Raw genomic sequence first — 49893 nt, forward strand, 5'->3', positions numbered from 1 at the left:
TACATCTTAACATCTACGATGCGAACACTGTTCGTAGCCATCATTGCTAAATAAACTATCCAGCTGAGCTACGCGTCCTTAATTACAAGAAACCATTTAAAAATGGCGGAGAAGGAGGGATTCGAACCCTCGATAGGGCTACAAACCCTATACTCCCTTAGCAGGGGAGCGCCTTCAGCCACTCGGCCACCTCTCCGTCTTGTGGATGCGTATAATAAAGGCTTACGAAAATAAGTCAAACACTTTTATAGCAAATTATTGTCAAATGCTCATAGAATATGCAGCTTTGCTCAATCTTTTTAACTTGTGTATATGTTTTAAACTAACTGGTTGAAAAGCGCACTGAAATTAAAGCTAAATGAGCTTTAATTTCAGTAAAAAAACAAAAAAGCCAGAAGAAATATCTTCTGGCTTTTAGAATTATATTGATTCTTTGTGCTTATAAGCCTGCACGCGCTTTAATTGTACCGATTAAAGCTGACCCACCGTGACCGTTGCTCTCTGCCCAAGCAATATCAGCACCATCTGCTAATTTGCTTTTAGGTAAATTTTTTACAATATACTCGCCGGCACCTACCGCATTACTAGCAATCGCATGACGTAACAGATTATTACCATTACATAACACGCCATCGAAAATGTTCCTTATTTTTAGACGAGAGCTCTTCAGCTTTTTACGCAAACCACCTTTATCGTCTGCAGCAACATATTCACACAGTGATACAGCCAATTGCTCATTGGCTTGTGCTGAAAAGCTAAAAGAAAAAGACGCAACAACCAGCGAAGCTGATACAAGTGCGGTAGATAATTTCATTTCGTCGACCCTTTAATACTTTGTTCGTAACAGAATACGTATATAATTGTAGCAATCAATATAATCTACCGCAACAAACTCATAACTTTTTATGTAAAGTTACAAAGGTATAGCCATACTTATTTCTTTCATCTGGCTGGTTAGCATCAGACTCTACTGCTACCCATTGATAGTCTTTTTCATAATCAGGGAATTGCGTATCACCAGTAACGGTTAGATCAATAAAGGTCAAATATAAGCGCTCTGCTAATGGTAAGAATTGACTATAGATATTACCACCACCAATAACCATCACTTCTTCCGTGCCTTCAAGCAAGGTCAAAGCTTCTTCTGGGCTTGAAACAACCTCTATTCCTTCAGCTTTATAGGTTGTATTTCTGGTTATCACAATATTACGACGCCCTGGTAGTGGTCGCCCAATTGATTCGAATGTTTTACGCCCCATGACTACTGGTTTAGCCATGGTAACACGCTTAAAGTGTTGCAGATCAGCAGGTAGATGCCATGGCATCTGATTATCATCGCCAATAATACGATCATTCGCCATTGCTGCAATCATAGAAATAATCATTGTTACTCCCTAAGTATTTAGTATTAAAAAAGGGCTTTAAAAGCCCTTTTTTTAAAAGCTATCTCTCGTAGATAACTTCCACATCATAATCATCTTCATCCCAGTCGTCATCCCAGTCATCGTCCTGCGCATTTTTCTTCGCTTCGCGATGATAAGTATCCCACTTGAACTCAACTTCTTCTTCCGTTTGCTCTTCTTCAAACTTATCTTTAGGCATACTCTCAAGTAACGCCATAATGTCATAGCACAAGGGTTGAGTATTCTTTTTGTTTGCAGCTGAGATACGATATACAACTTCGGCACCAAGCTCTTCAGCGATACGCTCACAAGTTTCTTCTACTTCGTCTTCTGGAAGTAGGTCAATCTTATTAAGCACTAACCAACGAGGCTTATCAGCCAATTTAGGACTGTACTGATGTAGTTCGTTAATGATAGAAAAAGCATTATCAACAGGATCTGTACCATCAATTGGCATCACATCAACAATGTGTAATAACACTCGACAACGCTCTAGGTGCTTTAAGAAACGAATGCCGAGTCCAGCACCATCTGAAGCACCTTCAATCAGACCTGGAATATCCGCAATAACAAATGATTTACTCGCTTCTGGACGAACTACACCAAGGTTTGGTACAAGAGTTGTAAATGGGTAATCAGCGACTTTAGGTTTAGCTGCTGAAACACTTCTGATAAACGTAGACTTACCGGCATTTGGCAGACCTAGCAGTCCAACATCAGCAAGTAACATAAGTTCTAGCTTAAGGTTACGAACCTCACCAGGTGTACCCAATGTTTTTTGTCTTGGCGCTCGGTTTACACTCGACTTAAAGCGCGTGTTACCCAAACCATGGAAGCCGCCTTTAGCAACAAGCAACTTTTGACCATGTTGTGTTAAATCGCCTAAACACTCTTCAGTGTCTTCGTCAGTGACACGTGTACCAACAGGTACCTTTAGGAACAGGTCTGCACCTTTTTTACCTGTACAGTTACGCGATTGGCCATTAGTGCCTCGCTCAGCACGATGGAATCGCTCAAACTGATAATCAATTAATGTATTCCAGTTTTCATCTGCAACGAGATAAACACTACCACCATCACCACCATCACCGCCATCAGGGCCACCATCAGGAACATATTTTTCACGGCGAAATGACACTATGCCACTGCCGCCGTCGCCAGCTTCAGCTCTAATTACAACTTCATCGACAAACTTCATGGTTTCTCTCTGTTTTGGGAGGTCTGATAGCAAATTATAACTCAAGCAGTTGCTTCCTGCTCATTAGAGTTGCGTTGCTAGATAAAGACCTAAAATAATTTACATACAAAAAAAAACCCCGCCGTAGCGGGGTTTTTCTGAATCTTTACCGATTACTCAGCAACGATGCTAACGTATTTACGGTTTAAAGGACCTTTAGTTTCGAAAACTACTTTACCATCTGCTTTTGCAAAGATAGTGTGGTCTTTACCGATACCTGCGTTAGAACCAGCGTGGAATCTTGTACCACGTTGACGAACAATGATGCTACCCGCTAAAACTGATTCGCCGCCAAAACGTTTAACACCTAGGCGTTTACTTTCTGAATCGCGACCGTTACGAGTACTACCAGCTGCCTTCTTATGTGCCATCTTTCTGTACCTCTAAAAATTAAGCGCTAATGCCAGTGATTTTAACTTCAGTGAACCACTGACGGTGGCCCATCTGCTTACGAGAATGCTTACGACGTCTAAATTTAACGATCTTAACCTTCTCACCGCGACCGTGTGAAACAACTTCAGCTGTCACTTTACCACCGTTTACGAACGGTGCACCGATCTCGATTTTCTCACCATCAGCAACTAAAAGCACTGAATCGAACTCAACTGCTGCACCAGTCTCAACGTCTAATTTTTCTAGACGAATTGTTTGACCTTCAGTCACACGGTGCTGTTTACCACCACTTTGGAAAACCGCGTACATATTTAACTCCGTTGTGCGCCCTCAAATCGACGCAACTTAATATTCTTCAATAGGGCGCGAAGTTTACGCTAATGTTAAACTTCACGCAACCCTATTTTTATAGATTTTGCATAAAAATTAGCTACGACGAGGGCAAATTACTATTTTGTGACAGTCTATCTAAAAATCCCGATAAACCAAAGTTATTTTTCGTTGATTTATCGGCTTTTAAATAACCTAAATCGCGCTCCCTAAAACAGTAACAAAACTCCTTTATTTCAGCTCAATAAATAGACAAACCATTAATTTAATAGTTTTTTTGATCTCATTCACGACTAATTATCGAGCTTACGTAATTTTTGTAGTACAATTCGCGCGTTTTATCATTACCAAACTTGGCTCGGAGCAAGATGGATATCAAAGCTATCCAGACGTTAATTGCAGATGACATGCAAGACGTCAATCAACTTATTCATGCACAAATGCAATCTGATGTAGCATTAGTAAATCAGCTAGGCTTATACATCGTGAATAGTGGCGGAAAGCGCATTAGACCAATGCTCACCCTACTTGCATCCCGTGCGCTTGGTTGTAATGACAACAAGCATATAACTCTCTCAACAATCGTCGAGTTTATTCATACCGCAACCTTACTTCATGATGATGTAGTAGATGAGTCGGCTCTAAGAAGAGGCGAACCTACAGCAAATGCCGAGTTTGGAAATGCAGCAAGTGTTTTGGTTGGTGATTTTATTTACACTCGTTCATTCCAGTTAATGGTCGGCTTACAGAACATGCAGGTAATGCAAATCTTAGCTGATGCAACCAATGTCATCGCAGAAGGTGAAGTACTGCAGTTAATGAATTGTAATGACCCAGATACCACTGAGCAGAGTTATATGCAGGTTATTTACAGTAAGACTGCAAAACTGTTTGAAGCAGCCACTCAGTTGCCAGCTGTTGTACTTGAGCAAAGTATTGAAGTTCAGGACGCCTTAAAGTTATATGGTATGCATTTAGGCACAGCCTTCCAACTTGTAGATGATGTTTTAGATTACAGCGCAAATGCTACCCAAATGGGTAAAAATTTAGGGGATGACTTAGCCGAAGGCAAGCCTACATTACCGCTTATTTATGCGATGCAAAAAGGCTCTGAGCAACAGGTAGCACAAATTAGAGAAGCCATTGAAACAGGTAATGGCATGCAATTTTTAGATGACATTTTAGCAACCTTAGCTGACACCAAAGCGCTTGATTTTGCGATGGAGAAAGCGCGTGATGAAGCACAAAAAGCAATCAACTATTTAAGTATTTTACCTGAGTCTGATTACAAACAAGCGCTCATAGCTTTAGCTAACTTATCAGTTTCTAGAGACCACTAATTAAAAGTCTCTTAAATGAAAAAAGCCAGCAGATGCTGGCTTTTTTCATTTAAATTCAGCGCCCTACTGCTGGCGTTTCAATAAAACAGTTGCCACCAATACAAACAGTACGGCCGGCATTGCAGCGCCTATAAATGCCGGGACGTTATAAACCATAACGATAGGCCCAAAAATCTCATTACTTAAATGAAATGCTAAACCAGTTACAACTCCCATAATAATGCGCGCGCCCATACTAACAGAACGCAGAGGGCCAAAAATAAATGACAGTGCAACCAGCAACATCACTGCGATTGTTAGAGGCTGCATCACCTTTCGCCAAAGCGCTAAATCATAGGTGCTGGTATCTTGATCATTCTGCGCTAAGTAAGCTAAGTACGACATCAAACCTTTAAAAGACAATGATTCAGGATCTACAGAAACCACATCTAACTTCTCGGCAGTGAGCTGAGACGCATAGAGTATTGATTCACTATATTGAGTAGTAATTTGCTCATCCGTTACCATCATTTCTTCGACACCTTGAAACTGCCACCCTTGAGGAACACTTTTTGCAGCCTCCACACGCGTGACTTTTGTTAATGCCAATGAGTCGTCAAAATGATAAATACTGACATCTTTCAGGTCGCCTGTTTGCTCAACATTGCCGATATTTATAAAGTTATTACCATCTTTAGCCCATACGCCTTGTTGTGCATTAAAGACTTCTCCACCGTATATGGCATGATTTCGAATTTGCTTTGCCATTTTTTCTGACTGCGGCACCCCCCATTCGCCTAATGCCATCATACAGAGCGCCAGAATGATCGCCGTTTTCATGACCGAACCAATAATTTGTAGCCTTGACCAGCCTGCAGCTTGCATAACAACCAACTCACTGCTCGATGCCAGCGCACCTAACCCCATTAAACCACCTATTAGCGCGGCCATAGGGAAAAACACAACAATGTCTGAAGGCATGCTATATAAGGTGTAAAGTAACGCAGCAGCTATATCATAAGAGCCTCGGCCTACAGACTTTAACTGCTCTATAAATTTAATCAGCGTATTAATACCAACAAAGACCAGTAATGCAAAACTGGTTGTTTGTAAGATACTACGGCCCAAATACCAATCTAACGTTTTCATCATGCTGTTTGTGCTCGCTTAGCAAATAATGAACGCAACCAGACGCCAAATGGACGACCTTTCGCTATTAAATAAGCACCGATAAACAGTGCACTAATATGTATCCACCACAGTCCTATCGCAGTAGGTACTTTTCCTTCTGCAACTAGAAACTTGCCCGCATTGAGAAGAATAAAATAACCTAGATATAAACCAATCGCAGGTACCAACTTGGCAAACTTACCTTGCCTTGGGTTTACGACACTCAAAGGAACAGCCATAAGCGTGAGTAAAATAATAGAGATTGGTGTCGAAAGACGAAGTTGAAATTGTGCAATAGCTTCAGGTGTGCCCAATTCAAGTAACTGCATTGACGGGATTGCTTCTAGCTTGCGACGCTGATGTTCAATTTCTTGCTCTTGGATCTGTACTTGATAAGTCCCAAACTCTGTTTTGCTCAAAGCTTGGCTTTGACCGTCTGTTTCAAAACGAAAGCCATTATCAAGTTGTAATTGCTGCTCGCCAGTTTCTTGTTCAATAACACGCCCTGTTTGTGCATATACTAAGCGTGCGGCTTGAGAAGATTCTTTATCAGGTAACTGAGCAACAAATACTTTGTTTAATTCTCTACCTTGCTGGTTAATATCATGGATAAACACCACGGCTTTTTCGTTGCCAGTTTGTTGAAAGCGCCCGGCCCTTAAGCTCGACAATCCCGCATCTGCTTCAGCTTGTTCTTTTAATTGATATTCTTTTTCATTAGCCCAAGGTGCCACATACATACTTAGCGCCCCCGCTAATAAAGCAAAAACCACACTTGATACCAAGGTTACTCGCACCACATACCATTCACTCACACCACACGCTTTAAGCACGGTCATCTCGCTGTCGGCATAAATACGGCTGTAAGCCAAAATAATCCCCAAAAATAAACTTAAAGGGAGTATATAAACCGCCAATTGAGGGAGTTTAAGCGCCAAATAAGAAAGAATTAAATTGCTTGGTGTGCCACCATCACTTGCATCACTTAATATTCTGACAAACTTTTGTGAGACAAAAATAGTCATTAAAGTGAGAAAGACAGCAATTTGCGACTTCAAGACTTCAGCTGTTAGGTAGCGAAAAATTAGCAAAATATGCCCCTATAAAACATCGTGTTTCACTGGAATAGTAGGAAAAATTGAGTAAACTGATTATTTTAGTCAGTTTATTATATGTCATCAAAACCAAATATCATACTAAGCATATTAGATAATCATGCATTTATGATATGGATAAGCGAAGACAGATAAAGTTCAAAAAGACATAATTTAGACTCAGGAGTCACAATGGAATTCAGCGTAAAAAGTGGTAGTCCCGAAAAACAACGCAGTGCCTGTATTGTAGTTGGCGTATATGAGCCGCGTCGTTTATCTCCAATCGGTGAACAGCTGGATAAGATCAGTGAAGGTTACATTTCAAATTTACTACGTCGTGGTGATTTAGAAGGCAAACCTGGTCAAGTATTACTACTTCATCACGTTCCAAATATCTTAAGTGAGCGCGTACTACTTGTTGGTTGCGGTAAAGAACGTGAACTAGATGACAAACAATATAAACAAATCATCTCTAAAACGATCAACACATTAAATGAAACAGGCTCAATGGAAGCGGTGTGCTTCTTAACTGAGCAACATGTTAAAGGTCGTGATACTTACTGGAAAGTTCGTCAAGCAGTAGAAACAACACAAGACTGCCTGTATACATTTAATCAGTTAAAAAGCAAAAAAACAGATCCACGCCGCCCACTACGTAAAATCGTATTCAACGTACCAACGCGTCGCGAGTTAACCATTGGCGAAAACGCCATTGAGCATGGCCTTGCCGTTGCTGCAGGTGCAAAACTGTGTAAAGACGTAGCCAATATGCCACCAAACATCTGTAACCCTCGTTACTTAGGTGAGCAAGCTCAAGAATTAGAATCTTTTGACAACATTTCTGTAAACCTAGTAGGTGAAAAAGAAATGGAAGAATTAGGTATGCACTCATACCTAGCAGTTGGTCGCGGCAGTGATAACGAATCAGTTATGTCAGTAATTCACTACAATGGTGCGGCTGAAGAGCAAGCGCCAGTAGTTTTTGTCGGTAAAGGTCTGACGTTCGATTCAGGTGGTATTTCAATCAAACCAGGCGAAGCCATGGATGAAATGAAATACGACATGGGTGGCGCCGCAGGCGTACTAGGTTTAATGCGTACAGTTGCAGAGCTTCAGTTGCCAATTAACGTCATAGGTGTACTAGCTGGCTGTGAAAATATGCCAAGCTCAAACGCCTACCGTCCGGGTGACATCCTGACTACTATGTCAGGCCAAACAGTTGAAGTATTAAACACAGATGCGGAAGGTCGCCTAGTATTGTGTGACGCACTTACTTATGTTGAAGCATTCGAGCCTGAAATCGTGGTGGATGTAGCAACTCTGACAGGTGCCTGTATTGTAGCTCTGGGTGCACACGCAACGGGTTTACTGTCAAATCACAACCCACTTGCGCATGACTTATTAAAAGCATCTGAGCAAAGTGGCGACCGTGCGTGGCAACTACCACTGTGGGATGACTATCACGAGCAACTAGATAGCCCATTCGCTGACTTCACAAATCTAGGCGGTCGTGCAGCAGGAACTATCACTGCAGCATGCTTCTTATCTAAGTTCACCAAAAAGTACAATTGGGCACACTTAGACATCGCAGGTACAGCTTGGAAGAGTGGTAAAAACAAAGGTGCGACAGGTCGACCTGTACCTATGTTGACACAATACCTATTAAATCGTGTTGGACCAACTGAAACCCAAGCAGATTAACCGCTGTGAGTGATTGATGGTCAGTTCGTTCTGTGTCAAAATGCGGGTTTATTTTGAACGCTTATTTTAACCCTGTAAAACCGTTAAAATATGTAATTTGAAGCGAATTTATGACCATCAACGCACGATTTTATGTGTTAAAACAAAATAATGAGCCGGAAGTATCTATCCCGGCTCATTTTGATCTTGCCGCTCACGCAGCTGCTAAGCAGTTTAGAGCAGGCCATCGTGTGTTTATCTACGTCGATTCGATTGATGACGCCCATCTGATTGATGAGCAATTATGGTGTTTCGAACCCGATAGTTTTGTGCCCCACAACCTGCAAGGCGAAGGCCCCAAAGGCGGTGCTCCTGTCGAGATTGGCCAAACACCCCCCGTTGGTAGACGCAATGTGCTAATTAATTTAGCCACCACCCTACCCGACTTTATAAGACGCTTCAGTCAGGTATATGATTTTGTACCGACGGAGCAAAACGCCAAGCAAGCCGCGCGTCAGCGCTTTGTGCACTTACGTCAGCTCGGCGCCAATATTTCAACTCAAGAAATTGAAAATTAAGCACTAGTTAAGGTTCTGTGAAATGGATAAAACCTATAATCCACAAGATATAGAACAGTCTTTATATAAAGACTGGGAAGACAATGGTTACTTTAAGCCATCAGGTAAAGGCGAAGCATACTCAATTATGATCCCGCCACCAAATGTCACAGGTAGCCTACATATGGGCCACGCTTTCCAAGACACCATCATGGACACGCTGACTCGTTATAAGCGCATGCTAGGTAACAACACGCTTTGGCAAGTAGGTACTGACCATGCAGGTATCGCAACACAAATGCTTGTTGAGCGTAAGTTAGCTGCTGAAGAAGGTAAAACTCGTCACGACCTAGGCCGCGATGCATTTATTGATAAAATTTGGGAGTGGAAAAACCACTCTGGCGGCACTATCACTAAACAATTACGCCGTTTAGGCGCTTCTGTAGATTGGGACCGTGAGCGTTTCACTATGGACGAAGGCCTTTCTGAAGCCGTTAAAGAAGTATTCGTACGCCTTCACAAAGAAGACTTAATATATCGTGGTAAGCGCCTAGTTAACTGGGATCCTAAGCTACACACTGCGATTTCTGATCTTGAAGTTGAAAACAAAGACAAACAAGGTCACATGTGGAACTTACGTTACCCACTTGCTGACGGCGTAAAAACTAAAGACGGTAAAGACTACATCATTGTTGCGACAACACGCCCTGAAACAATGCTAGGTGATACAGGTGTGGCAGTAAACCCAGATGATGAGCGCTACCAAGACTTAATCGGTAAAGAAATTTTACTGCCTATCGTAAACCGTCGTATTCCAATTGTTGCCGATGAACATGCAGACATGGAAAAAGGCACTGGTTGTGTGAAAATCACACCTGCCCACGACTTTAACGATAACGAAGTAGGTAAACGTCACCAACTACCAATGATCAACATCTTCAACAAAGATGCTGCGGTATTAAGCGAAGGCGAAAGCTACACATTCGACGGTAAAAAGCTTGAATTAGACGCGCCAATTCCTGAGCGCCTACATGGCCTTGACCGCTTTGATGCACGTAAAGCAATTGTTGCTGAGTTTGAAGAACTTGGCCTATTAGAAAAAATTGAAGATCACAGCTTAACAGTACCTTACGGTGACCGTTCTGGCGTAGTGATTGAGCCGCTTCTTACTGATCAGTGGTACGTGCGCGTAGCACCTCTAGCAGAGCCTGCAAAAGAAGCAGTTAAAAATGGCGACATTAAGTTCGTACCTCAGCAATACGAGAACATGTACTTCTCGTGGATGAATGACGTTCAAGACTGGTGTATTTCACGTCAGCTTTGGTGGGGTCACCGCATCCCAGCTTGGTACGACAACGAAGGCAACGTATATGTTGGTCGTGACGAAGCTGAAGTACGCCGCGATAACAACCTTGCTGATGATGTTGCACTTAAGCAAGACGAAGACGTGTTAGATACCTGGTTCTCGTCTGCGCTTTGGACTTTCTCAACGCAAGGCTGGCCGGCAAACACAGACGATTTAAAAACCTTCCACCCGTCTGACGTATTGGTAACAGGTTTCGACATCATCTTCTTCTGGGTTGCTCGTATGATCATGATGACCATGCACTTCATCAAAGATGAAGACGGCAAACCACAAGTACCATTTAAAACCGTTTACGTAACTGGCCTTATCCGCGATGAAAACGGCGATAAGATGTCTAAATCGAAAGGTAACGTACTTGATCCTATCGACATGATTGACGGTATTGACCTTGAAAGCCTAGTTGAAAAGCGCACTGGTAACATGATGCAGCCACAACTAGCGAAGAAGATTGAGAAGAACACGCGTAAAACATTCGAAAACGGTATTGAAGCACACGGTACAGACGCACTGCGTTTCACCCTTGCAGCAATGGCTTCAACGGGTCGTGATATCAACTGGGATATGAACCGCCTTGAAGGTTACCGTAACTTCTGTAACAAACTATGGAACGCAAGCCGTTACGTATTGATGAATACAGAAGATCAAGACTGTGGTTTCGCTACAGATGCTGAAAAACAGTATTCACTCGCTGATCGTTGGATTTTAGGCCAGTTTGAAGCAACTGTTAAAACCTATACTGAGCATCTAGAAAACTACCGTTTTGACCTAGCTGCAAACACCATTTATGAGTTCACTTGGAACCAATTCTGTGACTGGTACCTAGAACTTACTAAACCAGTATTGTTTAAAGGTAACGAAGCACAGCAACGTGGTACTCGTCATACCCTAATCACGGTGTTAGAAAGCCTACTTCGCTTAATGCACCCGTTAATGCCATACATCACAGAAACGATTTGGCAACGTGTTGCACCACTTGCAGGTATCGAAACTACGGGCACTAGCATCATGGTTCAAGGTTTCCCTGTATACAATGAAGCAAATGTTGATAGCCAAGCAATGGACGACCTAGAATGGGTTAAACAATTCATTCTTGCTATTCGTAACATCCGTGGTGAAATGGATATTAGCCCAAGCAAACCATTATCGGTATTACTTGCTAATGCCTCTGACGAAGACAAGCGCCGCTTAACGGAAAATGAAGCTTTCTTAGCATCTCTTGCTAAACTTGAAGCGTTCACGCTACTTGATAACAAAGACGAAGCACCTGCGTGTGCAACATCGTATGTTGGTAACCTTGAGATCATGATCCCAATGGCTGGCCTAATCGATGTTGAAGCTGAATTAGCTCGTATCGCGAAGCAGCTTGAAAAAGCAGAAAAAGGCTTAGCTCAAGTTAATAACAAATTAGCTAACGAGAAGTTCGTAAATAACGCGCCAGAAGCTGTGCTTGCTAAAGAGCATGCTAAGCTGGCTGAGTTTACAGATGCGAAAGACAAACTATTAGCGCAAAAAGCGAAAATCGAAAGCTTGTAATCACTTACTCGTCACGATTTAAGCAATAAAAAAACGCGAGCTTTAGCTCGCGTTTTTGTTTCTAAAAACAGGACACACTGATACATTCATCGGCAATAAAAATAAAAACGGATTTATCATGCTTAGACCTATATTTTTGGCTTCGACTCTTTTAATTAGCAGTATTTCATCTTTTTCAATTTCAGCTTCAGAGAATAGTAATTGGGCCATCGGCGGTCTATATTACGAATTTGGTGGACTCATCGGTGCCAAATACACACATCAATTTGATGAAAAGCAAGCCGCAACCGCAGCACTCGGCTTATTTGGTTATTCACTAGGTTATGAATATACACTCGACGATCACGTCAAAATAGGTGGTATGTTTGGCCAAGATTTATTCTATGCAGACGGTGGCTACTTAGTAGGTAAAGCCAGCTATTATTTTTCTGGTGTAAATTCGAGTGGCTTTTACTGGGGAGCCAGTGCGGGTTTTAAAGAAGATGTGTGCGTTTGGTGCGGACAAGACAATAGCGATACAAAAGAAATACAATTTACCGGAGGTATTCACTTCGGGTATCAATTTTAAATCACAAAAAACAATTGATATTAATTCTCATTTAGATTGACAATCTTTCGGCTCCTTTTTAAACTAAGCTTTATCTTTTAAAGGAACATAAAATGGAGCCTTCATCATGTTCGTCATGCTTATTCTAGTCTCTTTGATGTTTGCAGGCTTAAGTGTTTATTGCTTTTGTAAAGCCAATTACTGCGCCTGTAATAAAGCAGGACAATGTGATAATCCTATCAACCTTTTCTGGTTAGGCACAATTTTAGCTGCGCTCGTTTCATTGGCTTTCAGTTGCTTTGCACTTCACACTGAACAAGGTACTATTCTATGGCTTATTATGATGACAAGTTGTCAACTCGGTGCGGTATTATCTGCAAAATGGCAATCTTTAACACGTTCCGAAACACCTAAACTAAAAGATGAGACCTTAACAGGCGGGATAAATTGAGCTCGTAATCACTCGGTCTAACACTGGCAACGACTTTAATTTCATCTTCTACTGCATGTAAATCAAGATCTTTTCCTGTGATGTGATGTTTGTGCTTAGTGTTATAAAATACTTTCACCTTAGGCTTCATAGGCGATTGTTTGTTCCCTTCAAGCACAAGTGCCAACCTATCATTCGTTAATCGCACAATGGTGCCGACAGGATGAACCCCTAAGCACTTTATAAACTTTTGCACTAACTGTGCATCGAATTGATGCTTATTCGCAAGTAGATAACGTAATGCATGAATCGGCTCTTCACCGTTTTGATGAGGCCGCTCTGATGTCATTGCATCATAAACATCGACAATGGCCATCATTCTTGCTGGTTTACTGATTTTTGAGCCAGATAGGCCTCTTGGGTAGCCTGAGCCGTCTACTCTTTCATGATGGTTTAAAATCATATCCATCACCAACGGGCTGATCCCTGACTCACCTTTTACCAGCCCCAAAGATTGCACTACATGCTTCTTAAGCGCTTTAAACTCTAACTCGTTGAGGTTTTCGGTTTTATTAATGATCCCTTGAGGTAATTTTGTATGGCCAACATCATGTAACATCGCGCCGAGAGCTAACTGCTGAATTTGCTCATTTTTAATACCTAAGTATTTAGCAAACACACTCATTAAAATGGTGCAGTTGATCATGTGACGCCAGTTGTAACCATCTTTGTCTTTTAAACGGCTCAAAATAGCCATTGCATTACTGTTGCGTAAAACTGAGTCTACGATTTCATTGCTAACCTGGTTAAGCAGGGAAACATCGAGCTTTGCGCCTATGGTTAGATCATTGTATAAGTTTTTTAATTGCTGAGAATGTTGATCAAATTGCTGACTTGCCTTGGCAAATTCCTGATCTAAAGATTTTTCTGTGACCGAAGATTTGACCGGTGTTTTTATTGCTGAACTAGAGACTTTTTCAGATGTTTTGCTTTCTTCTTGTTTTGGTGCTGGTCGATACTTTTCCGGAACTTCAATGTCACTTTGAGCAAAATCTATTTTTAATTCCGTCACGCCTTTAGAAAGCAACTGGGCAATAATCGCCTGATCTCGCACCATACCACGGGATTTTATTTTTATTTTGGCATCGCTGCGCTGTTTGCATACACTATCTACAAACATCCCAGGTTGTAATTCAGAGATTGGCAAAGAAACCAGCATAAGCACATAAATTTAACAAGTTAGATACAAGAATGGTTTGTATCATTTTTCAACGTAACCCGTCTATCTTTTAAACGAAATTTAATACATTCGCCCTAGGAAAATCTTATAAAAAGTGCATTAAAAAAGGAGCTTTCGCTCCTTTTAGTAATTTCTGCTGATTTCAACCTACTCTTGGAAGTAAGTGCCCCAACCGTCATATTCAACTCTGCACTCAATAGCAAGCGCAGCTAACTTATCAACGTCTTCCATAATCACATCAACATCTAACTCTGCTTCAACAACAACATCAAAGCCCCAGATCTTACTGCCATCTTCAAGTTCAAGTTCTGCAGGGTCTTCTACGTCATAGCCAAGTTTAAATGCAGCTAAAGCCGCTTCTTCTAGCTGCTTAAAGTCTTCACTTACAAAGTGATGTTCAACTTCGTATAGTTTTTCAGTTGAAGAGCCGTCTTCAATTAAAGATTCAACGATCTCTTCACTAATTTCGCGCCAGTTTTCCATTATCTTCTTTTACCTTGTCATCAAGTTGTGCAATACGTTCAGCCATCAGGGTATGTGTTGCACTAGCATGGTCTCTGGCACTGATTTCTTTATCAAGGGTGATCGGTGCCAATACATCAATATAGATTGTACCATTGTCCCAACGATTTAGCTTAATACAATCATGGGTTGAATTCATACAGACCGGTACCACTGGTACATCTGCATTCATCGCGGTATGAAATGCACCGGTTTTAAACGGTAATAAGCCTCTACCATAGCTTCGGGTGCCCTCTGGGAACATCCAAACAGATAAACCATTATCTTTTATCTTTGCCACTGACTTGCCCAAAGTACCCATTGCTTTAGAGCGGTTACCTCGGTTAATTAGAATGTTGCCTGATAGCCAATAAAGCTGGCCAAAAAATGGGACCCATTTTAAGCTGTGTTTACCCATACTCACGGTATTTTCAGGTACTGCTGCTGGTAGGGTGAATAGATCATAGTTGTTCTGGTGGTTTGCGACATAAATGGCCGGCCCAACTTCTTGGGCGCTGGGATCGACATTAATTTCTAACTTAACACCTACCACTGTCGACATTTTGCCAAACCAGCTAGCAATAATATGCACATTATTTCTATGAAATGGCCTAATGATTGAGAGCAATAAACCAAAAACACAACTCAACACAATAAATAGCGCCATAGCTATTACACGTAAAACAGCTAACAAAACCCATACTCCTATTTAAATCAGCACGGCATTATAATCAATTAGCGAACACTTGTAAGCTCAAATGTACTTTTCTAGCATTTCAAAGTTCACTGACTAACTCTGTGCTTTATTACAGGTATAAAAAATGCCGCTAGAAGATAGCGGCATTTTATGAAATTTATTCTATTTTAGTGCATTGCTGATTGCAGCTTCTTCATCGCTGACTTTTCAAGCTGCCTGACTCGCTCTGCTGACACATCATATTTAGCAGCTAAGTCTTGTAAGGTAGCCTTTTCATCAGCTAACCAACGAGAGCTAATAATATCTTGAGAGCGCTCATCTAAAGTTTTTAATGCTGCAAATAAGCGATTTTGTGACTGCTCTTGCCATTGCTCTTCTTCAACAACATCAGCCAAATCACCACTGTTATCTGTTAAGTACTGTACTGGAGAGAAGCTACTTGCTGGTGCATCATCATTATCATCAGATGTTAAGTCGAAGCCCATATCTTGGCCACTCATACGAGACTCCATCTCTCGTACTTCTTTTTCACTTACACCTAACTCATTAGCAACAGTCGCCACTTCGTCTTGGTTAAACCAACCTAGGCGTTTTTTATTCTTACGTAGATTGAAGAATAATTTACGTTGCGCTTTAGTTGTCGCAACTTTTACGATACGCCAGTTTTTCAATACATATTCATGGATCTCAGCTTTAATCCAGTGAACAGCAAATGAAACTAAGCGAACACCCACTTCAGGGTTAAAGCGTTTTACCGCTTTCATTAAACCAATGTTTCCTTCTTGGATTAAATCTGCTTGCGGCAGACCATAACCCGCATAGCTTTTAGCGATATGCGCTACAAAGCGAAGGTGAGAAACAATAAGTTGCTTAGCAGCTTCTAAATCACCATCTTGATGTAAGCGAGTCGCTAGTGCTTTCTCTTGCTCAGCATCAAGCATAGGAATTTGGCCTACAGTTTGTAAGTAGCCATCTAAACTTGCGCTTTGTTGTCCTGTTGTCAGGGCCATTGCGTAAATATCGTTACTCATTTTTCACCTCAGTGATAAACATTTTAGCTGATTTTAGCACTCTCACCTCAAGAGTGCTAACACCTATATAATACTTTTCTGTTCTTAATTGCAAGAAGTTTTATTCAATTTTAAAATTAAAAAAGCAAACCAATGATAAATATAGAAAAAGTGATTATTGAAATTAATTTAAAAGTGTTTCAAGTTGTGAATTTAACGAAATGATATGACAGGTAAATGACAGTTAAGTTTGTAAAAGCTGCTGAGAGTGCTAATTTTAGCACTCTCTATTTATCTTCAATTAAACTTTGTCTGGTTCTATGTCTTTAATATATTTTCTAACCGAAATATAAGAACCACTAAAGCCAAGTCCAATTGCCAATGAAAGCAAAATTAACAGCTCGTTGCCATTTAAGCCGGTTAATACAAAATTACTTTGATACACACCTGCAACCATAGCCACTGCTGACTCTAGCCACCATAACATCATGACCACACTCATGAATGCGACAAATCCACCTATTACGCCATACCATATACCAGTCCAGATAAATGGCGTATGAATAAAAGCATTTGTTGCACCAACTAGCTTTAAAACTTGGATCTCTTCTTTTTTATCCATAATAGATAAACGAATGGTATTACCTATGATGAGTATCACTGCACTGAGTAATAATAGTCCCACTGTAAATACACTTTCTTTTAATAGGCTTAAAAGTGCGTTTAAACGTTCTAACCAGGCAATATCTAACTTACCGAATTCGACCTCTCTTTCAGCTTCAAGTTTAGTCAGGAGTTGCTGGGCTGCTTGAGGTTTTCTATAGCGCACGGTCGGCGTCACTAGCACCACATTCGGCAATGGGTTTTCATCTAGGTAATCTAACGCCTGTCCAAAGCCTGAAACCTGTTTAAATTCTTTTAGAGCTTGAGACTTCGAAATATAGCTGACGCTTTCAATCTCTGGGTAAAGTGCTAAACGTTTTACCAATGTCTGCGTTTGTGCATCATTGAGCTCTTCTTTTACAAATAAAGATATCTCAGCAGCATCACTAAACCCACTGCTCACCTGTTGTACGTTTTTCACGACCACATATAAAGTCGCTGGTAAGGTTAAGCTCAGGCCTAATACCAAAATAGTCATTAAAGAGGCGATTGGCGTTCGCCACATTTCGCCTAAACTATTTATGCCTTGGCGAATAAAGTTCAGAAGAGAAAAATACAGTGCGCTAATGCCGTTTCGGTTATTGCTACCACCTTGAGAGTTACGGCTTTTAAAAAGTAAACTCATAGCACCTCCTGCGCCAGTAGATCTGTGATTAAGCGACCATGATCCAATGTGAGGCTCTTATACTTCATTCTAGCGATTAACCCCAAGTCATGAGTGGCGATTAACACAGCAGTGCCATGCCGATTGAAATCTTCGAACAGCTTGAGAATTTCCATTGATAATTCTGGGTCTAAGTTACCCGTTGGTTCATCTGCAAGTAATAAGGGCGGAGAATTTACAATAGCACGCGCAATCCCTACACGTTGTTGTTCACCGCCAGATAAAGTACTGGGCTGACATTTTACTTTATTTAAAAGTCCCACTTTATCTAACGCAGCATGAACACGTTTGGTGATATTTTTGTGGTGCATCCCTTCAATCACTAATGGTAGCGCCACGTTATCAAACACGTTATACCTATCTAACAGTCGATGGTTTTGGAAAATAATCCCAATATCACGGCGTACGTAGGGGATTTGTCGATTCTTCACAACGTTTAAGTTAACGCCATTAATATATACATGACCCGCTGAAGGCCTTTCCATGACGCTAATAAGCTTTAATAGCGTACTTTTACCTGCTCCACTGTGGCCAGTTAAAAACGCTAACTCACCATCAGCTAATTCAAAACTGACTTTTTCTAACGCTCTATGGCCACCTGGATAAGTTTTACTTACATTTTCAAATCGGATCATGTCAGGCCTTCACTATCTTTTATTATTTTAAGACCAAAAAGGGAGTAAACACTCCCTTTTATTACTATTGCTAATCGTCTTGGCTAAATAGTGCCTCGATAAAATCATCACTCTTGAAAGTTCTCAAGTCATCAATGCCTTCACCAACACCAATATAACGAATAGGGATCTGGAACTTATCGGCAACAGCAAAGATAACACCACCTTTCGCGGTGCCATCTAGTTTCGTTAAAGTAATACCTGTTAAGCCGACCGCTTTATTAAATAGATTAACTTGGCTGATGGCATTTTGACCAGTACCAGCATCTATGGTTAGCATGACTTCATGCGGCGCATCAGGGTCCAGTTTCTTCATAACGCGCGCAATTTTTTCAAGCTCTTGCATTAAATTGTCTTTATTCTGAAGACGACCCGCAGTATCGGCAATTAACACATCAACATTACGTGCTTTTGCAGCTTGGAAAGCATCAAACACCACAGATGCACTATCAGCGCCTGTATGCTGAGCAACGACTGAAATATCGTTACGCTCACCCCAAACTTGTAGCTGTTCAACAGCTGCTGCGCGGAAAGTGTCACCTGCGGCCAACATCACTGACTTGCCTTCTTGCTGGAACTGCTTGGCAAGCTTACCTATTGTCGTTGTTTTACCTACACCGTTTACGCCCACCATTAAAATCACAAATGGTTTTTTATCAGCATTAATTTCTAATGGCTTCTCTGCAACTTTTAGCATTTCTGCCATTTCTTGCTTCATTAAGTCGTAAAGTGCTTCACCATCTTTGAGTTGCTTCCTGTCAGCGGCATCTGTTAGGTTGTCGATCAGCTTCATGGTGGTATCGACGCCTAAATCCGCGGTAAGCAGTTGCGTTTCTAGATCCTCAAAAAGCTCATCATCAATTTTCTTACCTTTAAAGATCGCTGCAAAACCAGAACCAATATTTGCTTTTGTCTTTAAAAGACCTTTTTTAAGGCGAGAGAAGAAACCCTCTTTTTTAGGCTTTTCAGCTTTGGCTTTTTCTTCAGCTAGTTTTTCTGCTTCTAAACGTGCTTGTTCAGCCTCTTCTGCTTCACACGCTAAGCGCTCTGCTTCTTCACGTTCAGCTTGTTCTCTAGCAATACGTTCTTGTTCTAGTCTTTCAGCTTCTAAACGTGCTTGCTCAGCCGCTTCAGCTTCACGCGCTAAGCGTTCAGCTTCTTCACGGTCGGCTTGCTCTTTAGCAATGCGTTCTTGCTCTAATCTTTCAGCTTCTAAACGTGCTTGTTCTTTAGCAAGGCGTTCTTGCTCGGCTTTTTCTTGTGCTAACTTCTCAGCTTCTAATCGAGCCTGCTCAGCTACTTCTGCTTCACGTGCTAAACGCCCTGCTTGTTCTTTAGCAATACGTTCTTGCTCTAGCTTTTCAGCTTCTAAACGTGCTTGCTCAGCTGCTTCTGCTTCACGTGCTAAGCGTTCTACTTCTTCACGTTCGGCTTGTTCTTTAGCAATGCGTTCTTGCTCTAGTCTTTCAGCTTCTAAACGTGCTTGCTCGGCCGCTTCTGCTTCTGCTTCACGCGCTAAGCGTTCTGCTTCCTCACGTTCTTTAGCAATGCGTTCTTGCTCAGCTTTTTCTTGTGCTAATTTCTCAGCTTCTAATCGCGCCTGCTCAGCCACTGCGGCCTCACGAGCTAAACGTTCCGCCTCTTCGCGCTCGGCTTGCTCTTTTGCATTGCGTTCTTGTTCAGCTTTTTCTTGCTCTAGCTTTTCAGCCTCTAAACGTGATTGCTCAGCCGCTTCGGCTTCACGAACTAAACGCTCTGCTTCTTCACGCTCTGCTTCTTCACGCTCTGCTTCTTCACGCTCAGCTTGTTCTTTAGCAATGCGTTCTTGCTCAGCTTTTTCTTGTGCTAATTTCTCAGCTTCTAATCGCGCCTGCTCAGCCACTGCGGCCTCACGAGCTAAACGTTCCGCCTCTTCGCGCTCGGCTTGCTCTTTAGCGATGCGTTCTTGCTCAGCTTTTTCTTGCGCCAGCTTCTCAGCTTCTAATCGCGCCTGCTCTTCTGCTTGTTGAGCCTTTTGTTGCTCTTCGTCTTTTTTGCCAAAACCTAACCAAGACAGAAATTTATTCTTTTTTCCCATACCCGCTAAATACCATATAGATAAAGTCTGATAAACTAACTCACTCTGGTAGAACAAAGCTTTTCGTTAGCTAATAAGAGTTGTACTGAAAACTTTGCCCAGTGTATCACGTAACACTAGGTAGTAAAAATGCTGCCTAGGTTAATTTAAGCACCAGATAACAATCAGTTTGATGTCAAAAGCATGAGAAAAAAATCAGCACCTCAACGAACCAACAATAATGGCTTTATTAGGATCATTAGTGGCCAATTTCGCGGCCGAAAGTTACCTGTTAATGATTTAGAAGGACTGCGCCCAACGACTGATAGAGTCAAGGAAACGGTGTTTAATTGGTTAATGCAAGATACCAGAGATGCCAATGTACTTGATTGCTTTGCAGGGTCTGGCGGCTTGGGGTTTGAATGTTTATCACGATTTGCAGCACATGCAACCTTTATAGAGTTAAATAAAAAGGCAGCTGAACAATTAAAAAACAATGCCAGCACCTTAAAACTAGATAACACAAACATAATAAACACGAGTGCCATTGAACACTTAACTATTGAAAATCAAGGTGATAAGTTTAGTTTGGTTTTTGTTGATCCGCCTTTTAGAAAAGGGCTTGCCGAACCAAGCTGCCACTTACTTGAGCAGAATGACTGGCTTGCCGATGAGGCATTAGTCTATGTTGAAGTCGAAAAAGAATGTACTTTTGATGCCCCGGAGAATTGGCAAGTATTAAAAGAAAAACAAGCAGGACAAGTACTTTGCAGACTTTATCAGCGAAATTAAGAAAATGCTAAGTAATTTGCTAAAATTTAGTCTTTACACGCGGTAATGCTTCGGCTTACAATACCGCACCATTTTTGAACCACGTGGTCATTATTTGATCAGATGAGCTTAGCTCATAAATTAGGTAGGTGAATTTTTAATGCCAGTAATTAAAGTAAGAGAGAACGAACCGTTTGACGTAGCACTTCGTCGTTTCAAGCGTTCATGTGAAAAAGCAGGTATCCTTTCAGAAGTTCGTCGTCGCGAGCACTATGAAAAGCCAACAGCTGAGCGTAAGCGTAAAAAAGCTGCTGCAGTAAAGCGTCACATGAAGAAGCTTTCTCGCGAAAACGCACGTCGCGTTAAATTATACTAATCTGTTTTTGGTCTTGTATAAATGAGCCTTTTAACACAGCTAAAAGACGCACAAAAAGAATCTATGAAAGCAAAAGACAAGGTTCGCCTTGGTGCTATTCGTATGGTTCTTGCTGAAATCAAACAGCGTGAAATTGACAATAAAACGACACTAGATGATGCAGGTATTACCTCTGTTTTAGTTAAGTTAGTTAAGCAACGCCGTGATTCATACACCCAGTATAAAGATGCGGGTCGTGATGATTTAGCCGAAATTGAAGCCAATGAAATTGAAGCGCTTGAAGCTTTCTTACCTCAGCCTTTGACTGAAGAAGAAATTTTAGCGTTGATTGATGCTGCAATCGCCGAATCAGGTGCAGCAGGTATGCAAGACATGGGTAAAGTTATGGGTCTAATCAAAGCAAAAGCAGAAGGCAAAGCCGATTTAGGCAAAGTTTCTGGTTTAATTAAGCAAAGATTAAGCGCATAATCCCGCATACTGATAGTATGTTTAAGTAAACCGAGCCATGCGCTCGGTTTCTTCGTATAAGCTCTAGAGTATTTATGGCAGGAAAAATTCCCAGACAATTTATCGACGAACTGCTCGATAGAACCGATATTGTTGACCTGATTGATAATCGTATTGGCCTGAAAAAAGCAGGCAAAGATTATCAAGCATGCTGCCCTTTTCATAACGAGAAAACCCCTTCGTTCACTGTCTCTAGAGATAAACAGTTTTACCATTGCTTTGGTTGTGGTGCTAACGGTAACGCCATTTCATTTATGATGGACTACGACAAACTCGAGTTTGTCGATGCCATTGAAGAACTCGCTGCACTTTTAAACATCGAAGTACCTCGTGAGCAAGGTTCAGGTAAACCTGAGCGTAGCATGCAAGAAAAAAAGTCTGATTATGACTTAATGTTGCAAACTGCGAAGTTCTTTCAGCACCAATTGAAGCACCACAAAAATGCTACGCAAGTCATCGATTATGTTAAAGGTCGGGGTTTATCTGGTGAGACGGTTCAAAAATATCTCATTGGTTATGCCCCAGACGAATGGAATGCTTTAGGAGATCAACTTGCTCGCAATCCAGCACAAAAGCAACAGCTCCTCGAATTAAAACTCGCATCCGAAAAAACACCGGGAAAACAATTCGACTTCTTCCGTAATAGATTGATGTTCCCTATTCGAGATAAGCGTGGTCGTGTTGTAGCGTTTGGCGGACGTGTGATGGGCGATGACCAAGGCCCAAAATATTTGAACTCGCCTGAAACGCGCATTTTCCATAAGAGTCTAGAGCTGTATGGCTTATATGAAGCAAAACAAGCGAATAGTAAACTTGAAAAAATGCTCATTGTTGAAGGTTACATGGACGTGGTGGCACTTGCTGAACAAGGCATAAATTACGCAGTAGCGGCACTAGGTACTGCCACAACCCCAGAACATATGCAGACCCTATTCAGAACAACCGATTTAGTCATTTGTTGTTATGACGGTGATAGAGCGGGTCGCGATGCGGCTTGGCGCGCACTCGAAAATGCATTAAGTAATTTGAAAGACGGCAAGTCTTTGCGCTTTGTATTTTTGCCCGATGGTGAAGACCCTGATTCATTGGTGCAAAAAGAAGGTAAAGACGTATTTGAATCTCGCTTAGAGCAAGCTGAAGACTTTTCCAAAGTACTGTTTCGCAAGTTATTAGAAAATTGCGATGTCACGTCAGATTCAGGTAAAGCTAAATTAATGAGCGATGCATTACCGCTTATTTCTAAAGTACCCAGTGAGTTCTATCAAGAAAACCTGCTAGAAACATTGGCAAAGCTGATCGGTCGAACCAAAGAGCAGCTCGCTAAAAAAGTCGATAATCCAAACGAGCAACTTTCAATAGAAAGAAAGTTCAAAGTGACACCTATGCGTGGCGCTATTGGTTTATTATTACAGCACCCAAAGCTCGCAGCTAGTGTTGAATACATGCCTGAACTTGCCCAAATGGCTATTCCCGGCATTAAACTGCTACTCAACATACAGCATCTATGTTTGCAAAATAATGACATAACGACGGCACAGCTACTCGAGCAATACCGAGATACACCTGAGTTCGACGCATTGAAAAAACTGGCTGTTTGGCAACATGGTGTCGCTGATGAAAAGCTGGAAGATTATTTTAAAGATTCTTTCCAGTTTATTGAAAACCAGTGTTTAAATTACCGACACGAGACCCTATTAATAAAAGATAAAACTGATGGTTTAAGTAGAGATGAAAAACTCGAGCTTGCGTTATTAACTCAGGCACTTAAACGTTAGAATGACTAGCGAACATTAATCATTGCTGTTATAATGTTCTATTCACGTGCGTCTAGCTTAAAATGCTGTAGTGCTAGCGCCTGTTGTATCAACTTATCAGAGTGGAAGCATAATTCTCTATGGATCAATCTCCTCAGTCACAACTCAAACTTCTGATTCAGAAAGGTAAAGAACAAGGTTACTTAACGTTTGCAGAAGTTAACGATCACCTTCCACAGGACATCATAGATTCAGATCAAGTAGAAGACATCATTAGTATGATCAATGACATGGGTATCAAGGTTGCTGAAAATGCGCCAGATGCCGATGAACTAATGATGCAAGAAACTACGACAGACGAAGATGCTGCTGAAGCAGCCGCTGCCGCACTTGCAACTGTGGAAAAAGAAATCGGTCGTACTACCGACCCGGTACGCATGTACATGCGTGAAATGGGTACTGTTGAACTACTTACACGTGAAGGCGAAATCGAAATCGCGAAGCGTATTGAAGAAGGTATCAACCAAGTACAAATCTCTGTTGCTGAGTACCCTGAAGCCATCACTTACCTGCTTGAGCAGTGGGATAAATTTGAAGCTGAAGAAATTCGCCTGAGCGATATTATTTCTGGTTTCTTTGATCCTGATGCTGAAGAAACTCAAATCTCGGCTACACACATCGGTTCTGAATTAAGCGAAGAAGAGCTTGATGATGAAGACGATGATTCAGATGACGAAGATGAAGAAGAAGCAGATACAGGCCCAGATCCTGAAGAAGCGCGCGAAAACTTCGAGAAACTTCGTGAGCTTTATACTGCTGCACGCGTTATCTTTGAAACAAAAGGTCGTGCTCACCCTGATGCGCAAGTTGCAATCACTGAAATTGGCGACCACTTCCGTACTTTCAAACTAATACCTAAGCAATTCGATCGCATGGTTAACAACATGCGTGAAATGATGGACAAAGTACGTGTACAAGAACGTATTGTCATGAAGCAAGTGGTACAAATCGCTAAAGTACCGAAGAAGACTTTTGTTAAGCATTTTGCCAACAATGAAACTGATATGGCTTGGGTTGACGCAGAAATTGCAGCTAACGAAAAGTATTCAGTAAAATTACAAGGTGTTAAACCTGAAGTAGAACGCTGCATCAATAAGCTAAAAGCAATCGAAGAAAGTACAGGTTTAACAATCGAGCGTATCAAAGACATCAACCGTCGTATGAGTATTGGTGAAGCTAAAGCTCGCCGTGCGAAAAAAGAAATGGTTGAAGCGAACTTACGTCTTGTAATTTCAATTGCGAAAAAATACACCAACCGTGGCCTTCAGTTCTTGGATCTTATCCAAGAAGGTAACATTGGTCTAATGAAAGCGGTTGATAAGTTTGAATACCGCCGTGGTTATAAGTTCTCAACTTATGCGACTTGGTGGATCCGTCAGGCTATTACACGTTCAATCGCTGACCAAGCACGAACAATCCGTATTCCTGTACATATGATTGAAACGATTAATAAACTTAATCGTATTTCTCGTCAGATGCTACAGGAAATGGGTCGAGAGCCAAGCCCTGAAGAGCTGGCAGAACGCATGATGATGCCAGAAGACAAGATCCGTAAGGTATTGAAGATTGCCAAAGAGCCAATCTCAATGGAAACACCAATTGGTGATGATGAAGATTCGCACTTAGGTGATTTCATTGAAGACACGACTATTGAGTCTCCGATTGATTCAGCAACGATGGAAAGTCTTCGTGGCGCAACGAACGAAGTGTTAGCAGGCTTAACAGCTCGTGAAGCAAAAGTACTTCGTATGCGTTTTGGTATCGATATGAATACTGACCACACATTAGAAGAGGTAGGTAAACAGTTTGACGTAACACGTGAGCGTATCCGTCAGATTGAAGCTAAAGCGCTTCGTAAGCTTCGCCACCCTTCACGCTCTGACTTATTAAAGAGCTTCTTAGACGTTAAAGGCTAAGAATAAAAAACTTATTTTGAAGGCCGCTATAAGCGGCCTTTTTATTAACTTATTATTTAGGAATACCCATGGCTTGGATCCAAATTCGCATTCACGCTAACAAAGAAAGCGCTGACCAAATCAGTGATTTACTTTTAGACGTAGGCTGTCCATCAGTCACTTTTATGGACGGCAGTAATACTCCGGTATACGAACCAAAGCCGGGCGAAGTCATCTTATGGCCAGAAACCATGGTGATTGGTCTGTTCGATGCAGCACACGATATGGACGTGGTTGTCGCGTATCTAAAAGCCAATGTTGCTGATACGCTTACTTACAAAATAGAACAGCTAGAAGACAAAGACTGGGAACGCGAATGGATGGATAACTTCCACCCAATCAAATTTGGTGAGCGACTTTGGATCTGCCCTAGCTGGCGTGATATTCCAGAACCAGATGCTGTAAACGTACTGCTGGATCCAGGCCTTGCATTTGGTACTGGTACACATGCAACAACCGCCCTTTGTTTAAAATGGCTAGAAAGCCAAGATTTGACGGGTAAAACAGTGGTCGATTTTGGTTGTGGCTCAGGTATTTTGGGCATTGCTGCAATCAAACTTGGTGCTGAACGCGTGATTGGTATTGATATTGACCCGCAAGCATTGATTGCGTCTAAAGATAATGCAGAGCGTAACGGCGTAGCCGACCAGCTTGAAGTATATCTACCTGAAAAACAACCGGAGTTTCATGCTGATATTGTGGTAGCAAATATCCTTGCTCAGCCACTTCGAGAATTGCATGAAATCATTCTTGGCTTCTTAAAGCCAACAGGTGCGATTGCCATGTCAGGTATTTTAGAAGAGCAAGCACAATCTGTTGCCGATGTTTATGCGCCATTTATTGACCTTGAAGCCACTGCTCAAGAAGGAGAATGGACGCGCGTAAGTGGTCAAATGAAAGCAAGTTAAGCAAAATACTCTGTCTGTAGAGTTAGTAACTTGTAACAGCTAAAGCCTGTGTTTAACAGGCTTTACGATTTTTTCACTTTCATGACCTAAATTATTTTTCTTCATACATGCTGTTTTTGCTCAAAAATCCCCCAATAAGAAAGCCCCTTCAAACTGTTATCAAAAGTCAAGATATAAAGTTCAAAAAAAAAGCAACAATGTTCAATTATTAGCCTTTGATTTTTTCAAAAAAAACCGTAAACTTAGCGCCCCTTGAAACGAGGCAGATTTGGATAGCAGTGCGTATAGGTCCATACCAACTTGAAAACAACTTGATTGTAGCCCCGATGGCTGGGATCACTGATAGACCATTCAGACAACTATGTCGTCGAATGGGTGCCGGTCTTGCGGTGTCAGAAATGATGTCTTCAAATCCAAAAGTATGGAAAACAGATAAATCGATGAACCGTATGGATCATTCTGGTGAGTCTGGTATTCGCTCTGTGCAAATTGCAGGTGCCGATCCTGAGTTGATGGCACAGGCAGCTCAGTTCAATGTAGATAACGGTGCGCAGATCATAGATATCAATATGGGCTGCCCCGCTAAGAAAGTGAATAAGAAATTAGCAGGCTCTGCATTGTTGCAGTATCCACAACTGGTTGAAGAAATTGTTCAGGCAGTTGTCGCAGCCGTTGATGTACCGGTGACATTAAAGATCCGTACTGGCTGGGATACAGATAACCGTAATGGTGTTGAGATTGCAAAGATAGCTGAACGTAATGGAATTGCTTCTTTGGCTGTGCATGGTCGCACGCGTGCTTGCATGTACAAAGGGGAAGCTGAATATGCCACGATTCGGGATATTAAACGTTCAATATCAATTCCTGTGGTTGCCAATGGAGACATTACCTCTCCAGAGAAAGCGAAGCAGGTACTGGAATATACGGGCGCAGATGCCATTATGATTGGTCGAGCCGCCCAAGGTCGTCCTTGGATTTTCCGAGAGATAGACCATTATTTGCGAACCGCAGAGCATATGCCTGCACCAGCATTGTCTGAAGTGCAAAGCATATTGATGGAGCACTTAGTGAACCTTCATCAATTCTATGGGGAGCCAATGGGAGCGCGCATCGCACGCAAGCATGTATCTTGGTATTTGCAGGCCCATGACCAAGAAGGTCAATTTAGGCGAGTATTTAATGCCCTTGAAACGCCCAATGAGCAAATCGAGGCATTAGAGCAATACTTTAAAACACTAGCAGCTAACTAAGAAAGAGACATAAAGATGTTCGAACAAAATGTGACTTCTCCATTTATTACTAACGCTCACGTTCAGTCACAAGAGAAACCGCAACCTTTGCGCGATGCAGTAAAAAAAGCTGTACACCACTATTTAAAACAGCTTAACGGTCAAGACGTACAAGACGTTTACGATCTTGTTCTTTCTGAGCTTGAAGCACCACTTTTAGAAGAAGTAATGACTTATACTCGTGGTAACCAAACTCGTGCTGCGATCTTACTAGGTATCAACCGTGGTACTCTTCGTAAGAAGCTTAAAAAGTACGGCATGAACTAATTTCAGTTTCTGCTTAATGCTTAATATAAAAAAGCGCCTTAGGGTGCTTTTTTATTGCCTAAATTTTAACAATTTAGCACTTCAAATAACTAATACTTAAATTTCAATCAAACACACTTTGTACAAAATACCAACAGCATAAATTCAGTTTTTCTCACCCTCTTCTCTGCCTTTTTAATCGTTTTCTCGTTCGTTTTAGGCTAAAATAGCGCACTTCTAAGCTAGCCCTTAAGTAATCATTGAGGAAACCCAAACCATCATGGATATACATCGTCCAATTCGTCGCGCGCTACTAAGCGTGTCAGATAAAACCGGTATTGTTGAATTTGCCCGCGCACTAAGTGCACAAGGCGTAGAAGTACTATCAACTGGCGGTACGTTTAAACTACTAACAGAGAACGGCATTGCAGCCACGGAAGTATCTGACTACACAGGTCACCCAGAAATTATGGATGGCCGAGTAAAAACCCTTCACCCGAAAGTACATGGCGGGATCTTAGGTCGTCGCGGCCAAGACGAAGGCGTGATGGAAGAAAACAACATTTCGGCTATCGATATGGTTGTTGTTAACCTTTACCCGTTTGCACAAACTGTTGCAAAAGAAGGCTGTACTTTAGAAGATGCAATTGAAAACATCGACATCGGTGGCCCAACTATGGTTCGCGCTGCAGCTAAAAACCACAAAGACGTGACGATTGTTGTAAACGCATCAGATTACGATCGCGTTATTGCAGACATGCAAGCAAACGAAGGCTCAACGACGTACCAAACACGTTTTGACCTTGCGATTGCAGCATACGAGCACACAGCACAATACGACGGTATGATTGCCAACTACTTCGGTAAAATGGTTCCTGACTACACTGAAGAAGCTGCTGTTGAGACTAAGTTCCCTCGTACTATCAACATGCAATTCACTAAGAAGCAAGATATGCGTTACGGTGAAAACTCTCACCAAGATGCTGCTTTCTATGTTGAAAACAACCTTGAAGAAGCCTCAGTTGCAACTGCAAAACAACTACAAGGTAAAGCCCTTTCTTACAACAACATCGCTGACACTGACGCAGCGCTTGAGTGTGTAAAAGAGTTCGACAAGCCTGCTTGTGTTATCGTTAAGCACGCAAACCCATGTGGCGTAGCGGTAGACGAAGACATTCTTGCAGCTTACGACCGTGCTTTCAAAACAGACCCTACGTCTGCATTTGGTGGCATCATTGCATTCAACCGTGAGCTAGATGCAAACACAGCAGAAGCGATTGTGTCACGTCAATTCGTTGAAGTGATCATCGCACCAAGTATCTCTGCTGAAGCGACACAAATCGTTGCAGCTAAGAAGAACGTGCGTCTTCTTGAATGTGGCGAATGGTCAAGCAAAACGACGCAAGCTGACATCAAGCGTGTTAATGGTGGTATCTTAGTTCAAGACCGTGACCAAGGCATGGTTGAAATGGGTGACCTTAAAGTAGTTTCAAAGCGCCAGCCTACTGAGCAAGAACTAAAAGATCTAATGTTCTGCTGGAAAGTCGCCAAATTCGTTAAGTCTAACGCAATTGTATACGCAAAAGACGGTATGACAATTGGTGTAGGCGCAGGTCAAATGAGCCGCGTTTACTCTGCGAAGATTGCTGGTATTAAAGCAGCTGACGAGAACCTAGAAGTTAAAGGTTCTGTTATGGCTTCTGACGCATTCTTCCCATTCCGTGACGGTATTGACGCCGCTGCCGAAGCGGGTATCACTGCGGTTATTCAACCGGGTGGTTCAATGCGTGACGAAGAAGTTATCGCGGCAGCTGATGAAGCTGGCATGGCGATGGTATTTACTGGCATGCGCCACTTCCGTCACTAATCGAGATGCGCGAAACATTCATCGTTTCGCGCTTTTTCTTTCTCCCAATTTCAAGTAGTCTGCTTAAAACACACTCAAAGTGAAGGACATAAAAAATGAAATTCGGTTTAAAAACACTTCTCGCTGCTAGCATTGTAACTGCTATTGCAGGTTGTTCTGCAACAGGTTCATCTACATCATCTAGCTCTGCACAGTTAACATCGGCAGTTGCTGATAGCGCACGTTCTGATAAGAACCGTGCTCGTGACCAATACCGTCGCCCAGCACAAACCCTTGAGTTTTTTGGCCTTAAGCCAAATATGACAGTGGTTGAAATTGCGCCTGGTGGTGGTTGGTATTCAGAGATCTTAGCACCTGCTGTTAAAGGCCAGGGTACTTTTTATGCAGCGCATTTCCCTGCTGATTCAAAAGTAGGTTATTACCAGCGCTCACTAGCTGGCTTTAAACAGAAAGTGGCTGAAGATACTCGCTTTAGCGAAGTAAAAATTACCGAGTTTGCACCGGTCACTCACTCAGACATTGCCCCTACAGGCTCTGCTGACATGGTTTTAACTTTCCGTAATGTACACAACTGGTACATGCGTGGTGGCGAAGACAGCACTTTAAGTGCATTTAAAGCATTTAATAAAGCGCTTAAAACGGGTGGTATCTTAGGTGTTGTTGAACACCGTTTACCAGAACACCGTGCCGACAAAGACCAAAAGTCATCAGGGTATATGAAGCAAAGCTATGTTATCGAAGTTGCTAAAAAAGCAGGTTTTGAATTGGTAGAAGCAAGCGAAATTAACGCTAACCCACTTGATAGCGCTAATCACCCGAAAGGTGTTTGGACATTGCCACCACGTTTAGCTTTAGGTGAAGAAAAAGCTGAGCAGTATAAGGCAATTGGGGAAAGCGATCGCATGACCCTAAAATTCAAAAAGTTATAATAGGATAAATACGCCATGAATGTACTAGTCATTGGCAGTGGCGGCCGTGAACACGCGCTTGCGTTTAAAGCCGCTCAAAACCCTTCTGTAAGAACCGTTTTTGTTGCACCTGGTAATGCAGGTACTGCACTAGAGCCTAAGTTAGAAAATGTGGCAATTGGTGTTGAAGATCTAGATGCACTCGTTGCATTTGCAAAAGACAACAACGTAGAGCTAACCATTGTTGGCCCTGAAGCACCATTAGTTATTGGTGTGGTTGACCGCTTCCGTGAAGAAGGTCTAGCTATCTTCGGTCCAACAGCTGCAGCAGCACAACTAGAAGGTTCTAAGTCGTTCACAAAAGACTTCTTAGCACGTCACGATATTCCAACTGCGGAATATCAAACGTTTGAACAAATCGCACCTGCACTTGCTTATCTAAAAGAAAAAGGCGCACCGATTGTTGTTAAGGCTGATGGCCTTGCAGCAGGTAAAGGTGTGATCGTTGCAATGACAGAAGCAGAAGCGGAAGAAGCAATCCGTGATATGCTTGCTGGAAATGCATTCGGTGAAGCGGGTAGTCGTGTAGTTATCGAAGAATTCCTTGAAGGTGAAGAAGCCTCTTTCATCGTCATGGTTGACGGTAAAAACGTGCTGCCATTTGCAACAAGCCAAGACCACAAACGTGCATACAACGGCGACCAAGGTCCTAACACGGGTGGTATGGGTGCTTACTCTCCTGCGCCAGTTGTAACCGCTGACATTCATGAGCGCATCATGAACGAAGTGATCAACCCAACGGTTGAAGGTATGGCTAGTGAAGGTGCTCCTTACACAGGTTTCCTATACGCAGGTCTTATGATCACAGCTGACGGTACACCTAAGGTAATCGAGTATAATTGTCGTTTCGGTGACCCTGAAACTCAACCTATCATGCTACGTCTACAGTCTGACTTAGTAGAGCTAATTCAAGCGGCAAACCGTGAAGAGCTAGATCAAACTGAAATTAAGTTCGATTCACGTGCAGCGGTAGGCGTCGTACTTGCAGCGAAAGGTTACCCTGGTAGCTATCCAAAAGGTGATGCTATCTCAGGTCTTCGTGTTGATTACGCTGAAGGCGAGAAAGTATTCCACGCAGGTACTAAACAAGACGGCGAAAACGTTGTAACAGCCGGTGGTCGTGTACTTTGTGCAACTGCACTTGGTCACACTGTGACTGAAGCGCAAAAACGCGCGTATGCACTGGTAAACGAAATCAATTGGGACGGCGTTGAGTTCCGTACTGATATCGCTTATCGCGCCATTACTCGTGAACAGTAATCTCACATCTATTTAGATGATTAAAGGCCCTTTCGAGGGCCTTTCTTTTAACTCTCCACCAGCTTTGCTAGACTGCGCACTTAAATTTTCACATCTTTAGGGGCGTAAAGATGCAAGGTACACTGCGTAAACTAAAAGCAGACCACACTCAACCGATTCAATATCATCTTCCACTAGGCGATGAATTGGTTAATCTAAACCAATATTTTGGTAAAGCGATTAAGCTAACTTTCACAGGTAATATTTTTTGTTGTAGCTGTGGTAAAAAAACCAAAAAAAGTTACTCACAAGGTCATTGCTTTGTGTGTATGAAAAAACTGGCTAGCTGTGACATGTGTATTATGAAGCCTGAAACCTGCCATTTTGATCAAGGTACCTGTCGCGAGCCTGAATGGGGTGAAGCGAACTGCATGATCCCGCACTATGTTTACCTTGCAAATACATCTGGGTTAAAAGTCGGTATTACTCGCCATACACAAATTCCTACACGCTGGATTGACCAAGGTGCGACGCAAGCCCTGCCAATTTTTAAAGTGCAAACACGCTTACAGTCAGGTCTCGTAGAAGTTGCTTTAGCCGAGTTCATTGCCGATAAAACCAATTGGCGCAATATGCTCAAAGGCGTCAGTGTTGATGTTGATTTAAAAGCCGCGGCTGCTGAGCTTATTCCACAAATTCAAGCTAAATTAGATGAGTTGGCTGAGTTGTTTGGTGCCACCGCCATTGAACAGTTAGACGAAGAAGTCGTTGATTTAGATTTCCCTGTCACAGAATACCCGACCAAGATCAGCTCGTTTAACTTCGACAAAGATCCTGAAGTGTCTGGCGTACTTGAAGGCATTAAAGGTCAGTATTTAATCTTTGACAAAGGTGTTATAAACATTCGTAAATTCACTTCTTACGAAGTGGCTTTCGAAGCACTGTAAGTTAACTCGTTGAATGAAGCACCTCTGCATTTAATGCATTGGTGCCTCTAAATTTGAACCTGTACGCTTTTGGTAAAAACTCAACCATTGCGATTCGCTTAAAGGTCGACAGAACAAATAACCTTGTAAATAATGGCAATCAAGCTGCTTTAGAAACTCTTTTTGAACTTGCTTCTCTACCCCTTCAGCCACTACTTTCAACTTTAAGGCCTTTGCCATCGCCACAATGGCAGTCACAATCTCACTATTGCCATATTCATCAGGGACTTTCGCGGTAAAGCTGGCATCGATTTTTAATACATCAATAGGTAACTTAGTTAAGTAGCTTAGGGCTGAGTAACCTGTGCCAAAGTCATCTAGCGCAATCGATACCCCTAACGCTTTTAACTTTTTCAGCTCACTCTTTGCTTCATGTAAATTACTGATAAAGCTGCTTTCAGTTAATTCTATTTCTAAGCAATTTCCCGGAAGTTGATGTCGCTCTAAGGCATTTGCCACAGTTAAAGCCAGTTCACCTTGATGTAAATGTTGTGCCGACACATTGATCGCAATGCGTTGCAGTTGAATACCTTGATGGCGCCAAAATGCCATTTTTTCACAGGCCCGATTGATCACCCACTGGTCCAATTTAGTGATTAAACCCAGCTCCTCAGCAAGTGGAATAAATTGAGCTGGTGAGATCATACCTAAATTTGGATCTTGCCATCTAAGTAAACACTCAACACTAGAAATGTGCTCTTCGTTTAAACATTGAACTGGCTGGTAGTGAAGCTCAAATTCATTACATTCTAAAGCGCTTTGAAAACGGCTTAACATCGACAAACGCTCTAACGAACGCGCATTCATAGAGGCTTTATAGAGCTGAAAAGAGTTACGCCCTACCTCTTTAGAGCGGTACATAGCAACATCAGCATGCTTAAGCAAAGATTCACTGTCTAAACCATCTTCGGGGTACACAGCCGCGCCTATAGATGCCGTAGCCCCGACACTCATACCGCTAATTTCAAATGGCTGCCCGAGCAAGTCTAAAATATCATTGGCAAACGACACCACATCGGCCAAGTCTTTTACTTCAGTCAGTAACACCACAAATTCATCACCACCGAGTCTTGCTAATGTGTCGCCTTCTCTGAGCTGCCCTTTAATACGTTCACTCACTTTTACAAGTAATTCATCTCCAGCACTGTGACCAAGGGTATCGTTGACCTCTTTGAAGCGGTCTAAATCAATAAACATGACTGATAGCTTTTGTTTATCTCTGTGCGCTGATGCAAGCGCCATCGAAAGCCGGTCGTTAAACAAACGACGATTTGGTAGTCCTGTTAATTCGTCAAAATAGGCAAGGCGCACTATTTTTTCTTCGGCATTTTTACGCTCTGTAATGTCACTAAAGATGGCGGCATAAAGCACATCGTCACTGTATGGTTCATTGATTTCTATAATAGTCAGCCACTCTACATAAATGTCGCCATTCTTCTTACGATTACAAACCTCTCCCTGCCATACCCCTTTTTCATTTAATTCATCCCACATTTGTTTATAGTATTCAGGCGGATGAATACCCGAGCTCAATAAATTTGGGGTTTTACCTAAGACTTCATAATCTTTGTAGCCTGTCAGGGCACTAAATGCAGGGTTTATTTGAATAATTTCGCCTGAACTTCTGGTGATCATAATGCCATCTAGAGACGCATCTATAATGCGGTTTGCTAGGTAGAGGTTTTTCTCTGATTTTTGCAACGCAAGGTCGCGCTGGGCGAGCACTTTTTCGAGTTCACTGCAGTATGCGGTTTCGATTTCGGTTAAGACATTTTTTAATGCCAGCAAGCCAATTACCTGCTCTGTGGTTGGCTCTTTGACCACTAAATGACGAATAGAATTTGCAGTCATTAATCGGTATGCATCAAACAAACTGTCTTTAGGGACCACTGACTGCATTGGGTAACTGGCTAATTCCCAACACGGCATACGCCAATCAGGGTTAAGCACCATATAAGCAATGTCTCTTTGCGTAATAATGCCATATTCACCGAGAGACTTATTTTTAATGAGCACCGCTGTAACTTGCTTAATTCGCATCACATCAATGACTTTTGAGATGCAATCATTGCTATCTAAAATGGTCACCTTCTTTTCGTAGTGATCTTCTATTGGCCTAAAATGCAGATAATGATCTAACCCCTGATTACGCACAATATCTGACAATGACACTACGCCAACTGGCTCAAAGTGCTCATCTTTAACCAGTAGATGACGAATCCCCAATTGGTGAAATTTGATGGTAGCTTCACTGAGGCTTTTATCAATTTGCACGCTTTGTACTGGCGTAGCCATCAATTCACCAATGGGTGTTTGCTGAAAGCCTTGCTGTGAAAAGTTCAGCTTAACGCAATCTGATTCGGTCCAGATACCTACAATTTTATCTTCTTCCGTGACAAAAATAGAGCTAACCTTGTGCGCACGCATTTTTGTTACCGCACTAAATAATGAGGTGCTGATATCACACGATAGCAGCTGGTTGGTAAAGATATCTTTGACCTTTAGTTGACGACTTTCAGATGTCATTAAGCACTCCTCGCATTGAGTCAATCTTTGCCAGTATAATATTGGCTAAGAAACAAACTTTGATTGAGGACAAATTTTGACTATTCAAGCACTCCCTTTATTGCTCATAACAAAACAAAGCATTGAGTATATTGAAAGTGAGTCATCACTGTCTGATGCGCTTTTCTATCTCTCAGAGGAACAGAAAAGGGGATCGATGTATATTCAAAATAGTGGTGAGGCATTTAACCTGGCGTCAAGCCAGCGCACTGACGTGAACCTTGATAAGTTAACTACAAAGCTGCAGCAGCAATTAGCGCAAGACGGTCATTGCTGTATTGCGAAACTAAGATTCACTTCTTTGCAAGATCTATATGATTTTGCCTGTGAGATATACAGGCAAGACTAAATAGTCTGAGCTCTGAATAATAAGCCTTAAGCTTCAACCAAGGCTTTAATGTGCGTCACTGCACTTCTGCCTAGTGCAGAGAGTGCATAGCCACCTTCAAGGTAAGAGACAATCCCTTTACAGTCTGTTTGCTTAACAAGTTCAGCAACCTGCTCCGTTAGCCATTGATAATCCGCCTCAGTGAATTTTAGGCTGCCCATATCATCTTCAAGGTGGGCATCAAAGCCGGCACTAATAAAGATTAGTTCGGGGTTAAACGCCCTTAACGTAGGCTCCCATTGTTGTGAATACAACGCCTTCAAATCAACCCCATCACTGGCTATCGCCAATGGTGAGTTAATAACTGTGTCGGTATTTTCAATGGCGGTATTAGGGTAAAACGGATACTGAAACAATGAGCAAAACAGTACGTTATCATCTTCTCTAAAAATATCTTGGGTGCCATTACCATGGTGCACGTCAATATCTAAAATCGCGATACGTTTCACACCCTGCTGTTTTGCATAAGCGGCAGCAATGGCAACGTTGTTAAAAATACAAAATCCAGAAGATGTCGACTGATTAGCATGGTGCCCAGGTGGTCTAACATTACAAAATGCAGCATCAATGCTATCAGCAAGAATTTCATCGACTGCTAATATACCCGCTCCGACCGCACGTTCAACAGCCTTCATCGAATCTGGGCATAACCAAGTATCACCGTCGAGCTCTCTCAACCCTTGTTGCGGAATTGAAGTCAGCACTTTATCTATTAACGCTCTGTCATGCACCAATGCTATATGATCTAACTCTGCTTTAGGGGCACTTTTTTGAGCCACCGCAATATCAAGTCCAGATGCCAATAATCGGTCAGATACCGCATCAAGACGCTCTGGGCACTCGGGATGATCTGCAATCATTTTATGTTTACGACAATGTGGGTGACTGATAACTGCGGTACGCATAACGGGTCCTTGCCAAGATAAATTCACATTCAGTTTAACAAAACTATTTTATAACGCCTTTGCGACTTTGGTGCTAGTTAATAACCTAAACATAGTTTAAGCAAACACAAAAAAAGCCCAGTTAGAGTTAACTATCTGGGCCTTTGTTTTATTTGCTTTTATTCCACACGTTTGGCTTTTAAGTCCAAATTGTGGAAGTCAAAACTAAAGTCGGTAATATGCGGGTTCACATATTCCATACTCGCTGACTTTGCTTGCTGTGCTTTATCCATTTCAAAATGAATATATGCATCTGCCTCTAATAGTGCGTCATCCCAACGCACAATAAAAGTATTGCCAGTGTGGTGCTCTAGTTTACCTTTAAGCATTTTAGTATGAGTAAAATCAATACGTAGCTCATTGGCCACATACTCGACAATCACATCACCATACCAATCGCTGGTTAACGTACCAGTGTAATTTTGTACCGGTAACGCTGGTTGTACTTGTTCAAGCTTCACCGCTCCTGCTTTGGCGTAGGCTTCTTTTTTACCTTTGTGGAAGCGCTCAGCCGCTTTTGCCACATAATCTCGCTCTTCAAGCCCTAATGCATCTTCAAACACTTCATTGATAATAGCCGTTAATGCGGGATAAGCTTGCTGGTTAGATAAAACCACTACACCTAGCTTTTTCTCTGGGATCATCGCAACCTGCGACACCATACCTAAAATACCACCACCGTGACCGACTTTTTTGAAGCCATTGTAATCTTCAATCGACCAACCTAAGCCATACCCTCTAAATTGCTGGCGATATGCTTCAAAGGCATTTTTAGACGCCACACGCATAATATGCGGATGCCACATTTGTACCTGCTGCTCAGCGCTAAACAATTGCTTACCATTTGGCATTTTACCGCCATCAAGCTGTGTTATTAACCACTGGCTCATTTCATTGACGTTTGACGCAATGGCACCTGCACCTCGAAAATCTTCTAAATAGTTCACAAAGAAAGGGGTTAACTCGCCATCCATTGGAATATGGCCTGTTGCCCAGTTTTGGTTTGCTTTGTCGATGCGAGAAAAACCAGCACGAGACGTTGTCATCTCAAGCGGTTTCATCATTTTTTGCTCGACAAACTCTTGCCAACTTAAACCACTGACACGAGCAACCACCTCACCGGCCATCACGAACATCAAGTTGTTATAAGCGTATTGACTACGGAAACTTGAAACCGGTTTTAAATGGCTGATCCCCTCAATAAGCTCTGGCACTGATTTATTGGTGTCAGGCCAGATCATTAAATCACCAGCACCTAACCCTAAACCACTACGATGACTCAACAAGTCACGAATGGTCATTTCTCGAGTGGCATATGAATCATGTAATTTAAACTCAGGAATATGCTTGATGACTTTATCATCCCAAGTGATTTTGCCCTCATCAACCAGCATAGCCAGCGCCGCAGCGGTAAACGCTTTAGAGTTAGAGGCGATACCAAATAGCGTATTCGCATTAACCGGTGCTTTTGAATCCAAGTGGCGTACACCAAAGCCTTTTGCTAACACAACTTTGTCATTCTCTACTACTGCAATGGCAATACCCGGAATGTTAAATTGCGACATAGCGTCATTGACGGCTTGCTCAACGTCTTGTGGTTTTACTTGTTGTGCAAATGCATTAAAGCCGCTCGTTGCAGCCACTAAACACATGGCTGAAAATAATGCCTTGAGTTTCATAATGTCCCTTGTTGTTCTTTTATAATTTGTGAATGGCCCATTCTCTGGCAGCGCGTTCAAGATTGCTATCGCTTTGCGATGCTTGTGCTGAGATTTGAGTTATATAATGTGAGTTAAACTGATGCTCTTGCGCGCCTTTTAAAACGTGCTCAACGTACCAATCAAAAGGTAGGTGTTTATTTATAAAAGTATTGGCAATGTAACTCTGAGCGATGAGTACTTCTCCGCATGGACGGACAATCTCCACCGCTTCACGGTCGTATCGTTCACCTTCAATTTCATCGAGTCTCGCAAGCTCTTCGTCATCTAACGCATAAAGTACACCGTGAACAAACACCTCGCGCTGCTTTGCAGGCACAATATTACACTTTGCTGAGCCGTCGGTAGAAAGCATATCAAACGTCAATTGATAGGCATATAAAGTGCCCACACCAAGTAATTCAGCATTGGGTAAACGCGCAAATAGTCTAGAGGTAGACATATTCGAACCATAGGCAAAGTTAATGTGTTTCTTTTTCATTGCTATACCACCACTCGAATTGCCAAGGCAATCAGTACAACACCTATGCCTCTATCAAACCAATGCCCTGCTCGATGAAAAAAGGCACGCACAGATTGCTTACTCAAAACCATACTTAAAAATGAGAACCATGCCCAAGTTGCTAATGCCATATAAAGACCGTATATCGCTTGCATTGAAGTAGGCGTTGTTGGCGCAATAACAAGTGTGAATAATGACATAAAGAATAAAGTCGCTTTAGGGTTCAATGCATTAACCAAAAAACCACGTTTGAATGCTTTAAAGGATGATTCAGCTTGAACACGCTCCGCGGTATCTATATCGCCATCACCAGATGCCGGCTTGGCTCTAAGCGCTTGCACACCCATATAGGCTAAATACGCACCCGCCACATACTTCAAAATTGTGAATAGCTCAGGTGAATTTGCCAACACCAGTGCCACCCCCAATAAACAATATGCGACATGCACGAATATACCCAACCCGACACCGGCACTGGTCCATAAGGCGTTATTGCGCCCCTGCTGAATACTCTGCTTTAGTACAATGGCAAAGTCTGGGCCTGGGCTTGCCACCGCAAAAAAATGCGCAATGGCGATTAATAAAAACTCATCAAGATAACTGAGCATGTCGCTTCTCTTCTAACGCTAACAAGTATGGATTTGCTGACTCATTTAGCAGCGCCTTAATCTGTTTTTGCGCCTGTTTATACATACTACGCAAATGAGATTTTAGATGCTTCTTACCATCAACTTGCGGCTTGAAATGACAGATCAGTGCGTGCATAAACACGGTCTGAGGTTCAGTAAGCGCCGCTTGCCTGTTGGCATAAGGGTTATAGCAAGAGCCACAGCCACCTTTAAATTGATAGACGGTATTGCTCATCATCACGCCAAAACCTAAATAACACGCTAATGCATCACTGGCTGCAGGAATTTGCTCTTTCCCCCCCGGCGGCATAACACCTTTTTGATAAATCATCATCAAAGCGAGGCTTCCTGCCAAACTGGCAACAAGGTCTTGTGGTTGATTAATCTGGTTTGGGTTATAAGACAAACTCATTGGGATACTTGGCGGGTTAACGATCTGCGCATCCGCTCCACGGTTAGAGCCGACAAATTGAAAAGGCGCAATTTGCTGAGGCATCATTTGATTCGGGTTAACCAGTTGCACAGGCCAAACTTGCAAGCCCGCGTAATCACGCACGCGCTTAAACACAGTTTGCGCCATTTGCTCAACACTTGAAACCTGATCAGGGAAAAACTGCCCTGTCGGCTCGATAACTTTCGTATGCTCTAAGAAATATTGGCCATCAAAGTTGTCGCACGCCCAAATAAAGGCATCGATCAACCAGCTTTCTTCTTCTTTTGATACTAAGGGTTTTGTTTTAAATAACGACAACATATTTATTTTTCTTTATTGGTCCAGTTCCACGCCTGAGTGTTATACAAAGGCACGCTCGATAAAGCATGATGGTGACTACCGCTGGTCTCTTTAGTTGAATAAGACAAATACAATAAGGTTTGCGTATCGGCATCGTAAATACGACGCACTTTTAATGATTTAAACAAAATACTTTTAGAGGCCTTAAAAACCACTTCACCATCTTTTGATAAATCTATTTGCTGTAACTGCTCGGCAGTAATCGGGCCTGTTTGTCGACAGGCAATTGACATATCCGAAGGATCTGAAAAATCTAAATCCGCTTCTATATGACTTATATGGCAAGTCACACCTGTTACAATAGGATCTTGCTTCGCTTTAACCACCACATCTTTGGTAGTAAATAAACCTAAACTGACTTTAGCGGCGTCATCACTACAACCCATTAAGCCTAAAGTTATCAAAATAGTCCCGAGAGCGCGTTTTAAAAACATCTGACAATACATCTATATTCACATAACATAGCGTTATTTACGCATAATTAACGAGCGAAGTCATCTATGCCGCACTTTATCATTGAGCACTCAGAGAACTTACATATACAGACCGAAGAACTGGTCGCAACCATTCATCAAGCTGCAATTGGTACAGCGCTATTTGATTTAACGACGGTAAAGACCCGAGCAAATAGTTTTCAACATTTTCAGCTTGGTAATGGCAAAGCTGGATTTGTCCATGTCCAAGCCCATATCATGGCGGGACGTGAAGTTGAGAAAAAGCAGTCTCTCAGTGAAACCTTACTGTTTGCTTTAGAAGATTTACTGGGCTGTGACTATCAACTCAGTGTTCATGTTTACGATTTATTGCCTGAAGTATACAGAAAGAACTGATTTAAAATATCGGCTTTCGTATAATGCCATTACAATGCATTACAAAAGTGATTTAACATGAAATTTCCTTGTCGATTAGATAAATTCGTTAGCCATATAACTGAGCTACCCCGCTCCAAAGTCAAAGCAGGTATAAAAAAACGTAATGCAATAGTAAATGGAGAGCTGATCACTAAGTTTGATCACCCAATCACACAAGATGACCATGTTGAATGGCAGGGTGAGCATATAGCTTATCTGGGCTTGCGCTACTATATGTTAAACAAACCACAAGACTATATTTGTGCCAATAATGACGAAATACACGCCACCGTGTTCGATTTACTTAATGAGCCCAACTTAAAAAACTTTCATGTTGCAGGTCGACTAGACATCGACACCACAGGCTTAGTTCTCATCACCAATGACGGCGATTGGTCACACAAGGTCACTTCTCCTAAGCAGCAGAAATTTAAAACTTATTTGGTAGAAACCCTAGAGCCTATCAGTGATGAAATGCTCTCTCAATTAGAGGAAGGTGTAATGCTACATGGTGAAAAAGATGCAACTTTACCTGCAAAAGCAGAGCGCTTAGCGACGTACAGCTTAAGACTCTCTATTTGCGAGGGTAAATACCACCAAGTAAAACGCATGCTCGCAGCAGTTGGAAATAAAGTTGTTGAATTACATAGAGAAAATATTGGTGGTATCGAGTTAGATGAAACGCTTTCACCAGGTGAATACCGCGCTTTAAATGAACAGGAAGTCCAACTCATTCGCTAATAACCATATAAATATGCAGGGTTTATGAAAAAATATCACATCATTAATCCTGCATTTTTACAATCCTCGCTTAACATCTGCCCTATAATCATGATAGACATGAAAGACTGAATTAAGTTAGGAGTCCGTCGTGCTGTCAGGTATCACATTAAGAATAAAAATAATTTTATTTACTGCGGCTATTTTCATCTCGCTTTTAGTGGTTGCAGTATTTGGTTTACAAGCGCTTCGTCACGCAAGTGAAACAGATAACATTGCACGCATAAACCAACTTATGAAAAGCACGGTCAACATTGTTGAACAGTTTGAACATTATGTTGCCACAGGCGAACTAGATGAAGCGCAAGCTAAGAAGCTAGCCACCGAAATGCTTCGGGAAAATAAATATCACGATTCAGAATATGTGTATGTGGTAAACGAGAAGCTCGACTTTATTGCAACCCCACATGATCCTGAATTACAGGGCACCAGCTTTAACGATTTTAAAGATGTCAGCGGTCAAAGCATAGGGCAGAAAGTAAAAAGGCTAGTCGGTAACAAAACCAATCGTATTATCACCTATCACTGGGATTCTGTCCGTGAAGGAGAAGTCGTTGACCTCACTTCTGTTGTTCAAAAAACATCTCGCTTCGGCTGGTATATTGGTACTGGTATTAGTATGAAAGAAGTCAGTGAACGCTATTGGAATACTGCTCAATGGCTTTTAGCTATATCTCTTATCATTGCAACTGCTTTAGCTTTTGCTTTGGCTAGGTTTGGCTTAGGTATATCTAATAAGCTGGGCGCAGAACTCGATACTGTGCTTTCGATCGTAAAACGTGTATCTCGCGGTAATCTAAGTACAGATATTAATACCAACAACGCCAATGAAGAGAGCATCATTGCCGCCATGCAATATATGCAGCAAGGCTTAAAAGGCGTTGTCGATGGTATCCAACATGTGAGTACTGAATTGCAATCACAAAGCCATGATGGTGAAGCTCGTTCCGAAGAGTTAGAGCAACTTACCCGCAGCCTAAGTGAAGAGACCCAAATGGTTGCTTCGGCCATCACTGAACTGACCGCCTCGGCGCAAACTGTTGTTGAACATGCAGAACAAGCCGCTTACTCAGTACAAGAAGCCGAGCAGCAAGGTCAAAATGCTGATAAGCAAACGTCTGAAGCAGCACAAGCAATCGCACTATTAGAACAGCAAATTGATAGTGCGGGTAACAATATTCGCATTCTAGATGATGAAGTTAAGAATATTGCGAATGTACTTAGTGTTATTCAAAGCATTGCAGAGCAAACCAATTTACTTGCGTTAAATGCGGCCATTGAAGCTGCCAGAGCGGGTGAGCAAGGTCGAGGGTTCGCTGTAGTAGCTGATGAAGTTCGCCAATTAGCGCAAAGAACTCAATCAAGTACTGAAGAAATTCATACCATGATTGGTAATCTTCAATCTGCGACACAAGAGGCTAAAAACTCAGTGAGCTTAAGCGTAGAAACGTCTGAAAAAACCGTGAAGATGTCTAAAGATGCCAGTGATGCTTTACAAATGGTTGCCAACTCACTAGGCGCTATCTCGCAGATGAGCCACCAAATCGCCCATGCAGCCAAAGAGCAGCTTGCAGCTGGTGAAGATACCGCTCAACGTGTGGTCACCATCTCTGACACAGCGGCGCAAACTGCTAATGTATCTCACCATGCTCATAGCGCAACAGACAGCATTAAAGGGTTAACAAAAGACCTTGAGCATGAGATGGCTAAGTTTAGTTAACTCTCTTCAGTTAATTATCTAGCCTCATAAAAAAGGTCACTGAAATGTGACCTTTTTTTGGTTTTCGTGGCGCTTAGTTGTTATTTGATCTCAACACGCGTTGAACGCATAACCACTTCATCATTTAGCTCAATACCGATACCAGGTTCTTCAGATACTTTGAATACACCATTTTTAGGCTGAGGGTCTTGAATACACAGTTCACGATTCCATTTCTTGATCGCATAAGTATGGTGCTCATGAATTAAGAAGTTAGGAATAGCCGTTTCTAAATGAAGCGATGCAGCTGTTGCTACAGGACCACCACATACATGCGCTTGAATACGAACATCGAAGATATCAGCGTAATCACACACCTTCTTAGTTTCAGTAAAGCCACCGCACAAGCCAATGTCTGGCTGTAATACATCAATGCTTTGATCTTCTAAATATGGACGTACACCCCAACGGTTATATAAACGCTCACCACCTGCTATTGGCACAGCCACTTTATCGGCCACTTTGGCGTGTAAAGAATGATTTAAATAATTCACCGGCTCTTCGTAATACATACAGTCAAACTCTTCAGCAATCTCACCAATTTGAATGGCTGATGTAGCACCTGGTAAACTATGACATTCAAAAATAATATCGACTTCGTCCCCTACCGCTTCGCGAATAGCAGCCATACGCGCACGGTATAATTTCATTTCAGCACGAGAGATAAGCTTAGTACGGTCATAATATGTATTACCATCTTTATCATACTGAATCGGATCAACTTTAACCGCGTCGTATCCTTCAGCAATCGCTTTGTGTGCTGCTTCCGCATATTCATGAGGTTGCACAAGAGCTTTAAATTCATCATCCCAGTCAAACTGTAGTTGCGACGCATAGGTGCGAAGCTCTGGGTTTACCTTACCACCAAGAAGCTGATAGACAGGCAGATTTAATGCTTTGCCTTTAATATCCCAAAGTGCGGTATCAATGGCACTCATCGCTGCGTAAACAACTGGACCACCACCTAATCCCCAGAAACTTTCACGTAGCATACGTGACCAAAGCATTTCTGTTTGGAATGGGTCATGACCGATAAGAAACGCTTCTGCCATTTCTTTGATCATACTCGCTGCCGCACTGTGGCCTAAGTCATAGGCAAGGCCTGCTTCACCTACCCCACTGATACCTTCATCAGTATGAATACGAACAAAAACTGGAGTCCAAGCTGGTCTGTCTGGACAATGGATATCAAAAACTTCGACGCGAGTTACTTTCATGTTAGCTCCTATTCAGCAAAGCTAGGGTCAAGGCGGTACGCTTTTCTTAACATTGCAGGCCAGGCTAACTGGCCGCCAGTGCTACCGCTATGAACAACATTTGCTTGATTATAAATATTATCAATGATTGGTTGAGGCACAGGCACAGCTTTTTGGCCCGTCGCTTGAATCGCAACTTGAATTTCACAAGCGCGCTGTAAATCATAAAAACGCATAAAGGCATCACCCACTGTTGGACCCACAGTCAAACCACCATGATTAACTAACAACATATGATTGGTAGTACCTAAATCATTCTGCAGGCGCGCTTTTTCGTCTTCATTCACCGCTAAGCCTTCATAATCGTGATAAGACAGCGAGGGCAGTGAGAACATAGAATGTTGGCTTAATGGCAATAGACCACATTCAAGGCTGGCAACAGCGATGGTTTCTTTTGTATGTAAGTGGATCACACAGTGAGCGTCTTCTCTTACTTCATGAATAGCACTGTGAATGGTGAACCCAGCAGGATTTATTTCAAATGGCGTGTCATCCAAAATATTACCTTGTAAGTCGACCTTCACTAAATTAGATGCTGTCACTTCATCAAAACTCAGACCAAATGCATTCACCAAGTAATGATCTGTACCCGGTAAACGCGCAGACATATGCGTATAAATTAAATCTCCCCAACGCATATGCTCAACTAGACGATAACACGCAGCCAAATCAACACGAAGTTGCCACTCTTGTTCGCTGACTCTGTCTTTTAAGTTGAGTTTTGGTAGTTCAAACATAATTTGCCTTAAAATATTAACTTGGCTCAACCAGCCAATTTAGAAGTTTAGAAGTCTAAATGACTCTTGTTCGATGTTCAATAAAATAAAAACCACCGACATGCGGTGGTTTTTTCATAATCCAGTGAAGATTACTTAACTTTTGATAGATAATCTGCAATCGCTTCTAACTCAGCGTCAGATACATTTGCAACCATCGCTTTCATTGCCATAGACATGCCGTTAGCGCGCGCGCCAGATTTAATGTCTTTCATTTGGTTAAGTAGGTATGTTTTGTTTTGACCATTGATTTTAGGGTATGCGTCCATGATAGGTGCTTTACCTTCAGCACCGTGACATGTTTGGCACATTTTTGCCGTGTATAACGCTTTACCATCTGCAGCTTCTGCATTGTTTGCAAATGCAGTGAACGCAATGCCTGCACCTAAAACCAGATATTTTACTTTACTCATAATTTTCTCTTCTTGTGTGACTATATGAATTCTTTACTTGCCCCAATCACGACTTTACCAAGTTAGATCGTCTGGTATCTCATAACCCGCATATGGGTCGTCTTCATCGCTTTCTGCCGTATCGTCAGCGACATGGAAAACAATGTATTTTTCGTCAACTTCAGCGATCTTACGTGCTGGCTCGTCTTGAAGTACATAAAACTTATCTTCAAGAACACAAATTGCTAAACGGCCTTTTGATAGGGCTTGCTTAGTTTGCTCGTTCACATCCAGCTCTTTTACTTTATTGTCGTAAGTAAAGTTGAATGTAACTTCACCACGAATTTCGTCTTGGTTGTGATGCTCTAAAATTTGTTTAACACGCGCAACTTGCTCGCGCTCTTTTAACTCTGCTTGCTTAGCTTGATTTAGCTCTTCGGCTTTGCGCTGCTGTTCAAGCTTTGTTTGTTCAATATGCTTTTGTAAGTCAGATTGATCACTTGTCGCGCCTTTTTTCTTTTTCTTCTTTTGTGCTTTACGTTTTTCGGTCTTAGCAACTTTGGCTTTATGCTCAGTTGTTAAACCTGCTTTTAGTAATTGGTCTTGTAGAGAACCCATGCTGCAACTCCATGAAAATACGATTCCCAATATATTAACTCAGATGCACGACACGACAAAGAGAGGTGCAACTGCAATCTAACTAAAGTAAAGCAAATAAAGTGTGATTTAGCGCAAAAAATTACCAACTAATTGATAAAGCTTTAAACTTAATGCGTTTCATGCATTAACATGCTCTGCAATTTAACTTTATATTTAACTAGCCTATTTAGGTTTAGCACAATAGTTTCTTATTTGCGCTGTTTTGGGTATCAGACACCATGTCATTATTTAAATTACTGCTTTGCTCTGTCTGTACATTTTTAGTCTTATACGCCCCTCAGCCTCTACTACCTATTTTTTCTGAGCTATATGATGTTTCAATTGCAAACAGTGGAACATTAATGACTGTGACTATGCTCCCACTTGCCATCGCACCACTTTGCTACGGCGTTATGCTGAATCAGTTCAATCCATTGTCAATTTTGCGTATCGCCTTATTGATCCTTGCTGCAAGTAACTTACTTTTTGCCTATTCAGATTACTTCTCAGGGCTATTAATTTGCAGACTTATTCAAGGACTCACATTACCTGCAGCATTAATAAGTATGACAAGTTATATAGGTACCACTTTTCAAGGTGATGCGTTACAAAGAAATATGACTCTGTATATTGGTAGTTCAATTATTGGGGGTTACTTAGGCAGGATGCTTGCAGCAAACTTTGCCGCATTTTGGCAGTGGCAGAACTTTTTCTACTTAGTTAGTGTCAGCTTAATAGTCCTTGCGATGACCATTCCTAAACAAGTTAAAAGAGAAGAAAGTACTAAAGAAAAAATAAAGCCCTGGCTGCATTTAGTGCATTTAAAAGATACGGCTCTATTACGCCTATTCGTCGCAGTATTTTTCATGTTTTTTTGCTTTGCCGCATTACTGAACTTTTTACCTTTTATTGTGCAAAACCAATACGGCATTACGGATACTAAAGAAATCGGTTTTATCTACACGGGCTATTTGGTCGGAGCAATTTTATCTGCGTGCACGCCATGGCTTAATAAGAAAATTGAAAACGCTTGGGCACTACTAAGCCTGATGTTCATTTTATATTGTGTAAGCAACATCATGCTTACAAGTCATATATTCAGCTTATTCATTGTCAGTTTTACCCTTTTCTGTGGTTGTATGTTCGTTATACATGCAACCGCAGCGCCATTAGCAAACAAAATTAGTACCGCACCAGCTTCGGTGACTAACGGTGCATATGTATCTTTTTATTACAGCGGTGGCGCACTTGGGTCATTCTTACCTGGGGTTATCTTTGAAGAATATGGCTATATCGCGTTTTTGGCTTGTTTATTAGCTTGTTGCTCACTCGGACTTATTGCATGCCTTGCAAACTACAAGCAAGGTACATCTATGACTTGAGGCGCATGGCCTGTGTACTCAAAAAAACACTTTAAATCTGCTTTATTTAACACCCAAGTCTGATCATTGAAAAATGGGTGACATTGAAACTGTTCAGCCCGCCATAGGCTTGACTCTACCCATACTGCCACAGCTTGTTCAGTATCATTGAAAACCGCTAATGCTGAAACGCAGCCCGGTTTAACACCTAGGTATTTAGCTAACCGTTGAGATGATGCAAATCCCAATCGCGATAACTTTTGCTGTTTAGACAGCGCTTTTAAATCTACCTGATAATCAGCAGGCACCAACAATAGGCAATGTCGCTTACCGTAGTTATCTCGTAAAAATAGATTTTTTATCCTTACACCAACCCGGTTGAGATTAAGTTTGTCTGCATCTTGGCACGTGTTTAAAGGCGGGTGTTGGTATTTTATTGCATTGATATTCAATTGTTTAAATAAGCTCTCTAACTCAGATAACTTACTAACTTCTGTAACTTCAGTCACGACACTGACCTCTTAATTGCACCTTACGCTCTTTCCAATATACTTCTTCAATATCATAACCTTGCTGGCAATAATCCTGCTCGTCTAGTGCCGTTTTTAGAAGTTGTACCGCACGCTCTTCTAAGGCTAACTTTAATGCAGGAGAGTCTTCGATATGTTCTTCATTTAAGAACATCTTAAACTCAGTGCGTGAGATCTCTTTTCGAGTATCTAACTTCACCCGAGCTTGTTTCTCAACGGTCACAATGAAGGCAAATAATTTTGAGCCGTTATCAGCCAGACGTGTATGTAATGTTTGATCTGCAACTTTAAAAGGCTCATCAGGCTTTGAAATACATCCAGACAAAAGAACCACCATAAGTGTAAAAAGAAAAGGGAGTTTCAACATAGTTAACAAACCAGCACTCTTATTATTTTGACAATCAGTGTAACAAAGCACGCAAAAACTTTGGGATTTTTTTAACCTCAGTATTGACGGAGAAATAAAAAAAATATAAATTTCTGAGCGTATCCAGTCTGGAATGTGGGGCTATAGCTCAGC

50 protein-coding genes and 1 tRNA gene are annotated in these 49893 nt (G+C 41.8%); 23 read left to right on the forward strand and 28 right to left on the reverse strand.

The features are described from left to right. Window positions 1-103: 103 nt before the first annotated feature. The 6 genes from C1E24_RS09205 to rplU all read right to left on the reverse strand — a co-directional run bounded on the left by C1E24_RS09205 (window position 104) and on the right by rplU (window position 3342). Window positions 104-196, reverse strand: a tRNA-Ser gene (locus tag C1E24_RS09205). A gap of 243 nt (window positions 197-439) precedes the next feature. Then, complete coding sequence (locus C1E24_RS09210; protein ID WP_138480769.1) at window positions 440-814, reverse strand: DUF3718 domain-containing protein; 375 nt, start codon at window positions 812-814, stop codon at window positions 440-442. A gap of 79 nt (window positions 815-893) precedes the next feature. Then, window positions 894-1385, reverse strand: a complete 492-nt coding sequence (folA, locus tag C1E24_RS09215) for a type 3 dihydrofolate reductase (protein WP_171040849.1) — start codon at window positions 1383-1385, stop codon at window positions 894-896. 58 nt (window positions 1386-1443) lie between these two features. After that, window positions 1444-2601, reverse strand: coding sequence for an Obg family GTPase CgtA (cgtA, locus tag C1E24_RS09220; RefSeq protein WP_138480771.1), 1158 nt, complete (start codon window positions 2599-2601; stop codon window positions 1444-1446). Window positions 2602-2753: 152 nt separating this feature from the next. Continuing rightward, complete coding sequence (rpmA, locus tag C1E24_RS09225) at window positions 2754-3011, reverse strand: 50S ribosomal protein L27 (protein WP_138480773.1); 258 nt, start codon at window positions 3009-3011, stop codon at window positions 2754-2756. Between the two features lie 19 nt (window positions 3012-3030). Next, window positions 3031-3342, reverse strand: coding sequence for a 50S ribosomal protein L21 (gene rplU / locus C1E24_RS09230; protein WP_058030935.1), 312 nt, complete (start codon window positions 3340-3342; stop codon window positions 3031-3033). A gap of 389 nt (window positions 3343-3731) precedes the next feature. Between rplU and ispB the strand changes: the two genes are divergently transcribed. Next, a complete protein-coding gene (gene ispB, locus C1E24_RS09235) occupies window positions 3732-4703 on the forward strand; it encodes an octaprenyl diphosphate synthase (RefSeq protein ID WP_138480775.1) in 972 nt (323 codons plus the stop codon). Window positions 4704-4766: 63 nt separating this feature from the next. On the opposite strand, the gene lptG is transcribed toward ispB, so the two are convergent. Both lptG and lptF read right to left on the reverse strand, forming a co-directional pair. Continuing rightward, entirely contained in the window at window positions 4767-5834 is a 1068-nt protein-coding gene (gene lptG, locus C1E24_RS09240) for an LPS export ABC transporter permease LptG (protein ID WP_138480777.1), read from the reverse strand. Further along, window positions 5831-6943 (reverse strand): LPS export ABC transporter permease LptF, encoded by a 1113-nt coding sequence (lptF, locus tag C1E24_RS09245; RefSeq protein ID WP_138480780.1) that lies wholly within the window; start codon window positions 6941-6943, stop codon window positions 5831-5833. The genes lptG and lptF overlap by 4 nt, the downstream gene beginning before the upstream one ends. A 195-nt stretch (window positions 6944-7138) precedes the next feature. Between lptF and pepA the strand changes: the two genes are divergently transcribed. The 5 genes from pepA (at window position 7139) to C1E24_RS09270 (ending at window position 13080) form a co-directional block, all read left to right on the forward strand. Then, a complete protein-coding gene (pepA, locus tag C1E24_RS09250; protein WP_138480782.1) occupies window positions 7139-8647 on the forward strand; it encodes a leucyl aminopeptidase in 1509 nt (502 codons plus the stop codon). Window positions 8648-8757: 110 nt separating this feature from the next. After that, entirely contained in the window at window positions 8758-9204 is a 447-nt protein-coding gene (locus C1E24_RS09255; RefSeq protein ID WP_138480784.1) for a DNA polymerase III subunit chi, read from the forward strand. 22 nt (window positions 9205-9226) lie between these two features. Next, window positions 9227-12082, forward strand: a complete 2856-nt coding sequence (locus tag C1E24_RS09260; protein WP_138480786.1) for a valine--tRNA ligase — start codon at window positions 9227-9229, stop codon at window positions 12080-12082. A gap of 118 nt (window positions 12083-12200) precedes the next feature. Further along, window positions 12201-12650 (forward strand): hypothetical protein, encoded by a 450-nt coding sequence (locus tag C1E24_RS09265; protein ID WP_138480788.1) that lies wholly within the window; start codon window positions 12201-12203, stop codon window positions 12648-12650. Window positions 12651-12756: 106 nt separating this feature from the next. Further along, window positions 12757-13080: a hypothetical protein gene (locus C1E24_RS09270; protein ID WP_138480790.1), complete on the forward strand. Its 324-nt coding sequence runs from the start codon at window positions 12757-12759 to the stop codon at window positions 13078-13080. On the opposite strand, the gene C1E24_RS09275 is transcribed toward C1E24_RS09270, so the two are convergent. The 7 genes from C1E24_RS09275 to ftsY all read right to left on the reverse strand — a co-directional run bounded on the left by C1E24_RS09275 (window position 13040) and on the right by ftsY (window position 20585). Further along, window positions 13040-14278 carry an HD-GYP domain-containing protein gene (locus C1E24_RS09275; protein WP_138480792.1) on the reverse strand — a complete coding sequence of 413 codons (1239 nt, stop codon included), beginning with the start codon at window positions 14276-14278 and terminating at the stop codon, window positions 13040-13042. The genes C1E24_RS09270 and C1E24_RS09275 overlap by 41 nt on opposite strands. A 168-nt stretch (window positions 14279-14446) precedes the next feature. Then, complete coding sequence (gene rraB / locus C1E24_RS09280) at window positions 14447-14782, reverse strand: ribonuclease E inhibitor RraB (protein WP_138480794.1); 336 nt, start codon at window positions 14780-14782, stop codon at window positions 14447-14449. Beyond that, a complete protein-coding gene (locus tag C1E24_RS09285; RefSeq protein WP_171040851.1) occupies window positions 14760-15494 on the reverse strand; it encodes a 1-acylglycerol-3-phosphate O-acyltransferase in 735 nt (244 codons plus the stop codon). Before C1E24_RS09285 ends, rraB begins: the two co-directional genes overlap by 23 nt. Window positions 15495-15664: 170 nt before the next feature. Beyond that, complete coding sequence (gene rpoH, locus C1E24_RS09290; protein ID WP_138480796.1) at window positions 15665-16528, reverse strand: RNA polymerase sigma factor RpoH; 864 nt, start codon at window positions 16526-16528, stop codon at window positions 15665-15667. Window positions 16529-16808: 280 nt separating this feature from the next. Beyond that, a complete protein-coding gene (ftsX, locus tag C1E24_RS09295; RefSeq protein ID WP_138480798.1) occupies window positions 16809-17795 on the reverse strand; it encodes a permease-like cell division protein FtsX in 987 nt (328 codons plus the stop codon). After that, the gene (gene ftsE, locus C1E24_RS09300) at window positions 17792-18469 is read right to left on the reverse strand and encodes a cell division ATP-binding protein FtsE (protein ID WP_138480800.1); all 678 of its coding nucleotides are present in this window, start codon (window positions 18467-18469) and stop codon (window positions 17792-17794) included. The genes ftsX and ftsE overlap by 4 nt, the downstream gene beginning before the upstream one ends. Window positions 18470-18539: 70 nt before the next feature. Further along, window positions 18540-20585, reverse strand: a complete 2046-nt coding sequence (gene ftsY / locus C1E24_RS09305; protein WP_138480850.1) for a signal recognition particle-docking protein FtsY — start codon at window positions 20583-20585, stop codon at window positions 18540-18542. A gap of 183 nt (window positions 20586-20768) precedes the next feature. On the opposite strand from ftsY, the gene rsmD reads away from it, so the two are divergent. The 12 genes from rsmD (at window position 20769) to C1E24_RS09365 (ending at window position 33451) form a co-directional block, all read left to right on the forward strand. Further along, window positions 20769-21356 (forward strand): 16S rRNA (guanine(966)-N(2))-methyltransferase RsmD, encoded by a 588-nt coding sequence (gene rsmD / locus C1E24_RS09310; protein WP_138480802.1) that lies wholly within the window; start codon window positions 20769-20771, stop codon window positions 21354-21356. A 139-nt stretch (window positions 21357-21495) separates the two neighbouring features. After that, entirely contained in the window at window positions 21496-21711 is a 216-nt protein-coding gene (gene rpsU / locus C1E24_RS09315) for a 30S ribosomal protein S21 (protein ID WP_010362466.1), read from the forward strand. A 21-nt stretch (window positions 21712-21732) separates the two neighbouring features. Further along, entirely contained in the window at window positions 21733-22179 is a 447-nt protein-coding gene (locus C1E24_RS09320) for a GatB/YqeY domain-containing protein (protein WP_058030950.1), read from the forward strand. A gap of 74 nt (window positions 22180-22253) precedes the next feature. Further along, entirely contained in the window at window positions 22254-23993 is a 1740-nt protein-coding gene (gene dnaG, locus C1E24_RS09325) for a DNA primase (RefSeq protein WP_138480804.1), read from the forward strand. 119 nt (window positions 23994-24112) lie between these two features. Next, window positions 24113-25948, forward strand: coding sequence for an RNA polymerase sigma factor RpoD (gene rpoD / locus C1E24_RS09330; RefSeq protein WP_138480806.1), 1836 nt, complete (start codon window positions 24113-24115; stop codon window positions 25946-25948). Window positions 25949-26016: 68 nt separating this feature from the next. Continuing rightward, a complete protein-coding gene (gene prmA / locus C1E24_RS09335; protein WP_138480808.1) occupies window positions 26017-26895 on the forward strand; it encodes a 50S ribosomal protein L11 methyltransferase in 879 nt (292 codons plus the stop codon). Window positions 26896-27173: 278 nt separating this feature from the next. Next, window positions 27174-28145: a tRNA dihydrouridine synthase DusB gene (dusB, locus tag C1E24_RS09340; protein ID WP_138480810.1), complete on the forward strand. Its 972-nt coding sequence runs from the start codon at window positions 27174-27176 to the stop codon at window positions 28143-28145. A gap of 15 nt (window positions 28146-28160) precedes the next feature. Next, entirely contained in the window at window positions 28161-28451 is a 291-nt protein-coding gene (gene fis, locus C1E24_RS09345; RefSeq protein WP_005491017.1) for a DNA-binding transcriptional regulator Fis, read from the forward strand. 259 nt (window positions 28452-28710) lie between these two features. Further along, a complete protein-coding gene (gene purH / locus C1E24_RS09350) occupies window positions 28711-30297 on the forward strand; it encodes a bifunctional phosphoribosylaminoimidazolecarboxamide formyltransferase/IMP cyclohydrolase (RefSeq protein WP_058030955.1) in 1587 nt (528 codons plus the stop codon). Between the two features lie 95 nt (window positions 30298-30392). After that, the gene (locus C1E24_RS09355) at window positions 30393-31226 is read left to right on the forward strand and encodes a class I SAM-dependent methyltransferase (protein WP_138480812.1); all 834 of its coding nucleotides are present in this window, start codon (window positions 30393-30395) and stop codon (window positions 31224-31226) included. Window positions 31227-31241: 15 nt separating this feature from the next. Beyond that, entirely contained in the window at window positions 31242-32525 is a 1284-nt protein-coding gene (gene purD / locus C1E24_RS09360) for a phosphoribosylamine--glycine ligase (RefSeq protein WP_138480814.1), read from the forward strand. Window positions 32526-32635: 110 nt separating this feature from the next. Then, window positions 32636-33451, forward strand: a complete 816-nt coding sequence (locus tag C1E24_RS09365; RefSeq protein ID WP_058030958.1) for a DUF2797 domain-containing protein — start codon at window positions 32636-32638, stop codon at window positions 33449-33451. Window positions 33452-33481: 30 nt separating this feature from the next. Here C1E24_RS09365 and C1E24_RS09370 read toward each other — a convergent pair whose 3' ends face one another. After that, window positions 33482-36016 carry an EAL domain-containing protein gene (locus tag C1E24_RS09370; protein WP_138480816.1) on the reverse strand — a complete coding sequence of 845 codons (2535 nt, stop codon included), beginning with the start codon at window positions 36014-36016 and terminating at the stop codon, window positions 33482-33484. 76 nt (window positions 36017-36092) lie between these two features. Between C1E24_RS09370 and C1E24_RS09375 the strand changes: the two genes are divergently transcribed. After that, entirely contained in the window at window positions 36093-36404 is a 312-nt protein-coding gene (locus tag C1E24_RS09375) for a DUF4144 family protein (protein WP_138480817.1), read from the forward strand. Window positions 36405-36430: 26 nt separating this feature from the next. On the opposite strand, the gene C1E24_RS09380 is transcribed toward C1E24_RS09375, so the two are convergent. From C1E24_RS09380 to C1E24_RS09405, 6 genes are all read right to left on the reverse strand, one after another. Beyond that, window positions 36431-37348: a histone deacetylase family protein gene (locus C1E24_RS09380; protein WP_138480819.1), complete on the reverse strand. Its 918-nt coding sequence runs from the start codon at window positions 37346-37348 to the stop codon at window positions 36431-36433. A 158-nt stretch (window positions 37349-37506) separates the two neighbouring features. Further along, window positions 37507-39066 carry a serine hydrolase gene (locus C1E24_RS09385; protein ID WP_138480821.1) on the reverse strand — a complete coding sequence of 520 codons (1560 nt, stop codon included), beginning with the start codon at window positions 39064-39066 and terminating at the stop codon, window positions 37507-37509. A gap of 19 nt (window positions 39067-39085) precedes the next feature. After that, on the reverse strand, window positions 39086-39586 hold the full coding sequence (locus C1E24_RS09390) for a gamma-glutamylcyclotransferase family protein (RefSeq protein WP_138480823.1): 501 nt from the start codon (window positions 39584-39586) through the stop codon (window positions 39086-39088). A gap of 2 nt (window positions 39587-39588) precedes the next feature. Then, window positions 39589-40215 carry a LysE family translocator gene (locus tag C1E24_RS09395; protein WP_138480825.1) on the reverse strand — a complete coding sequence of 209 codons (627 nt, stop codon included), beginning with the start codon at window positions 40213-40215 and terminating at the stop codon, window positions 39589-39591. After that, on the reverse strand, window positions 40199-40990 hold the full coding sequence (locus C1E24_RS09400; protein ID WP_138480827.1) for a hypothetical protein: 792 nt from the start codon (window positions 40988-40990) through the stop codon (window positions 40199-40201). The genes C1E24_RS09395 and C1E24_RS09400 overlap by 17 nt, the downstream gene beginning before the upstream one ends. A 2-nt stretch (window positions 40991-40992) precedes the next feature. Then, window positions 40993-41475 carry a CreA family protein gene (locus C1E24_RS09405; protein WP_138480829.1) on the reverse strand — a complete coding sequence of 161 codons (483 nt, stop codon included), beginning with the start codon at window positions 41473-41475 and terminating at the stop codon, window positions 40993-40995. A gap of 54 nt (window positions 41476-41529) precedes the next feature. Here C1E24_RS09405 and C1E24_RS09410 point away from each other — a divergent pair, with 54 nt between their 5' ends. The 3 genes from C1E24_RS09410 to C1E24_RS09420 all read left to right on the forward strand — a co-directional run bounded on the left by C1E24_RS09410 (window position 41530) and on the right by C1E24_RS09420 (window position 44380). Next, on the forward strand, window positions 41530-41859 hold the full coding sequence (locus tag C1E24_RS09410) for a 5-carboxymethyl-2-hydroxymuconate Delta-isomerase (protein WP_138480831.1): 330 nt from the start codon (window positions 41530-41532) through the stop codon (window positions 41857-41859). 57 nt (window positions 41860-41916) lie between these two features. Next, entirely contained in the window at window positions 41917-42621 is a 705-nt protein-coding gene (locus C1E24_RS09415) for a pseudouridine synthase (protein WP_138480833.1), read from the forward strand. A 130-nt stretch (window positions 42622-42751) separates the two neighbouring features. After that, entirely contained in the window at window positions 42752-44380 is a 1629-nt protein-coding gene (locus C1E24_RS09420; protein ID WP_138480834.1) for a methyl-accepting chemotaxis protein, read from the forward strand. An 80-nt stretch (window positions 44381-44460) separates the two neighbouring features. On the opposite strand, the gene C1E24_RS09425 is transcribed toward C1E24_RS09420, so the two are convergent. The 4 genes from C1E24_RS09425 to C1E24_RS09440 form a co-directional block, all read right to left on the reverse strand. Beyond that, a complete protein-coding gene (locus C1E24_RS09425) occupies window positions 44461-45636 on the reverse strand; it encodes a mandelate racemase/muconate lactonizing enzyme family protein (RefSeq protein WP_138480836.1) in 1176 nt (391 codons plus the stop codon). Window positions 45637-45644: 8 nt separating this feature from the next. Then, entirely contained in the window at window positions 45645-46412 is a 768-nt protein-coding gene (locus C1E24_RS09430) for a class II aldolase/adducin family protein (protein ID WP_138480838.1), read from the reverse strand. A 131-nt stretch (window positions 46413-46543) separates the two neighbouring features. Continuing rightward, window positions 46544-46864: a c-type cytochrome gene (locus tag C1E24_RS09435; protein ID WP_058030971.1), complete on the reverse strand. Its 321-nt coding sequence runs from the start codon at window positions 46862-46864 to the stop codon at window positions 46544-46546. 54 nt (window positions 46865-46918) lie between these two features. Then, window positions 46919-47461: a DUF2058 domain-containing protein gene (locus tag C1E24_RS09440; RefSeq protein ID WP_138480840.1), complete on the reverse strand. Its 543-nt coding sequence runs from the start codon at window positions 47459-47461 to the stop codon at window positions 46919-46921. Window positions 47462-47721: 260 nt separating this feature from the next. Here C1E24_RS09440 and C1E24_RS09445 point away from each other — a divergent pair, with 260 nt between their 5' ends. Then, on the forward strand, window positions 47722-48864 hold the full coding sequence (locus C1E24_RS09445; RefSeq protein ID WP_138480842.1) for an MFS transporter: 1143 nt from the start codon (window positions 47722-47724) through the stop codon (window positions 48862-48864). Here C1E24_RS09445 and C1E24_RS09450 read toward each other — a convergent pair. Continuing rightward, window positions 48837-49352, reverse strand: a complete 516-nt coding sequence (locus C1E24_RS09450; protein WP_138480844.1) for a prolyl-tRNA synthetase associated domain-containing protein — start codon at window positions 49350-49352, stop codon at window positions 48837-48839. The two genes, C1E24_RS09445 and C1E24_RS09450, sit on opposite strands and share 28 nt — an antisense overlap. Further along, window positions 49345-49707 carry a hypothetical protein gene (locus C1E24_RS09455; RefSeq protein ID WP_240721978.1) on the reverse strand — a complete coding sequence of 121 codons (363 nt, stop codon included), beginning with the start codon at window positions 49705-49707 and terminating at the stop codon, window positions 49345-49347. The genes C1E24_RS09450 and C1E24_RS09455 overlap by 8 nt, the downstream gene beginning before the upstream one ends. Window positions 49708-49893 lie beyond the last annotated feature (186 nt).

The organism is Pseudoalteromonas phenolica (assembly GCF_005876835.1).
GTDB classification, from domain to species: domain Bacteria; phylum Pseudomonadota; class Gammaproteobacteria; order Enterobacterales; family Alteromonadaceae; genus Pseudoalteromonas; species Pseudoalteromonas phenolica_B.

Coding starts and splice junctions, on each gene's coding strand:
- C1E24_RS09405 (WP_138480829.1), bottom strand. CDS start 41,475: ATGTATTGTCAGATGTTTTTAAAACGCGCTCTCGGGACTATTTTGATA.
- C1E24_RS09260 (WP_138480786.1), top strand. CDS start 9,227: ATGGATAAAACCTATAATCCACAAGATATAGAACAGTCTTTATATAAA.
- rsmD (WP_138480802.1), top strand. CDS start 20,769: ATGAGAAAAAAATCAGCACCTCAACGAACCAACAATAATGGCTTTATT.
- C1E24_RS09445 (WP_138480842.1), top strand. CDS start 47,722: ATGTCATTATTTAAATTACTGCTTTGCTCTGTCTGTACATTTTTAGTC.
- C1E24_RS09410 (WP_138480831.1), top strand. CDS start 41,530: ATGCCGCACTTTATCATTGAGCACTCAGAGAACTTACATATACAGACC.
- folA (WP_171040849.1), bottom strand. CDS start 1,385: ATGATTATTTCTATGATTGCAGCAATGGCGAATGATCGTATTATTGGC.
- pepA (WP_138480782.1), top strand. CDS start 7,139: ATGGAATTCAGCGTAAAAAGTGGTAGTCCCGAAAAACAACGCAGTGCC.
- C1E24_RS09415 (WP_138480833.1), top strand. CDS start 41,917: ATGAAATTTCCTTGTCGATTAGATAAATTCGTTAGCCATATAACTGAG.
- rpoH (WP_138480796.1), bottom strand. CDS start 16,528: ATGAGTAACGATATTTACGCAATGGCCCTGACAACAGGACAACAAAGC.
- C1E24_RS09430 (WP_138480838.1), bottom strand. CDS start 46,412: ATGTTTGAACTACCAAAACTCAACTTAAAAGACAGAGTCAGCGAACAA.
- C1E24_RS09355 (WP_138480812.1), top strand. CDS start 30,393: ATGAAATTCGGTTTAAAAACACTTCTCGCTGCTAGCATTGTAACTGCT.
- ftsX (WP_138480798.1), bottom strand. CDS start 17,795: ATGAGTTTACTTTTTAAAAGCCGTAACTCTCAAGGTGGTAGCAATAAC.
- C1E24_RS09395 (WP_138480825.1), bottom strand. CDS start 40,215: ATGCTCAGTTATCTTGATGAGTTTTTATTAATCGCCATTGCGCATTTT.
- C1E24_RS09390 (WP_138480823.1), bottom strand. CDS start 39,586: ATGAAAAAGAAACACATTAACTTTGCCTATGGTTCGAATATGTCTACC.
- rpmA (WP_138480773.1), bottom strand. CDS start 3,011: ATGGCACATAAGAAGGCAGCTGGTAGTACTCGTAACGGTCGCGATTCA.
- purH (WP_058030955.1), top strand. CDS start 28,711: ATGGATATACATCGTCCAATTCGTCGCGCGCTACTAAGCGTGTCAGAT.
- C1E24_RS09435 (WP_058030971.1), bottom strand. CDS start 46,864: ATGAGTAAAGTAAAATATCTGGTTTTAGGTGCAGGCATTGCGTTCACT.
- rpoD (WP_138480806.1), top strand. CDS start 24,113: ATGGATCAATCTCCTCAGTCACAACTCAAACTTCTGATTCAGAAAGGT.
- cgtA (WP_138480771.1), bottom strand. CDS start 2,601: ATGAAGTTTGTCGATGAAGTTGTAATTAGAGCTGAAGCTGGCGACGGC.
- fis (WP_005491017.1), top strand. CDS start 28,161: ATGTTCGAACAAAATGTGACTTCTCCATTTATTACTAACGCTCACGTT.
- ftsE (WP_138480800.1), bottom strand. CDS start 18,469: ATGATCCGATTTGAAAATGTAAGTAAAACTTATCCAGGTGGCCATAGA.
- ispB (WP_138480775.1), top strand. CDS start 3,732: ATGGATATCAAAGCTATCCAGACGTTAATTGCAGATGACATGCAAGAC.
- C1E24_RS09370 (WP_138480816.1), bottom strand. CDS start 36,016: ATGACATCTGAAAGTCGTCAACTAAAGGTCAAAGATATCTTTACCAAC.
- C1E24_RS09270 (WP_138480790.1), top strand. CDS start 12,757: ATGTTCGTCATGCTTATTCTAGTCTCTTTGATGTTTGCAGGCTTAAGT.
- dnaG (WP_138480804.1), top strand. CDS start 22,254: ATGGCAGGAAAAATTCCCAGACAATTTATCGACGAACTGCTCGATAGA.
- rplU (WP_058030935.1), bottom strand. CDS start 3,342: ATGTACGCGGTTTTCCAAAGTGGTGGTAAACAGCACCGTGTGACTGAA.
- C1E24_RS09380 (WP_138480819.1), bottom strand. CDS start 37,348: ATGCGTACCGCAGTTATCAGTCACCCACATTGTCGTAAACATAAAATG.
- C1E24_RS09425 (WP_138480836.1), bottom strand. CDS start 45,636: ATGAAAGTAACTCGCGTCGAAGTTTTTGATATCCATTGTCCAGACAGA.
- rraB (WP_138480794.1), bottom strand. CDS start 14,782: ATGGAAAACTGGCGCGAAATTAGTGAAGAGATCGTTGAATCTTTAATT.
- C1E24_RS09385 (WP_138480821.1), bottom strand. CDS start 39,066: ATGAAACTCAAGGCATTATTTTCAGCCATGTGTTTAGTGGCTGCAACG.
- rpsU (WP_010362466.1), top strand. CDS start 21,496: ATGCCAGTAATTAAAGTAAGAGAGAACGAACCGTTTGACGTAGCACTT.
- C1E24_RS09440 (WP_138480840.1), bottom strand. CDS start 47,461: ATGGGTTCTCTACAAGACCAATTACTAAAAGCAGGTTTAACAACTGAG.
- C1E24_RS09365 (WP_058030958.1), top strand. CDS start 32,636: ATGCAAGGTACACTGCGTAAACTAAAAGCAGACCACACTCAACCGATT.
- C1E24_RS09265 (WP_138480788.1), top strand. CDS start 12,201: ATGCTTAGACCTATATTTTTGGCTTCGACTCTTTTAATTAGCAGTATT.
- lptG (WP_138480777.1), bottom strand. CDS start 5,834: ATGATGAAAACGTTAGATTGGTATTTGGGCCGTAGTATCTTACAAACA.
- C1E24_RS09210 (WP_138480769.1), bottom strand. CDS start 814: ATGAAATTATCTACCGCACTTGTATCAGCTTCGCTGGTTGTTGCGTCT.
- C1E24_RS09320 (WP_058030950.1), top strand. CDS start 21,733: ATGAGCCTTTTAACACAGCTAAAAGACGCACAAAAAGAATCTATGAAA.
- purD (WP_138480814.1), top strand. CDS start 31,242: ATGAATGTACTAGTCATTGGCAGTGGCGGCCGTGAACACGCGCTTGCG.
- C1E24_RS09400 (WP_138480827.1), bottom strand. CDS start 40,990: ATGTTGTCGTTATTTAAAACAAAACCCTTAGTATCAAAAGAAGAAGAA.
- ftsY (WP_138480850.1), bottom strand. CDS start 20,585: ATGGGAAAAAAGAATAAATTTCTGTCTTGGTTAGGTTTTGGCAAAAAA.
- C1E24_RS09275 (WP_138480792.1), bottom strand. CDS start 14,278: ATGCTGGTTTCTTTGCCAATCTCTGAATTACAACCTGGGATGTTTGTA.
- C1E24_RS09255 (WP_138480784.1), top strand. CDS start 8,758: ATGACCATCAACGCACGATTTTATGTGTTAAAACAAAATAATGAGCCG.
- prmA (WP_138480808.1), top strand. CDS start 26,017: ATGGCTTGGATCCAAATTCGCATTCACGCTAACAAAGAAAGCGCTGAC.